39 protein-coding genes, 3 tRNA genes and 3 rRNA genes (1 of these 45 running past the window's edge) are annotated in these 57671 nt (G+C 58.4%); 36 read left to right on the top strand and 9 right to left on the bottom strand.

Annotation, left to right across the window (positions count from 1 at the left end; all coding sequences use genetic code 11):
* Positions 1-1617: the 5' portion of a SpaA isopeptide-forming pilin-related protein gene (locus DWZ52_RS07570; protein ID WP_118385248.1), read on the bottom strand. It extends 1806 nt beyond the left edge of the window; the window shows 1617 of its 3423 coding nt (coding positions 1-1617); its start codon is at positions 1615-1617; its stop codon lies beyond the left edge, outside the window.
* Positions 1618-1914: 297 nt separating this feature from the next.
* On the opposite strand from DWZ52_RS07570, the gene DWZ52_RS07565 reads away from it, so the two are divergent.
* From DWZ52_RS07565 to DWZ52_RS07450, 24 genes are all read left to right on the top strand, one after another.
* A tRNA-Gly gene (locus tag DWZ52_RS07565) sits at positions 1915-1989 on the top strand.
* A 425-nt stretch (positions 1990-2414) separates the two neighbouring features.
* Positions 2415-3761: an adenylosuccinate lyase gene (gene purB, locus DWZ52_RS07560; RefSeq protein WP_118385247.1), complete on the top strand. Its 1347-nt coding sequence runs from the start codon at positions 2415-2417 to the stop codon at positions 3759-3761.
* A 141-nt stretch (positions 3762-3902) separates the two neighbouring features.
* Positions 3903-4739: an ABC transporter substrate-binding protein gene (locus DWZ52_RS07555; RefSeq protein ID WP_158551316.1), complete on the top strand. Its 837-nt coding sequence runs from the start codon at positions 3903-3905 to the stop codon at positions 4737-4739.
* A complete protein-coding gene (locus DWZ52_RS07550; RefSeq protein WP_117637909.1) occupies positions 4736-6535 on the top strand; it encodes a GGDEF domain-containing protein in 1800 nt (599 codons plus the stop codon). The genes DWZ52_RS07555 and DWZ52_RS07550 overlap by 4 nt, the downstream gene beginning before the upstream one ends.
* Before the next feature lie 113 nt (positions 6536-6648).
* Positions 6649-6912, top strand: a complete 264-nt coding sequence (locus DWZ52_RS07545) for a TIGR03905 family TSCPD domain-containing protein (RefSeq protein ID WP_089572560.1) — start codon at positions 6649-6651, stop codon at positions 6910-6912.
* Positions 6912-8123, top strand: coding sequence for a twin-arginine translocation signal domain-containing protein (locus tag DWZ52_RS07540; RefSeq protein WP_118385246.1), 1212 nt, complete (start codon positions 6912-6914; stop codon positions 8121-8123). Before DWZ52_RS07545 ends, DWZ52_RS07540 begins: the two co-directional genes overlap by 1 nt.
* A 153-nt stretch (positions 8124-8276) precedes the next feature.
* The gene (locus DWZ52_RS07535) at positions 8277-8999 is read left to right on the top strand and encodes a response regulator transcription factor (protein WP_006236208.1); all 723 of its coding nucleotides are present in this window, start codon (positions 8277-8279) and stop codon (positions 8997-8999) included.
* Positions 9000-9130: 131 nt separating this feature from the next.
* Positions 9131-10576 (top strand): ATP-binding protein, encoded by a 1446-nt coding sequence (locus DWZ52_RS07530; protein WP_370448278.1) that lies wholly within the window; start codon positions 9131-9133, stop codon positions 10574-10576.
* A 118-nt stretch (positions 10577-10694) separates the two neighbouring features.
* On the top strand, positions 10695-11573 hold the full coding sequence (locus tag DWZ52_RS07525) for a phosphoribosylaminoimidazolesuccinocarboxamide synthase (protein WP_035136481.1): 879 nt from the start codon (positions 10695-10697) through the stop codon (positions 11571-11573).
* Complete coding sequence (locus DWZ52_RS07520; RefSeq protein WP_118385244.1) at positions 11574-12149, top strand: hypothetical protein; 576 nt, start codon at positions 11574-11576, stop codon at positions 12147-12149.
* Positions 12150-12238: 89 nt separating this feature from the next.
* Positions 12239-13519, top strand: a complete 1281-nt coding sequence (locus DWZ52_RS07515) for an aminopeptidase (RefSeq protein ID WP_118385243.1) — start codon at positions 12239-12241, stop codon at positions 13517-13519.
* Positions 13520-13547: 28 nt separating this feature from the next.
* Positions 13548-13620: transfer RNA gene (locus DWZ52_RS07510), tRNA-Lys, on the top strand.
* Between the two features lie 199 nt (positions 13621-13819).
* Positions 13820-14617: a TraX family protein gene (locus tag DWZ52_RS07505; protein ID WP_118385242.1), complete on the top strand. Its 798-nt coding sequence runs from the start codon at positions 13820-13822 to the stop codon at positions 14615-14617.
* A gap of 885 nt (positions 14618-15502) precedes the next feature.
* Positions 15503-17008: ribosomal RNA gene (locus DWZ52_RS07500) — 16S ribosomal RNA — on the top strand.
* Between the two features lie 398 nt (positions 17009-17406).
* A 23S ribosomal RNA gene (locus tag DWZ52_RS07495) occupies positions 17407-20379 on the top strand.
* 146 nt (positions 20380-20525) lie between these two features.
* Positions 20526-20641, top strand: a 5S ribosomal RNA gene (gene rrf / locus DWZ52_RS07490).
* The 16S, 23S and 5S rRNA genes sit together here, the layout of an rRNA operon.
* Positions 20642-20818: 177 nt before the next feature.
* Positions 20819-21358, top strand: coding sequence for a holo-ACP synthase (gene acpS / locus DWZ52_RS07485; RefSeq protein WP_117565045.1), 540 nt, complete (start codon positions 20819-20821; stop codon positions 21356-21358).
* Entirely contained in the window at positions 21359-22975 is a 1617-nt protein-coding gene (locus DWZ52_RS07480; RefSeq protein ID WP_082435564.1) for an NAD(P)H-hydrate dehydratase, read from the top strand.
* Positions 22976-22977: 2 nt separating this feature from the next.
* Positions 22978-24123, top strand: a complete 1146-nt coding sequence (gene alr / locus DWZ52_RS07475) for an alanine racemase (RefSeq protein WP_117565043.1) — start codon at positions 22978-22980, stop codon at positions 24121-24123.
* 8 nt (positions 24124-24131) lie between these two features.
* Positions 24132-24752 (top strand): uracil-DNA glycosylase, encoded by a 621-nt coding sequence (locus DWZ52_RS07470; protein WP_117565042.1) that lies wholly within the window; start codon positions 24132-24134, stop codon positions 24750-24752.
* Between the two features lie 12 nt (positions 24753-24764).
* A complete protein-coding gene (gene tsaE, locus DWZ52_RS07465) occupies positions 24765-25271 on the top strand; it encodes a tRNA (adenosine(37)-N6)-threonylcarbamoyltransferase complex ATPase subunit type 1 TsaE (RefSeq protein ID WP_089573670.1) in 507 nt (168 codons plus the stop codon).
* Positions 25258-27642: a tRNA (adenosine(37)-N6)-threonylcarbamoyltransferase complex transferase subunit TsaD gene (tsaD, locus tag DWZ52_RS07460; RefSeq protein ID WP_118385241.1), complete on the top strand. Its 2385-nt coding sequence runs from the start codon at positions 25258-25260 to the stop codon at positions 27640-27642. The genes tsaE and tsaD overlap by 14 nt, the downstream gene beginning before the upstream one ends.
* Before the next feature lie 677 nt (positions 27643-28319).
* The gene (locus DWZ52_RS07455) at positions 28320-30209 is read left to right on the top strand and encodes a carbon starvation protein A (protein WP_117817704.1); all 1890 of its coding nucleotides are present in this window, start codon (positions 28320-28322) and stop codon (positions 30207-30209) included.
* A 183-nt stretch (positions 30210-30392) separates the two neighbouring features.
* Positions 30393-32585, top strand: coding sequence for a hypothetical protein (locus DWZ52_RS07450; RefSeq protein WP_158548981.1), 2193 nt, complete (start codon positions 30393-30395; stop codon positions 32583-32585).
* A gap of 876 nt (positions 32586-33461) precedes the next feature.
* Here the strand turns inward: DWZ52_RS07450 and DWZ52_RS07445 are convergent.
* From DWZ52_RS07445 to DWZ52_RS07430, 4 genes are all read right to left on the bottom strand, one after another.
* Positions 33462-33536, bottom strand: a tRNA-Gln gene (locus tag DWZ52_RS07445).
* 38 nt (positions 33537-33574) lie between these two features.
* Complete coding sequence (locus DWZ52_RS07440; RefSeq protein WP_187361857.1) at positions 33575-34480, bottom strand: peptidoglycan-binding protein; 906 nt, start codon at positions 34478-34480, stop codon at positions 33575-33577.
* 139 nt (positions 34481-34619) lie between these two features.
* Positions 34620-35633: a polyprenyl synthetase family protein gene (locus tag DWZ52_RS07435; protein ID WP_117564836.1), complete on the bottom strand. Its 1014-nt coding sequence runs from the start codon at positions 35631-35633 to the stop codon at positions 34620-34622.
* Positions 35634-35760: 127 nt separating this feature from the next.
* Positions 35761-38211, bottom strand: coding sequence for a PTS transporter subunit EIIC (locus tag DWZ52_RS07430; protein ID WP_117564837.1), 2451 nt, complete (start codon positions 38209-38211; stop codon positions 35761-35763).
* Between the two features lie 224 nt (positions 38212-38435).
* Between DWZ52_RS07430 and DWZ52_RS07425 the strand changes: the two genes are divergently transcribed.
* The 5 genes from DWZ52_RS07425 (at position 38436) to DWZ52_RS07405 (ending at position 43827) form a co-directional block, all read left to right on the top strand.
* On the top strand, positions 38436-39155 hold the full coding sequence (locus DWZ52_RS07425; RefSeq protein WP_117564838.1) for a GntR family transcriptional regulator: 720 nt from the start codon (positions 38436-38438) through the stop codon (positions 39153-39155).
* 306 nt (positions 39156-39461) lie between these two features.
* Positions 39462-40778, top strand: coding sequence for an ABC transporter substrate-binding protein (locus DWZ52_RS07420; RefSeq protein WP_055252173.1), 1317 nt, complete (start codon positions 39462-39464; stop codon positions 40776-40778).
* A gap of 87 nt (positions 40779-40865) precedes the next feature.
* On the top strand, positions 40866-41720 hold the full coding sequence (locus tag DWZ52_RS07415; RefSeq protein WP_099432301.1) for a carbohydrate ABC transporter permease: 855 nt from the start codon (positions 40866-40868) through the stop codon (positions 41718-41720).
* The gene (locus DWZ52_RS07410) at positions 41720-42559 is read left to right on the top strand and encodes a carbohydrate ABC transporter permease (RefSeq protein WP_089573621.1); all 840 of its coding nucleotides are present in this window, start codon (positions 41720-41722) and stop codon (positions 42557-42559) included. The genes DWZ52_RS07415 and DWZ52_RS07410 overlap by 1 nt, the downstream gene beginning before the upstream one ends.
* Before the next feature lie 68 nt (positions 42560-42627).
* Positions 42628-43827: an ABC transporter ATP-binding protein gene (locus DWZ52_RS07405; RefSeq protein ID WP_055252176.1), complete on the top strand. Its 1200-nt coding sequence runs from the start codon at positions 42628-42630 to the stop codon at positions 43825-43827.
* Between the two features lie 455 nt (positions 43828-44282).
* Here the strand turns inward: DWZ52_RS07405 and glgP are convergent, their stop codons facing one another.
* From glgP to galE, 3 genes are all read right to left on the bottom strand, one after another.
* Complete coding sequence (gene glgP / locus DWZ52_RS07400) at positions 44283-46550, bottom strand: glycogen/starch/alpha-glucan family phosphorylase (protein ID WP_233547288.1); 2268 nt, start codon at positions 46548-46550, stop codon at positions 44283-44285.
* A 128-nt stretch (positions 46551-46678) separates the two neighbouring features.
* Positions 46679-48184 carry a 4-alpha-glucanotransferase gene (malQ, locus tag DWZ52_RS07395; protein WP_118385239.1) on the bottom strand — a complete coding sequence of 502 codons (1506 nt, stop codon included), beginning with the start codon at positions 48182-48184 and terminating at the stop codon, positions 46679-46681.
* A gap of 220 nt (positions 48185-48404) precedes the next feature.
* Positions 48405-49466: a UDP-glucose 4-epimerase GalE gene (gene galE, locus DWZ52_RS07390; RefSeq protein WP_006235870.1), complete on the bottom strand. Its 1062-nt coding sequence runs from the start codon at positions 49464-49466 to the stop codon at positions 48405-48407.
* Between the two features lie 266 nt (positions 49467-49732).
* On the opposite strand from galE, the gene DWZ52_RS07385 reads away from it, so the two are divergent.
* Complete coding sequence (locus DWZ52_RS07385; protein ID WP_118385238.1) at positions 49733-50938, top strand: hypothetical protein; 1206 nt, start codon at positions 49733-49735, stop codon at positions 50936-50938.
* Positions 50939-51412: 474 nt separating this feature from the next.
* Positions 51413-51778, top strand: a complete 366-nt coding sequence (locus DWZ52_RS07380) for a hypothetical protein (RefSeq protein WP_118385237.1) — start codon at positions 51413-51415, stop codon at positions 51776-51778.
* A 68-nt stretch (positions 51779-51846) separates the two neighbouring features.
* On the opposite strand, the gene murB is transcribed toward DWZ52_RS07380, so the two are convergent.
* Positions 51847-52809, bottom strand: a complete 963-nt coding sequence (gene murB, locus DWZ52_RS07375) for a UDP-N-acetylmuramate dehydrogenase (protein WP_118385236.1) — start codon at positions 52807-52809, stop codon at positions 51847-51849.
* Positions 52810-52992: 183 nt separating this feature from the next.
* Here murB and DWZ52_RS07370 point away from each other — a divergent pair, with 183 nt between their 5' ends.
* The 5 genes from DWZ52_RS07370 to DWZ52_RS07350 all read left to right on the top strand — a co-directional run bounded on the left by DWZ52_RS07370 (position 52993) and on the right by DWZ52_RS07350 (position 57570).
* Entirely contained in the window at positions 52993-54021 is a 1029-nt protein-coding gene (locus tag DWZ52_RS07370; protein ID WP_118260376.1) for a LacI family DNA-binding transcriptional regulator, read from the top strand.
* Between the two features lie 248 nt (positions 54022-54269).
* A complete protein-coding gene (locus tag DWZ52_RS07365; RefSeq protein ID WP_118385235.1) occupies positions 54270-54758 on the top strand; it encodes a hypothetical protein in 489 nt (162 codons plus the stop codon).
* A 38-nt stretch (positions 54759-54796) separates the two neighbouring features.
* A complete protein-coding gene (locus DWZ52_RS07360) occupies positions 54797-55564 on the top strand; it encodes a GntR family transcriptional regulator (RefSeq protein WP_118385234.1) in 768 nt (255 codons plus the stop codon).
* On the top strand, positions 55549-56262 hold the full coding sequence (locus DWZ52_RS07355) for a GntR family transcriptional regulator (RefSeq protein ID WP_117584261.1): 714 nt from the start codon (positions 55549-55551) through the stop codon (positions 56260-56262). Before DWZ52_RS07360 ends, DWZ52_RS07355 begins: the two co-directional genes overlap by 16 nt.
* 192 nt (positions 56263-56454) lie before the next feature.
* A complete protein-coding gene (locus DWZ52_RS07350; RefSeq protein ID WP_117638249.1) occupies positions 56455-57570 on the top strand; it encodes an SIS domain-containing protein in 1116 nt (371 codons plus the stop codon).
* Positions 57571-57671 lie beyond the last annotated feature (101 nt).

The raw sequence follows: 57671 nt of genomic DNA, 5'->3' as shown, positions 1-57671 counted from the left end.
TTTTACAATCTGGAGATGCGTCGACAGAGCGTGGTTGTCCACGATATATTGAAGCTCGGCGCCGTCGGAAATCTGATTGGCCCCGACGGTCCATTCCCCTGCACGTTTAAAACCCTCGGGGGCGGTTTCCGGAACCTCGCGAACGGTGTAGCCGGCGCGGTCGCATGGGATGGCTCCGTGGACACCGGCGGGTCGCTTGCCTGCGCCGAACCATGCTTCTGACTGATCTTTGGTGGAGGCAAAGCCATAGATGTTTGTGGCCAGTGTGCCAACAACCTGCTGAGAGCTGTTGCTGACAACCTCAAAGACAACACCTCCTGCCGGCTGCTCCAGGCCGGATTGATCGCTATTGCCGTAGTCCTTGAATTTGGAAATCTCAAGGTCAAACGCAATGGGGATATCGGAAACGCGCGATTCGATCTCGACCACGCCTGAATCACCGAGCTGGTCGGCTCCAACGGTATAGGACCAGCTGTCGTTGGCTGGCAGGTAGCCCTCGGGGGCTTTTGACTCATAGATGGTAAAGGTTCCTAGGGGGACATCGGTGAGGGTAGCTCGACCGCTTTCATCGGTTGTGAGGGTTTGCGCCCATCCGGGGGTGGATTGCGACACGCACGTGAACTCTGCTCCCGCAAGTGAAGCTCCAGCCTGGGGTCCGGCATTCGTCGCGGCATCGAGTTTTACGATACACAGGTTGATGGTGCCGGGCTGTTCTTCAATGGCGACCTGTCCACCGTCATTCCCCGTGGTAAAGGCGATGCGATCACGACGGGGGACATAGCCGGCCGGCGCCTTCGTTTCAACTAGGTAGTATGCCGTATTGGGCAGAAGTGCTGCCTGCGCTCGACCGTTGCTGTCCATCTGGATGGTGCCGACACGCGCGCCGCTGGCGCTCTCAAAAACATCGAATGTTGCCCCGTCAAACTGATAAGTATTGTTTCCGCTGGTAATGGCAGCGTTTGCAGACTGCTTTTGGAAGGAAACAGAGACCGCCGGCAGCACATAGAGCATGTCTTGACGTTTGCTGCCGCCCGATACGGCTCCTAGATAGCGCCGCGCGCGGTGCGGAGCGGCTTTGATGCTTCCTGATTTTGCGCTGTCGTGGAGCCATCGCGCAGCCGCCAAGACTTCATTGTCGGCGGTAAAGTGTCCACTCTTGGTTTTGCCCTGAGCGGTCGTGTAGGAGTAGGTGCCGTCGACATGGGTAGTGCCGTTGAGCATCCATACGGCAAGCTGGGTGGCGGCGCGGGCGCGATCTGGTGAAAGATGGTAACCGCCAAACGACGTGGCGGTAGGATATCCGTGACAAACGATTGCCGCGAACTCGTCGTCGAGCCACACCCAGCCTTGATCAAAGTTGAGCCATGGGCCGCCCGGCTTGGTGGGGCCGGGGCGCTCCTGGTTCATGCAGTAGGCAATCGAGGCGTCTTGAGCTTCATACTTGCCGATGAAGAAGGGCCCACAATCATCGCTAATAGTGCGGAAGCCGAGCTGGTCGTAGCCATCGACGGCAAATGCGGCTCCCGGTGCCAGGCAGCCGAAAAGCAGGAAGAGGAGCAGGAGCAGCGGACCTGTTGTGATTGCGCTGTGGACAGAGTGCGTGGGTGCGTTGGACATGGCTGCTCCTTATCCCTCGTGCGCCGCACGGGGAGGCTGCGACGCGTAGGATGAGGCTACCCCCGAGGTTCATGCGGGTAAGTACCGGAGCCTGACCAAAAGCTTGCCCAATTCCTGACAAATTGAGCTCAAATACAACAATCAAGCAAAAGCGCAGGTAGAAGATAGGGAGAACAGGAGGTCAAAGGTCCTCATCTCCACAATTGACGCGATTTTCAAACGAATCTCCACAGTTAAAACAAGCATTACCACCCTTGTATCGAACAAGACAACCGCGTTATACTAGCCAACACACAAGCGGGCATCGCCAAGTGGTAAGGCATCAGCTTCCCAAGCTGACACTCGCGGGTTCGAGTCCCGTTGCCCGCTCCAGTTAAGAGCACAAGCACGGCACCATCACGGTGCCGTGCTTTTTTCAATAAAGCGCCGGGACTCGAACCCGCCAGGGTGCGAGCGTAAAACAAACGCGAAGCGTTTGTAGCGAGCAGGCGAAGGCGCCGGCAGGCGCCTGAAGCCGGTGCGGATTTGCGAAGCAAATACGCGGACGTCCCGTTGCCCGCTCCATCGAGCGCGGGAGACCTTGGGACGGCCAATTCAACAAAGTCTTCCCCATCGTCTCCGTGAATCCGAGGAGATCGACCGCAGCCGGTGCGGATTTGCGAAGCAAATACGCGGATGTCCCCATGCCCGCTCCAATTCCAAAATGTTAGGTTCATGCCTGCTGCCCATACTTGCACCTGCGCACGGTACAATGGTTGGGTTACGACCAACGTGCCAATAACCAAAAAGGAGCCGCTATGATCGATCGCTATACCCGCCCGGAGATGGGACACATCTTCTCCCTCGAGAACAAGTACGCCATTTGGCAGGAGATCGAGGTTCTGGCCTGCGAGGCCCAGGCGGAGCTCGGTAAGATCGGTATTTCCAAAGACGAGGCCCAGTGGATCCGCGATCATGCCAACTTTGAGAAGGCAAAGGTCGATGAGATCGAGGAGGTCACGCGCCACGATGTCATCGCCTTCCTGACCAACATGAAGGAGTACATCGACGCCGATGTTCCCGAGGGCGACCCCAAGCCCAGCCGCTGGGTTCACTACGGTATGACCAGCTCCGACCTGGGTGATACTGCTCTGTGCTATCAGCTTACTCAGGCGTGTGACCTGATTATCGAGGACGTCAAGAAGCTCGGCGTGATCTGCAAGCGCCGCGCCTTCGAGGAGCGCAATACGCTTTGCGCTGGCCGCACCCATGGCATCCATGCTGAGCCGATGACCTTCGGCATGAAGTTTGGCTCTTGGGCATGGGAACTCAAGCGCGACCTTGATCGTCTTGAGGATGCTCGCAAGAACGTTGCCTTCGGTGCCATCTCCGGTGCCGTCGGCACCTACAGCTCCATCGAGCCGTTCGTCGAGGAGTACGTCTGTGAGCACCTGGGTCTGGTTCACGACCCGCTGTCCACGCAGGTCATCAGCCGCGATCACCACGCCTATCTTGCCGGCGTGCTTGCCACTACAGCGGCCACCTGCGAGCGCATCGCGACCGAGGTCCGCAACCTGCAGAAGACCGATACACTCGAGGCCGAGGAGCCCTTCCGCAAGGGCCAAAAGGGCAGCTCCGCCATGCCACACAAGCGCAACCCCATCACCATGGAGAAGGTCTGCGGTCTGTCGCGCGTCGTGAAGTCCAACGCCCAGGTCGCCTTCGACAACGTCGCCCTGTGGCACGAGCGCGACATTTCGCACTCTTCCGCCGAGCGTGTCGCCCAGGCCGATAGCTTCATCGCGCTTGACCATATGTTCCAGTGCCTCATTCGCGTTATCGACGGCCTGCAGCTGTATCCGGCCCGCATGATGGCCAATCTCAACAAGACCCGCGGCCTCATCTTCTCCTCCAAGGTCCTGCTTGCCCTCGTCGATACGGGTATCACCCGCGAGGATGCGTACTCCATTGTGCAGGAGAACGCCATGGCCACCTGGCACGAGGTGCAGGATTGTGTCTCTGGCCCCACCTTTAAGGAGCGTCTCGAGGCCGATCCGCGCTGCACCGTCAGCCAGGAGAAGCTCGACGAGATTTTTGATCCGTGGGACTTCCTCACCCGCATCGATACGGTCTTCGATCGCCTGGAGCAGCTGAGCTTCGAGTAGGGTTAACCTAATTCGACCGCTTGCGGATGCATTTCAACCTTTGGCGCCTTGCCCGTCTTGGGCGAGGCGCTTTTTTTACTGTCGCATATGCGCCCGGGTAATAAAATGAACTCCGACTGCTGTTTCGATGAAAGGGGGCACGTGCCCAGACGCATCAAGCGGGCCACCATCGTCTCGTTTACGCTCATACTCCTTGTTGCCGTCTGTGCGGGCGCCCTGACGTATACCGTTCGAAGCAGTTCTTCCTCCTCGAATGAAGCCGATAGAGATCTCCCGGTGCTCAAAATCGGCGTTACGGATAACGACCCCTATGTGTATGTCGATACCACGGGCGATTACGCCGGTATCGATATCGACATCGCCCGCGAGGCCTGCAAGCGTGCGGGGCTCAAGCCACAGTTTGTCGATATTGACTGGAACGATCGCGACCGGCTGCTCAAAAACGGTGATATCGATTGCCTGTGGTGTGACTATTCTCCCTGTTATCGCGAGGATAAGTATTACTGGACCGAGCCGTATCTAACCGTGACGGTCTCGGTTGCCGCCAAGAAAACGAGTGGCATCAAGTCCTTGGCACATCTCGATGGAAGTAAGACCATTGCGGTGATTGCGGGTTCGGTGAGTGAACGCCGATTGCTTGCGGGGGATCTGGGGGTCTCGTCGGACGTTCAAATCAAATCATATGGCTCTGCCGAACTCTGCAAAGCCGCTCTAGTCAAAGGGTACGTTGACTGCTGGATGGCGGATGTCCAGTCGCTTGACCGACTCGTTGCTCAGTATCCCGGCGTTTACCGTGTGTTTGCCGACAATGTTATGACGGTTGACCTGGGCGTCGCGTTTGATGACAGCTATGAAGGATCGGTCGTAAAGGATCTCAATACCGCGCTGTTCGACATGGATCGAGATGGCACGATTGACCGTATTGTGGGCAATTACAAGACAGGAGCGACGACGGGCGGGCAAGGAGGAAATTCATGACAACTGATGAGCACCGCTTGAGTCGAAAGACTCTGAACGTCATAGCTGCCAGCGTTATTGTCAGCGCCGTCTTGTTAGGCCTGTTGTATACGGTTGGAACCCATCGCTGCCTCGAAAAAACGCTTGGGTTTGGCCAAGAAACCATGGTGTTTTTGGAGAACGCTTGCGAAAAATATGACCGCTACGAACAGGGGAGAAAAACCGAGGCGACGCACGATTTGCTCGCCGCGGTCGAATCGTTTGTGACGTTCCTGTCCTCTGATCGCGTTGAGGTTAACGACGATCTTATCGAGCAATTTGTCCATGCCGAGAACCTTTCGGGGCTGATGGTCATGGACTCCGATGGCCATATGGCTGCCCACTACGACATCGATGGTCGCGATCCGCTCATGTTGTGGCGAGATGAGTTGGCCTGTTCGCCGGTCGCATCGATGTATCAAGGTTCCAAAGTGACCTACTCAACTGTCGATGAGCGCCGTGGTGTCGTTTTTGCCGTCTGTGCTGTTCCGTATGGCGACGGCGTTGCCCTGGCATACCGCTCACTTGTTTCCGATACGGCGGACGACTATTCATATGCCATAGCCGACGTGCTTTCGAACAGTACCTTCCACCAGGGTCCCACGGTGCTTGTTATGGAGGATGCGGAGATTGTCTCATCCAACAGTGCCGATGCTGACGTGTCGCTCGCCCGACTCCTCACCAGCGTAGGAGTTGAGTGGAAAGACGACGGCCTGACGCGCATCGAATATCGAGGAGACGAATGGTATGCCGTGCGTGCGGCATATAAGGACTACCGCCTGTTTGCGCTATATCCCAAATCTGAGGTCATGTCTGACAGGATTTCATTTGTCGCCGTCGGCGTCTTGGTGTGTCTTGCGTTTTGGGTCGTGGTGCTGTTGGCTCGAAATATCGTTGACCACCGCAATTTGGTCGAAAAGGATAAACAGCTCGGCATTATCAATGCCATAAGCGCCATCTACGATTCGACCTTCCTTTTGCATCTCGACACCCTCGAGATCGAGGGGATCAATATGTCGCCGGCGATAGCGAAAATATTTGCCGAGCACAGCGAGGCATATGACTTTATGGACACGGTCTGCCGGGATATCGTGAGCCCCGAAAGCCGCGAAGCGGTTGTGGGACTCGTAGATATAAGTTCGCTTCGTGAACGTATGGAGGGCGTACCGTACTTGGCTGCCGAGGTGCGAGATTGTCGAGGCGCTTGGTACTCGCTACAGGTTGTCCCCCAGCATCGCGATGAGCAAGGCCGGCTGGAGTCGGTCGTCGTGGCGACGCACAACATATCGATGGTCAAGCATGCCGAGGAGCTGTCATATCAAGACAAACTGACGGGGCTTCGCAACCGCAACTATCTTGAATCGCGCGGAGATAGCCTGGTAAACGAGGACTTGCCCGTGAGCGTGATTATGTTGGACTGCAATTATCTCAAGCGGACCAACGACATCTATGGTCACGAGATGGGGGATGAACTGCTGCGACGGACGGCGTCCGTGCTGCGGCGGGTGGCTGGTGCGGATTATCTGCCGATGCGCCTTGGCGGCGACGAGTTTTTGCTGGTTTGCCCCCATACTGACAACGAGTCTGCGCTCGGGCTGGAACAGGATCTTCGTCTCGGTCTTGCCGCGGTAAGCGATGAGGTCCTGACGGTCAGCGCATCGATTGGCGTGGCGACCGTCGAGACGGCTGGAAATACGCTGGCCGATGTATATCGTGTCGCCGACCACAATATGTATCGGGAGAAGCGCACGGTCCACGCACAGGGTGCGGACTGCTAATCTTGCCCCCGCGAGTCCATGCATCGTAGGATGTTGAATCGGTGCTTGCGATAATAAGTCGGCCCAGGCGGGGATAATAGACGTCTGAAATTTCTTTCTGAGAGGGGATCTCAATGATTAGTTTTGACTACAAGCCGCAGGGTGTATGCTCTCGCAATATTCACCTCAATCTCTCTGACGATGGCAGCAAGGTGCTGGGCGTTGAGTTTACCGGCGGTTGTGACGGCAATCTCAAGGCTATCTCTAAGCTGGTCGAGGGTGCTCCTGCCGATCGTGTAATCGAGGTTCTCGCTGGTAATACCTGCGGTATGAAAAAGACCTCCTGCGCCGACCAGCTTACACGCGCTATCGAGGCCGCTCGCGCCGAGATCGCCTAATGGGTATCGCCGACCACGTCAAGAACGGAATATCGCGCCGCGGCTTTGTGCTCGGAGGGGCTGCCGCGGGCGCTGCCACAGTGCTTGCCGGATGCTCGAAAAAAACGGGCACCAGCGATGATGCCGCCGGCGAGCCGCAGGTTATCAAGGACGATTCCAAAATCATCTCGATTACGGATGAGTACGAGGCAGTCGACATCGATCTTGAGCCGGCGGCGTCGTGGACGCTGCCTCTGGGTACGCTGCTGTACTACTGCGACGGCGATTACGCCGCGGCGATGATGGCGCCTGCTTCTGCCCTGCATGCCAATACGCTTGGTGTGCTCAACCTGGGCGATGGCTCGCTTACCACACTTATCGAGGATCCCGTTGAGGGAACCGGTTATGCGTTTTACGACGTTCGCGCGGGTGATGGCGTGTTCGCGTGGGTCGAGATGAACTTTGCCAATGCGTCTTGGAAACTCTATGCGCAAAACCTTGCAGGCTCCTCCCTTACCGGCAACGCTGTCGAGCTCGATCGCGGTGGCGAAAATTACGATCCGCCGCTCTTCACAGCGTATGGGTCGTCGGTCATCTGGTATAAGATGCCCTCGTCCGGCGGCAGCAAGACGAGTAACGATTCGTACTGCTACCGTCAGTCGCCCAGCGAGTCCAAGCCTGAGACTATTTGGAAGTCGACGGGCCGCTTCGCATCCGCCCCGCGTGTGAGCGACGGCATCCTGACCATCTCGCCCCGCGTGCACAATGATGAGGGCGTCTATTACGGTATGACGGCGATCGACCTGACTGACGGCAACAATACGAAGCGAGCTCAGCTGGTGCTTCCTTCGTCGGTTTCGCCTTTCGAGGCCGTGTATATGGGCGACACCTTCGTGTTCTCCATTGAGGCGACGTATAACGGTGTGGGTAGCCTGGGCAATATGGGCACCTATATCGGTAACGAGGGCGGTCCATACCTCTTCCTTTCGCGTGAGCCGCTCGCGTGCGTTGCGGGAAGGAAAAATAAATACCTGGTTAAAGTCCAGGCGTCGCATTTTTTGATTGACACTTCGGCTAAGACCTACGGCTCGCTTCTGTCGCCCGACCGAGCCCTGGAGTATGGCGATTATCCAGCTACGGCGGGAAAATCGGACTCATTCCTTACGTACGCCACGGTGCGCAACAGCCAGGGTATACCAGAGACGGTCACCGCACGCCTATTCTCTCTTTAAGCTTAGAGGGGTTAAAAAGGCGCCAACAGGGGAATAAGCGCGTTGTAATTGTGAGTACCGCCCGCCGAGCTGCCGCGTCATAGTGGCATCCGGCGGGTTCAGGTGCGTTAAAATGGGCTTGTTCTTAGCTAATTGAGACAGGGGGGCCGTGTTATGGCTTCAGATGCAAAAAAGATTCTGCTGGTCGAGGATGAGAAGGCAATCCGTGACGCCGTCGCTGCCTATCTCGAGCGCGAAGGCTACTGGGTTGTGGGCGTCGGCGACGGCCAGTCCGCGATCGAGGAGTTCGAGAAGCATCAGTTTGACCTGGTCGTGCTCGACCTTATGCTCCCCAAGATCCCCGGCGAGCGCGTTTGCCGCACCATTCGCGATACCTCGGATGTCCCCATCATCATGCTGACGGCTAAGGGCGAGATCGAGGACCGTATTATCGGTCTTGAGCTCGGCGCCGACGACTATCTGATTAAGCCGTTCTCGCCGCGCGAGCTTGTCGCGCGCGTACGCGCCTTGTTCCGCCGTGCCCATCAGGCCGACGAGCCAGCCGTCGAGGTACTCGACTTCGGCGATCTGGTCATCGATATCTCGGGCCACAAGATTTTGGTCGAGGGCAAGGAAGTCGATCTGACGGCTTCCGAGTTTAAGCTGCTCACCACGCTTGCCCGCCATCCCGGCCGTGTGTATAACCGCATGGAGCTGGTCGAGAAAGTGCTCGGGTATGACTTTGAGGGTTACGAGCGCACCATCGACAGCCACGTGAAGAACCTTCGCGCCAAGCTGGGCGATGATCCCAAGAAGCCCAAGTGGCTCTACACCGTCCATGGTGTCGGCTATCGCTTCGAGGCTCCGGCCAAGACCGATAAGTCGGACGAGAAATAGGGAAATCACATATGACACCTGCGCGCTTTGAAATCGGACAAAAGCACAAGCAGGAGAGCGAGGCGGGTTCCAAGGCTAGTTGGAACACGCCTCGTTCCGATTCACGGCCAACGATGAGCTATCCCTCGCGCATGGCACTTGCTTTTGCTCTGACATCGCTCATGACGGTATTGGTGCTGGTGGGTGTTGTCTCCGTTGTGTGGGGCACGGTCTTTTCGGATTACACACGCTCCAATATCGTAGAAATCGCAAATTCCGCTGCCGAGAAGTTGGCAACCTCATATGAGGAAAACGGCTCTTGGACCGCGGGGGAACTGCGCACGGTTGCAACGTCGAGTTTGGTTTCCGACGATCTGGGTATGCAGGTCGTCAATAAAAAGGGCGTGATCGTTTATGACGATTCCTGGCCCTCGGCAAGCGCCACCGCCGATGTACGCGAAAACCAGGCTACGACCGACGAAACGAGCGGCAAGAGGGCATCGCATAGCCCGGTCTCGTCTGCTCCAACCGACTCCGATAGCGTTGCTAACGTCGAAATCATAACGTCTTCCGGCGAGCATGTCGGACAAGTAAAGCTGTGGGCCATCGGCTCCGACGCTCTGCTCACCAAGGCGGACTCTGCGTTTAGGGAGAAGACCTTTAACGCCATGGCCCTCGCCGCAGTTGTTGCAATCTGCATTTCGGTCGTTATCGGATCGCTCGTGTCGCGCATGCTCACCAAGCCGATTCACCGTATTACCAGCACGGCCAAGCAAATTCGCGATGGCGATCTGTCTGCTCGTACGGGCTTGCGCGGCGATGACGAGATTGATCAGCTGGGTGAGACCTTCGATGAGATGGCCACTTCGCTCGAGAAGGACATGAAACACGAGAAGCGCCTGACCTCAGACGTTGCACACGAGCTTCGCACGCCGCTTATGGCCATGCTCGCAACGGTCGAGGCCATGCAAGACGGCGTGTACCCCACCGACGACGAGCACCTGGAGACGGTCGCTTCCGAGACGCGTCGCCTGGCTCGTCTGGTGCAGCAGATGCTCGACCTGTCGCGCATGGAAAACAGCACGGCTCCGCTCAACCTTGAGCCGGTGGACATGGTTCCTTTCGTGCGTTCCATCGTCAATGCCCAGGAGCGCCTGTTTGTCGACCGCGATCTGCGCCTGCGTTTTGCGGACGAGACCCAGGGTCACGACGATGTCGTCGAAGCCGATCCCGACATGATCACGCAATGCGTCATCAACCTCATGAGCAACGCCATGCGCTACACCCCCGAGGGCGGTTGGGTCGTGGTGTCGGTGCTCAGTGACCGCAAGCATGTCAGTATTGCCGTTTCGGATACCGGTATCGGTATTGCCAAGGACGATCTGTCGCGCATCTTCGGGCGGTTTTGGCGCGCCGATGCCAGCCGCGCCCGCGAAGCTGGTGGCCTGGGCGTTGGCCTCGCCGTGACCAAGCAGATCGTCGAGCGTCACCATGGCTACATATCAGTGGAGTCGGAGCTTGGAAAGGGTACGACTTTTACAATTCATCTGCCCCGCGAGCACACGGCAGACGCGGCATCTACTACAATGGAGCACTAGCTTTTCGCTATTCGGTGAAGGAGGGGCTGCGTCCCTGCCGCTCCGAGTTTGCGAAAACATGCGGGAAAGAACCCGCATTTCTGTCGTATTTAGGTAAGGAGTGACTCACGTGACAACGATGGAGCGTCGTCCGGATTCCCGTGGCAAGGTTCGTGATATCTACGATGCCGGTGAAAACCTGCTGATGGTCGCCACCGACCGCATTTCTGCGTTCGACTTCATTCTTCCCGACGAGATTCCGTTTAAGGGAGAGGTGCTCAATCGCATCTCGGCATTCTGGTTCGATAAGTTTGCCGACATCGTCCCCAACCATCTCGTTTCCATCGACCCGGCGGATTTCCCCGAGGAGTTTGCCGAGTATCGTGACTATCTCGCTGGCCGCGCCATGCTGGTTAAGAAGGCCCAGACGATTCCTATCGAGTGCATCGTCCGCGGCTATCTGACCGGTTCGGGCAAGAAGACCTACGACGAGAACGGCACCGTCTGCGGCATCCAGCTGCCTGAGGGCCTGACCGAGGCTTCCAAGCTTCCTGAGCCGCTGTTCACGCCGTCCACGAAGGCCGAGATCGGTGACCACGACGAGAACATCTCGTTCGAGCGTTGCTGCGAGATCGTGGGCGAGGACATCGCCACGCAGATTCGCGACCTTTCCCTCAAGATCTACAAGGCCGCTGCCGAGTACGCCGCGACCCGTGGCATCATCATTGCCGACACCAAGTTCGAGTTTGGTGTTATTGATGGCAAGGTCACGCTGATCGACGAGTGCCTCACGCCCGACTCCAGCCGTTTCTGGCCTGCTGCCAGCTACGAGGAGGGCAAGATCCAGCCTAGCTACGACAAGCAATTCGTCCGCAATTGGCTCAAGGCCAACTGGGATATGACGGGGGAGACCCCGCACCTGCCCGCCGAGGTCATCGATGGCACGTCCGAGCGCTATCGCGAGGCCTTCCAGATCATCACGGGCTCCCAGTTCACAAGCATGAAGGAGAACGCATAAGTGAGTACCCGTAGCGCCACGAACAAGCGCACGCAATCCCACGAAGTTACCGGGGTTGCGCGCAAGTCTGCCGCATCTGCTAAGCCCGCCCGCCAAGCAGCGGGCTCCGTTCGCGTCGTGCCGGCTTCGTCTAAGGCACGCCGCAAAGAGCTCGAGAAGGGCGAGAACCTCGAGGGCCTCTCTAAAGAGGAGAAGCGCGCCCGCAAGGCTAAGCAGCGCGCCAAGGAGGACCGCATCTATACGGTGTCGAATATCCTCCTCAAGCAGGACGAGGACTACACCAAGCGCCGTCGCATCTGGTGGATTGTGCTCGCCATTGGCATGGTGCTCGTCGTGGCAATTTGGGCCTCGCTGTACTTCGCTCCCGCTGGCATGGTGTCCAGCCCTGTCCAGATGGTCGGCATCGTTTTGTCCTATGTCATCATCCTAGGTGACTTTATCTACGACTTCGCTCGTATTCGTCCCTTGCGCAACATGTACCGCGCGCAGGCCGAGGGCATGTCCGAGAACAAGCTCAACGCTCTTATCGAGCGCGCAGCTGCCGAGGAGGACAAGAAGGACTCCAAGAAGAAGTAGCGTTTGCATACATACTTATCGCTAAGATATAAGGCGCGTCGTTTTTGCGGCGCGCCTTTTTACTGTTCTATAGATAGATGGAGTGGCACATGATTCGAGCTGCCCTGACGGTCGAAGAGGCTCTGGAGAGCATGAAGGCCTTGGAGCCCAAGATTAAAAACTACGCGCGCCTAGTCGTCCGCAAGGGCGTAAACGTTAAGCCCGGCCAGGAGGTCGTCGTTCAGTCTCCGGTCGAGTGCGCGCCGTTTGCGCGCGTGGTGGTCGCGGAGGCCTATGCTGCCGGCGCCGGCCACGTGACGGTCATCTGGGCCGATGATACCGTGACGAGGCTCACGTACGAGCATGTCGAGAAAGGCTATTTTGAGCAGACGCCCGAGTGGAAGCGCATGCAGCTGGATTCCTTGGCCCAGGATGGTGCCTGCTTTGTCTTTATCGAGGGTGCGGATCCTGCGGCCCTCAAGGGCATCGATCCAGCCAAGCCAGCCGCGGCATCCAAGGCGAGGAATACGCAGTGCAAAGTTTTCCGCCGTGGACTGGATTACAACATCAATCCGTGGTGCATCGCCGGCGCTCCGGTCGTGGCTTGGGCGCACGAGGTGTTCCCGGGAGACGCCGATGAGGTTGCAATCTATAAGCTGTGGAATGCGATTCTGCACACCGCGCGCGCCGATGGCCAGGACCCAGAGAGCGACTGGGAACTCCATGACGCCGCATTCGAAAAGAACCTGCGTTTTCTGAACGACAATCGTTTCGACTACCTGCATTACACCGCGGCAAATGGAACCGATCTGACGATTGGCATGACGAAAGGTCACGAGTGGGCCGGCGGCAAGGGCAAGACGCCCGAAGGGCACCCCTTCTTCCCCAACATTCCCACCGAGGAAGTCTTCACTTCGCCCGATCGCATGCGCGCCGACGGTATCGTGTACTCGGCCATGCCGCTCATCCACCACGGCAATAAAGTCGACGATTTTTGGATTAAGTTCGAGGGCGGCCGCGTAGTGGACTACGATGCCCGCGTGGGCAAGGCGACGCTTGCGAGCATTATTGACACCGATGAAGGCGCCGCTCATCTGGGTGAGGTCGCGCTCATTTCCAAGAACACGCCGATCCGCGAAAGTGGTGTTCTGTTCTACGATACGCTCTATGACGAGAACGCTAGCTGCCATCTCGCGCTAGGTGTCGGTTTCCCCGAATGCATCGAGGGTGGGTATGACATGTCCAAGGAGGAGCTCCTGGAGCATGGCGTTAACGTCTCGAGCACGCACGTCGATTTTATGATCGGCACGGACGACATCGATATTACGGGCATTACGCCTGATGGACGTGAAGTTGTGATTTTCCAGAACGGTCAATGGAGTTGGGAATAGTCCCAGACCGTGGTACAATGCCACCCGCGGGCCGTTAGCTCAGCTGGCAGAGCAGGGGACTTTTAATCCCAAGGTCCAGGGTTCGAACCCCTGACGGCCCACCCAAAGATTGTTGAGACGGTCAACTTCGGTTGGCCGTCTTTTTTGTCGCCTTTTCATGGGTTCGAACCCGTCGGGGCGCGGAGCTGAGTAAACGCGTGAGCGTTTGCCAGCGCAGCGCGCAAGGCGCGAAAGCGCCGCAGCGGCCGCCTGCGGAGCAGGCTGAACCCCTGACGGCCCACCCAAAGAAAGGAAAACGAAATGAAAACAGATAGATGCGGAATTAGCGGCAGCACATTAAAGATAATAGCAGCCATTTCGATGGTTCTCGATCATGTAAGCAGGATCGTCCTGACCGATGGAATCATGACTCACGCATCGTACAATCAGATATCAGACGAACAGTGGGCGATTCTAAGCGAGGCTTCGGATGTGCTTCATGTTCTTGGCAGAATTGCATTTCCCTTATTTTGCTTTTTGATAGTTGAGGGATTTTTGCATACTCATGACATAAAGAGGTACCTGCGAAATATGCTTGTCTTCGCAATCATTGCGGAACCCATATACGATTTCGTTCAAACCGGGCAACTATTTGACCTTCGGCAACAAAATGTTATGTGTGAGCTCCTGCTTTGCTTGGTCTTTTTGATTATTCTGGAAAAGATACAAAGTCTTTCAAAATGGAAAAGGTACATCGCAGAAACTGCTCTGATTGTTTTGACAGCACTGGCAGCTGAATACACTAAACTAGATGGCGGTGTGTATGGCATTCTGCTTGTGGCTGCATTCTATTTATTCCACGACAGCAAGGTCAAGATGTTCTTTGCTGCAGCGTGCGCAGTGCTCCTTTCGTCATGCCATATAGTTGGCGGCGGATTTGAGTTTGCTACAGCAAATGTATTTAATCCTGATGTTGCTGCTGCGGTCGTTTCGTTGCTGCTGATCAATCTTTATAATGGCAAGCGAGGGCTGAACCTGAAATATTTCTTCTACATTTTCTATCCGGCACATCTTGCTCTGCTTTATGGTGTCTCACTTATTGTTTTGAACTGTCTTTAAAAACTCTCAAACAAGTCTCTGAAAACGGAAACAAACTGACTCTAAGACTGCTTGTGAATTTCCGGAAGACCTGAGAGATGCGAGGATGGGCAACGAGGGCTGCAGAGAGATGCTTCTCAGTTCTCTGGCGGATCGCACGTATCTGTATGAGGATCACTTCCACACACTCATTAATAACAGTGATAAACACGGCAGATCCTCAAAACATGAGGCCGTGGAGGTCGAACGATGCTTCGAAAGCATGAATGGCAGCGAGAAAATGAGTTCGGAAGCGCCCTCTGGATGATCCAGCATAGAATAGAAAGCGATCGGCTCCGGCTGGTCGCTTTTTTGTTGCCGCGCCACGGGTTCGAACCCGAACTTCTCTATATATAAGAACGCTTGGCGAACAAAACCTGCCTTTTACCGACGGGAAAGAAATAGCTGATGCTTTTGGAGTAAAGTGGCGCTCCAGAGATGACCGATGCCTTAACACCTATAAACCAGCTGGTCATCGCCAATATCAGAAGCCAATGCTTCAGTTCTAACCTCAGTGATGCGACTGAGGGACCTATTCATTTGTGAACAAAATATGGAGTGCGCGATTCCCGTCCCCGGCGCCCCTCGGGTCTGGCAATATATCTCCTTGCCGCGCGGCCCGGTCGGACCGGATCAGCCGCCAGGCGTGCACCTTGAGAACCGGATACTGCGAGGATGGACACATTCAGTGTCGCATCCGGGCAGACATCGAACCATTTGAAATGGTCTAACTTGGATTTGTTTTTCGCAAGGCCGCCGAGAGGCGGCCCCGAGAAATTCCTTTTCCTATACTAAAACCATATGAATCGAACGGAACCGATCAGCTAATAGTTGTGAGGACCGGACGGGCTCGAAGCCCATACATTTTGGACGGAGAGTTCGATCCTGGCTCAGGATGAACGCTGGCGGCGCGCCTAACACATGCAAGTCGAACGGCACCCCTCTCCGGAGGGAAGCGAGTGGCGAACGGCTGAGTAACACGTGGAGAACCTGCCCCCTCCCCCGGGATAGCCGCCCGAAAGGACGGGTAATACCGGATACCCCGGGGTGCCGCATGGCACCCCGGCTAAAGCCCCGACGGGAGGGGATGGCTCCGCGGCCCATCAGGTAGACGGCGGGGTGACGGCCCACCGTGCCGACAACGGGTAGCCGGGTTGAGAGACCGACCGGCCAGATTGGGACTGAGACACGGCCCAGACTCCTACGGGAGGCAGCAGTGGGGAATCTTGCGCAATGGGGGGAACCCTGACGCAGCGACGCCGCGTGCGGGACGGAGGCCTTCGGGTCGTAAACCGCTTTCAGCAGGGAAGAGTCAAGACTGTACCTGCAGAAGAAGCCCCGGCTAACTACGTGCCAGCAGCCGCGGTAATACGTAGGGGGCGAGCGTTATCCGGATTCATTGGGCGTAAAGCGCGCGTAGGCGGCCCGGCAGGCCGGGGGTCGAAGCGGGGGGCTCAACCCCCCGAAGCCCCCGGAACCTCCGCGGCTTGGGTCCGGTAGGGGAGGGTGGAACACCCGGTGTAGCGGTGGAATGCGCAGATATCGGGTGGAACACCGGTGGCGAAGGCGGCCCTCTGGGCCGAGACCGACGCTGAGGCGCGAAAGCTGGGGGAGCGAACAGGATTAGATACCCTGGTAGTCCCAGCCGTAAACGATGGACGCTAGGTGTGGGGGGACGATCCCCCCGTGCCGCAGCCAACGCATTAAGCGTCCCGCCTGGGGAGTACGGCCGCAAGGCTAAAACTCAAAGGAATTGACGGGGGCCCGCACAAGCAGCGGAGCATGTGGCTTAATTCGAAGCAACGCGAAGAACCTTACCAGGGCTTGACATATGGGTGAAGCGGGGGAGACCCCGTGGCCGAGAGGAGCCCATACAGGTGGTGCATGGCTGTCGTCAGCTCGTGTCGTGAGATGTTGGGTTAAGTCCCGCAACGAGCGCAACCCCCGCCGCGTGTTGCCATCGGGTGATGCCGGGAACCCACGCGGGACCGCCGCCGTCAAGGCGGAGGAGGGCGGGGACGACGTCAAGTCATCATGCCCCTTATGCCCTGGGCTGCACACGTGCTACAATGGCCGGTACAGAGGGATGCCACCCCGCGAGGGGGAGCGGATCCCGGAAAGCCGGCCCCAGTTCGGATTGGGGGCTGCAACCCGCCCCCATGAAGTCGGAGTTGCTAGTAATCGCGGATCAGCATGCCGCGGTGAATGCGTTCCCGGGCCTTGTACACACCGCCCGTCACACCACCCGAGTCGTCTGCACCCGAAGTCGCCGGCCCAACCGCAAGGGGGGAGGCGCCGAAGGTGTGGAGGGTGAGGGGGGTGAAGTCGTAACAAGGTAGCCGTACCGGAAGGTGCGGCTGGATCACCTCCTTTCTAGGGAGATACATTCTTAGAGAGATCAACTTAACTCGAATAGAGGGCAGGAGCCCGTCCGGTAGATGTCCGCCAGGATAAGTCCCCGCAGCACCCGGTCCCCGGGGTCGCACCCGCGTACCTTGAGAGCCGCATAGCGATAGGAGAGAGATGGAAGATCATTCTTCCAGACTCGATTCTTTTCTGCGATTTAAAGACAGAATGATAGCAATCATTCATCCGATCCAAACAAGAAGAATTCACTTATAAATGAGTGAGGAGCATCTGATCGCGAGCACAGTGAAGACACTGTGCCGCGGTATGAGATACCCGAATTGCGACATACGAGCGCTATTCATGATATCGATTAATTGACTTAATTAGCGACACGTGGATATCCCGCGGGCCCGAGAGCGGTCCCGCAAGATACCACGGGCGCACGGCGGATGCCTTGGCACAGGGAGCCGATGAAGGACGCGGCAAGCTGCGATAATCCCCGGCGAGGAGCACACATCCTTCGACCCGGGGGTCTCCGAATGGGCGAACCCATCCACAGAGGTGTGGATATCCCGACCCCGAACACATAGGGGCCGGGAGGACAACCCGGGGAACTGAAACATCTAAGTACCCGGAGGAGAGGAAATCAATCTCGAGACTCCCCGAGTAGCGGCGAGCGAAAGGGGACCGATGGCCAAACCGTCGAGCGGGCATACCCGGCAGGGGTTCCGCCGACGGGGTTGCAGGGCCGCGCATCCGGGGGCTGCCGCCCCCGGGCGCAGGTCCGGCTGGGGAGCGGAACGGCATGGGAGGGCCGGCCGCAGCGGGTGACAGCCCCGTACGCGAACCCAGACCGGACGGCGCGACGCGGTCCCTGAGTAGGGCCGGGCACGTGAAACCCGGTCCGAACCTGGGTGGACCACCATCCAAGCCTGAGTACTACCCTGTGACCGATAGCGCACCAGTACCGTGAGGGAAAGGTGAAAAGCACCCCGGGAGGGGAGTGAAACAGTACCTGAAACCGTGCGCCCACGAGCAGTCGGAGCACCTATACGGTGTGACGGCGTGCCTTTTGTAGAATGAGCCAGCGAGTCGCTGGCGCGGGGCGAGGTTAACCGAAAGGGAGCCGGAGCGAAAGCGAGCCTTAACAGGGCGACTTGAGTCCCGCGCCGCGGACGCGAAGCCGGGTGAGCTATCCGTGGGCAGGCTGAAGCGGGGGTAAGACCCCGTGGAGGGCCGAACGCACGTCGGTTGAAAACGGCGGCGATGACCTGCGGATAGGGGTGAAAGGCCAATCAAACCCGGAGATATCTCGTTCTCCCCGAAATAGCTTTAGGGCTAGCGTCGCGCGTTCACCGCCGGAGGTAGAGCACCGGATGGACGAGGGGGCTTCGCCGCCTACCGAATCCAACCGAACTCCGAATGCCGGCGGCCCAGAGCGCGGCAGTCAGAGCATGTGGGCTAAGCTGTGTGCTCGAGAGGGAAACAGCCCGGACCGCCCGCTAAGGTCCCCAAGTTCCAGCCGAGTGGCAAAGGATGTGCGTCCGCCCAGACAACCAGGATGTTGGCTTAGAAGCAGCCATCCATTCAAAGAGTGCGTAACAGCTCACTGGTCGAGTGGACATGCGCCGACAATACACGGGGCTAAGCTGGACACCGAAGCGGCGGGATTTTGATTTTCAGAATCGGTAGGGGAGCTTCCCATGGGCGGCGAAGCCGCCGGGCGACCGGCGGTGGAGCGCATGGGAGTGAGAATGCTGGCATGAGTAGCGAGAGACGAGAGAGTAACTCGTCCGCCGTGAACCCGAGGTTTCCTGGGCAAGGCTAATCCTCCCAGGGTCAGTCGGGGGCTAAGGCGAGGCCGGGAGGCGTAGCCGACGCGCAGCAGGCAGACATTCCTGCACCGCGCACGCGGCGCTACGACCGACGGGGCGACGGATGGGGGTGGCTCGGCGGGGTTCTGGACGTCCCCGTGATGGAGCGCGGCCCGCGGACCAGGGAAATCCGGTCCGCACGAGGGCGAGGCTCCGGACGAAGCGATCAAGCGAAGCGAGTGAGCCCGAGGTCCCTAGAAAAACCCCTAGGCAGGCGCGTGCGCGCCCGTACCGCAAACCGACACAGGTGGGTGGGTAGAACATACCGAGGCGATCGGGTCAACCATGGTCAAGGAACTCGGCACAATGGCCCCGTAACTTCGGGAGAAGGGGTGCCCGCGCGTACGTGAACGGACTTGCTCCGGGAGCGGAGGCGGGCCGCAGTGGAGAGGCCCAAGCGACTGTTTACCAAAAACACAGGACTCTGCAGAAGCCGCAAGGCGACGTATAGGGTCTGACGCCTGCCCGGTGCCGGAAGGTCACGCGGAGGAGTTAGCCGCAAGGCGAAGCCCCGAAGCCAAGCCCCGGTAAACGGCGGCCGTAACTATAACGGTCCTAAGGTAGCGAAATTCCTTGTCGGGTAAGTTCCGACCTGCACGAAAGGCGCAACGACTTGGGCGCTGTCTCGACCATGGACCCGGTGAAATTGCACTGGTCGTGAAGATGCGACTTACCCGCGGAAGGACGGAGAGACCCCGTGAACCTTCACTGCAGCTTGGCATTGGCCGCTGGTCCCGCGTGTAGAGGATAGGCAGGAGGCATCGATCCGGAGGCGCCAGCCCCCGGGGAGCCGCCCTTGGAATACTGCCCTCGCGCGACCGGCGTCCTAACCCGAGGCCGTCGACCGGCTCGGGGACCGTGCCAGGCGGGCAGTTTGACTGGGGCGGTCGCCTCCTAAAGGGTAACGGAGGCGCGCGAAGGTCCGCTCGGGACGGTCGGCAACCGTCCTTTTGAATGCAAGAGTACAAGCGGGCTTGACTGCGAGGCCCACAAGCCGAGCAGGTGCGAAAGCAGGCTCTAGTGATCCGGCGGCCCCGAGTGGGTGGGCCGTCGCTCAACGGATAAAAGGTACTCCGGGGATAACAGGCTGATCTTGCCCAAGAGTCCACATCGACGGCAAGGTTTGGCACCTCGATGTCGGCTCATCGCATCCTGGGGCTGGAGCAGGTCCCAAGGGTACGGCTGTTCGCCGTTTAAAGCGGTACGCGAGCTGGGTTCAGAACGTCGTGAGACAGTTCGGTCCCTATCCTCCGTGGGCGCAGGAGAATCGATGGAGGCTGCCCCCAGTACGAGAGGACCGGGGTGGACGCACCTCCGGTGAACCGGTTGTCGACCAACGGCACGGCCGGGTAGCCGCGTGCGGCGCGGATAACCGCTGAAGGCATCTAAGCGGGAAGCCGTTCCAGGGATTAGTTCTCCTTCCGGTAAGGGCCCAGGTAGACTACCTGGTCGATAGACGGCAGGTGCAAGGCTGGCGACAGCCTCAGCCGAGCCGCACTAATCGCCCGAGCTCTTCCGGAACCGCACCTCGCGGCCCGCGGGACCCAGCGCTCATGCGCGCGGTCCGGGCACGAGGATGCCCCCGAGTCACCTCCCCTATGCGCCATGCGGCCCCCAGGGCACGTAGATGAGACCCAGGACACCGTAACGGTGGGCGCCGCCCACCGGTCAGCGGCCAGAGCATGGGGGGCACGCCCGGTCCCGTTCCGAACCCGGAAGCTAAGCCCCATCGCGCCGAGAGTACTGCGGGGCCAGCCCGTGGGAGGCCAGGGCGCCGCTGACCGGTGGACGGCACCGAGCCGTACGCTTGACTTGAAGAAGGGGGAGGCCTCGCGGCCTCCCCCTTTCTTGCGTTTACGGGCAATTTGTCTCACATAGTAGCTGTGTTTTATAACCCTCGTTTGTCGCATCTTCTGTGAACGGGCTACAATAACTTAGTCTGTGCGATATGGAGGTGAACATGGCTGAAGCTGGTATCGGCGTTGATATCGTCGAGATTTCCCGCATGAAATCAATTCTTGAAAAGACGCCGTCGTTTGCTCGGCGTGTGTTTACCGAAGAAGAGCGTGCGTATTGCGATGCATCATCGCGTCCCGCTGCTCACTATGCGAGCCGCTTTGCTTCGCGCGAGGCGGTGCTTAAAGCTCTCGGCACGGGTTTTAGTCAAGGCGTGGGTCGCAAGGATGTTTCGGTGACGCGTGATAAACTCGGCAAACCGAGGGCGCTGCTTTCGGGCCGTGCTCTCGAGATCGCTCAAGAACTGGGTGTTGTTGAGGTCGCTCTTTCCATTACGATTACGGGAGACTTGGCCGTTGCGAATGCCATCGCGATTACCGAAGATGCTCGGCCTAAGCCAAAAGATGAAAAGGTGAGCACCAAGAAACGCGTTGCGCAGACATTTAAAGAGGCTCGCTCTGTATTAGATGAGCTCGAGCAGCTGCAGAATTCAGCATTGACGGAGCACCTGGGCGATGCTTCGCAAGATACGCTAGGAGCATAGATGAAACCGGTTTTGAGTACCGAAGAAGTCGTTCGTCTCGAGGATATCATCGAACGCGAAGGAACTTCGAAGGCCGAGCTTATGGAGCTAGCGGGTGAGTTTGCCGCTAACGAGGTCTTGAAGCTCAATCCCGATCGGGTTCTCGTTTTGGTCGGTTTTGGTAATAATGGCGGCGACGGTTGGGTTGCCGCCGATATCCTGAGCCATAAGGGTGTGGACGTGGATATCGTTTCTCCGGTTGAACCGGATGAGATTCCTGCTGCTCTGGCACGTCACGTTGCTCGTCGTACTGCCGGCCGCGATGTGCACGTTTGCGTCGGCCCCTCGCGTGATGAACTCGAGGTTTTGATCGATAAGGCCGATGTTGTTGTCGATGCCATTTTTGGTACCGGTTTCCACGGGAATCTGCGTGCGCCGTTCTCCATTTGGATTCCTACGGTCAATGAATGCGCCGATTGTGTCGTATCCATTGATGTCCCCTCGGGCCTGAATGCCGAGACGGGCGTTGTTGATGACGACTGCATTCGTGCCGAGCGCACGGTGACGATGATTGCGCCCAAGATTGGTCTGTATAGCGCTGATGGTCCTGAGTATGCCGGCGATTTGATCTGCGGCAATCTTTACGACCGTCTTGACGAGGTCATCGATGATGTCGACCACGCCGCCGAGATTGTCGAGCCCGGTGACTTAGTTGATTACTTTGCTCCGCTACCATCGAATATCGATAAGTATTCCCGTGGCTCCGTGCTTATTGTCGCCGGATCAGCGCAATATCCTGGTGCTGCCATTATGGCGGCCAAGTCTGCAGCTCGCGCGGGTGCTGGTTACGTGGCAGTCGCGGCTCCTGACGCCTGCGCCAATCTCATTCGCATGGCACTTCCTTCGATTCCGGTCTTTGCTATTCCGTCTGATTCCCGCGGCTCCTTTGGCGCCGCTGCGCGCATGACGGTGTGCGAGATCGCAAAGAAGTACAGCTGCGTGCTGTGCGGTCCCGGTATGACGACGTCTGCCGGCGCTATGCAGGTGGTTTCGGGCTTGCTCGAGCTTGATGTACCGCTAATTTTGGACGCCGATGCACTCAACTGCCTTGCTAAGATTGCCATTGACGGTATTGATAGTAACCCCGAGATGTATCGTCGCGAGCAGCCGTTGGTTATGACACCGCACTATCGTGAGCTTTCGCGTCTGGTTGCCGGTGACGAGGTGAACGACCTTGGTACCGCGATTGCGGCCGCGCAGAAGGTTGTCTGGGCTGCAGGCTCCGACAATCTGGTGGTCATTGCCAAGGGGCCGACGACGGCTATCTGTGGCGTTGAGCGTGTGCTGCTGCCGCTCTCGGGTCCGGCTTCTCTGGCAACTGCCGGTTCGGGTGATGTTCTCGCGGGTATTTTGGCCGGCACGCTTGCCACCATGCGCGACGAGATGGATCGTTGGGAGTTGCTGTATTCGTACGCCGTCGCACTTCACAGCTACGCCGGTTTTGCCGCGGCGACGGAGTATGGTGAGAAGAGCGTCATCGCGACCGATCTTATCGACTTGATCGGTCCTGCCATGGAGCTGGCGGCAAAGGATGCGCTCGAAGATCTGGGAATCATGGACGAAGGGTCGGATGACTAATCATGAATAAAGCCGATTTGACGCGCTGGTCCTGGGTCGAGATCGACCGCGGGGCGCTCCGTCGCAACACGAGGGCCTATAAGAACTTGCTGAATCCGCGTCAGCGCCTGTGCTGCGTGGTCAAGGCCGATGCTTATGGTCATGGAGCTGTTGAGTGCGCCAAGATCATGTATTCGGCCGGTGCCGACATGTTTGCCGTGGCGACGGTTAACGAGGGCGTTGAGCTCCGACAGGGCGGGATTACGAAACCCGTCCTCATCCTAAGCGAGCCGCCTATCGAGGCTATTCCGACGTTGCTCGAGTTTGATATCATGCCCTCGGTCTATACGTCTGACTTTGCTCTTGCGTATGGCGAATGTGCCGTCGCGGCGGGCAAGGTGGGCAAGTACCATCTTGCCATCGAGACGGGCATGAATCGTATCGGCGTTCACTACACACAGGTGCTCGACTTTGTCCGCGGCATCAGCTTCCATCGCGGTATTCAGTGCGACGGCGTATTTACGCACTTTGCCACGGCCGATGAACCTTCGGGTTGGGACTACAAGCTGCAGTGCCAGCGTTTTACCGAGGCCGTTCAGGCCATTAAGGACGCAGGTTTTGAATGCGGTATCGTGCATTGTGCCAATACGCCGTCCTCGATGCTCGATTCTTCAATGCACTTTGACATGATTCGTGCCGGCATCGGTTTGTATGGTCTGCAGCCATGTGAGCTGAGTGGTCGTGTGATGCAGCTTGATCCCGTCATGAGCGTCCACGCGCGTGTGACGCGCGTGGCGCATCCTGCGATGGGCGAGGGCGTGGGCTACGGCTTTACCTACCGCGTACCGCGCACGCGCGTTCAGATCTGCACCCTTCCGATCGGTTATGCCGATGGCCTTTCGCGTACGCTTTCCAATCGTATGGATGTGCTGTATCGCGGCGAGCGCGTGCATCAGGTTGGCAATATCTGCATGGATCAGTTTATGGTCGCCATTCAGTCCAACCCGGCGCATGAGATTCCCGAGGCCGAGTATGGTGACGAGATGATCATTGTCGGCTGCGATGGAGATGCCGAGATTACCATGGACGAGATGGCGCGCCTACGCGGCACGATTAACTACGAGGTCGCTTGCGGCTTTGGTATGCGTCTCGACAAGGTCTACGTGTAGGAGTCGCTATGGGCGTCATGCACATTCCCGGCCATAGCCATCAGGCGCCGCGTGAGGTCGCACTCGAGGAGATCGAGGCCGTTCTGGGCGATTGTCACCTTTGCCAGCTTTACCAGTCGCGCCACAACATCGTGTTTGGCGTGGGAAACCCCCGCGCTCGCGTGATGTTTATTGGCGAGGCGCCGGGCCGTAATGAGGATTTGCAGGGCGAGCCCTTTGTGGGGGCGGCAGGCGAGGACCTCAACGGCATTTTGTCGCTGGCGGGGCTCAAACGCGAAGACGTCTACATTGCCAACGTGCTTAAGTGCCGCCCGCCGGGAAACCGCAATCCGCGCCCCGAGGAAGTGCTGGCTTGCTCACCGTTTTTGCGCGAGCAGATTCGAAGCATCTGGCCCGATATCATCGTGACGCTCGGCAACCCCGCAACGCACTTTGTGCTCAAGACCGAGATCGGCATTACCAAGCTGCGCGGCAGGTTCCATCAGATGGGGCACTTTGTGGTGATGCCCACTTTCCATCCGGCAGCAGCGCTACGCAATCCAGCGTGGCAGGAGCTGCTGGAGGAAGACTTTAAGATGCTGGGCGACTATCTGGGGCGACATCCCGCACCAGAGGACGCCTCGGAATAATAAGGAGCATATATGTCCCTGGAGCGCCTGGGGGTAGGTACTTACAAAACGACTTGCGCTGCCGATACGGAGTACTTTGGCGAGCTAATTGCACCGTGCCTTGAGGACGGAGATGTGCTCATCCTGACCGGTGGCCTGGGAGTGGGCAAAACTCACTTTACCAAGGGCGTCTCGCGCGGGCTGGGCGATGGGCATATGGTTACGAGTCCTACGTTTGCGCTCATGGCCGTTCACGATCAAGGTCGTATTCCGCTGTTTCACTTTGATCTATACCGCCTGGAGCATGCCTACGAGCTCGAGGATACGGGCATTTTCGATGTGCTGGGCTATGAGGGTGCTTGCCTGCTGGAATGGGGCGAACAATTCCAGGACGAGCTGACGGATGAGTATCTTTCGGTGACGCTCAGGCGTGATGAGGGCGACAGCGATGTGCGAACGATAACGCTTGAGGCGCACGGTGACCGCGCAATGGAGCTTTCCCATTTGATTGATAAGGCTGTACAAGATGAGCTTGCATAACGACAACGCGCTGGTGGTGGCGCTCGATACCTCGACCGACATGCTTGCCTGCGCGGCAAGCTGGATTGATGGGCAGACGGGTGAGACGAAGCTCGTGAGTGGCGACCACATGTGTCGCCGTCACGCCAACGTTGAGCTCGTGAATACCGTTGATGGCGTGCTGGCTCAAGCCGGTCTGGATCGCAGCGATGTTGGTTGCTATGTGGTCGGCCGCGGCCCGGGGTCCTTTACGGGTGTGCGCATCGGCATCTCCACTGCCAAGGGCCTCGCGCGTGGTGCCAATGTTCCGCTGCTGGGCGTGTCGACGCTCGACGCTTGCGCTTGGACGGCGTGGAAGGCTGGCGTGCGCGGCAAGCTTGGTATCTTGGCCGATGCTATGCGCGGTGAGGTATATCCGGCGCTGTATATGCTGGTCGATGAGGGTCCCGAGCGTCAATTTGAGCGCGAAAACGTGGTCAAGGCCGCCGTGGCGCTCGATGAGTGGCGCCAAGCAGCGGACTGGGGCCAGGTTCAGCTGACCGGTGACGGTCTCGTGCGCTATGGCAAGCTGCTGGGTGAGGACGAGGCCGCCCGCTGCGTGGAGCGCGACCTGTGGTGGCCTTCGGGCGAGGGCTTGCTGCTCGCGCACGCTGCGGGTGACGGCGATCCGGCCCGCGTCCTGCCGATTTACACGCGCCTTTCGGATGCCGAGGAAAACGAGCGCAAGCGTCTTGGTCTTGCCGAGAGTGCGCAGAGCGAAATTACGGGTGTTGCCGATGAGCTCGCCGGTCGTCATCTGCAGTTCCGTCCCATGGGCGCGGCGGATGCCGAGGGCGCGAGCGCGCTGGAGGCTGCCTGCTTTGAAGGTGCCGGACACGAGACATGGACGCCGGGCATGTTCCTGTCCGAACTGGGCGAGGACGTCGCTGCGCCGCGTAGTTGGTGGGTGGCACACGACGACGGCAAGCTGCTGGGCCTTGCCGGCGGTATGGTCGTGGACGGTGATGTGCAGATTCTGGATGTCGCCGTCGACCCGGCACATCGCCGTGAGGGCATTGCCCGCAAGCTGCTGTCGCACGTGAGCTATGATGCCCAGATGCTCGGCTGCACCACGGCTTCGCTCGAGGTCGAGGACGGTAACGAGGGAGCGATCGCGCTTTATAACGCTCTGGGCTTTACCGAGGCTGGCCGTCGCCGCGGCTACTATGGTGCCGGCAAGGACGCCATCGTCATGACGGCTCCGCTGCCCCTGGTGCTTCCGGTCGACAATGCTTCGCCCGAGCCGACGGCGGCAGAGCAGCGCGTATGGCCGCTGCCTGCGCCTGGGCGCTCCGAGGGGGAGCGTGCCGAAATTGAGCGCCGCCGCCTAGTGCTCGCTATCGAGAGTTCCTGCGACGAGACGGCCGTGGCGATTATCGATGCGGATGGCAATATGCTGGCCAACCAGGTGTCGACACAGATTGATTTTCATGCCCGCTTTGGCGGCGTGGTGCCCGAGATCGCCTCGCGCAAACACGTTGAGGTGATTGTGAGTGTCGTGGATGCGGCGCTCGAGGATGCCGCAGCATCGCTTGGTCTTGAGGGTGGAGCCATCGCGCCGAGCGAACTCGCCGCTGTTGGCGTGACACAGGGTCCGGGCCTGGTGGGTGCTCTGGTAGTGGGCGTCGCCTTCGCCAAGGGCTTTGCCTATGCCGCCGGTAAACCGCTCGTGTGCGTCAACCATCTGGAGGGCCATCTGTTCGCCAATCTGCTGGCGCAGCCCGATCTCAGGCCGCCGTTTATCTTCACGCTCGTCTCGGGCGGTCATACCATGCTCGTGCACGTGAAGGCATGGGGCGACTACGAGGTACTTGGTGAGACACTCGACGATGCTGTGGGCGAGGCCTTCGACAAGGTAGCCAAGGCGTTGGGTCTGGGCTATCCCGGTGGCCCCATCATCTCCAAGCTGGCCGAGACGGGCAACCCCAAGGCGATCGATTTTCCTCGCGCGCTTAACAGCAGGGGAGACTATCGTTTCTCGCTTTCGGGTCTTAAAACGGCCGTGACGCTCTACATCGAGCAGGAGACCAAGGCCGGGCGCACGATTCACCTGCCCGATCTGGCGGCTTCGTTTGAGGCAGCCGTCTTTGACGTTCAGTACAAGAAGGCCAAAAACGCCCTGCATGCCACCGGATGCAAGGAATACTGCATCGGCGGCGGCGTCTCGGCTAATCCGCATCTGCGCGAGATGATGATCAAGAAGCTTGGGCGTCAGGGGATCCGCGTGACGGTACCGCCGCTTTCGGCGTGCACCGATAACGCTGCCATGATCGCGGAGGTCGCCCGCCGTAAATTCGACCGAGGTGAAATCTCGCCGTTCGACGTCGACGCCGATCCAAACATGACGCTGTAGCTGGTACGGCGCGGTCCCCGGACGGAGGGGCCGGATATAAGGTTTCCTGCTCTACAGTCCTGCGCAAGACGAAGGCCACATTAAGTGGCCTTCTTTGCGTGCGGAACTCGCGATAAACCTTATATCCGGCCCCTCCGTCCGGGGACCTTTCTGTATCGATATAGCTTCTGAGCTGGTTTGGCGTCGACAACGTCCGGCAAGGTTAGCCAGCTGCGTCGAATTTCCGGCGTGCTTTAGCTGAAAGAAAAAGATGGTGTGCGGAGCTTTGCTCCGCATTTGGGATGGGAGCTCCCGAGGCTCCCGAGGGGCATCTCTCATGCAAAAACTTTTGTTGGGTAAAGTCCGAGGTCAGTGGCGTTTTATACCGAGAATTTCAAAAAAAGTTGAAAATTCATTACAAATTTGCGTTGACTTTAGGTAACTAAAGTTTCATACTGCTTTTCATCCACTGGGGGATGTGAACACGCACGGATCGTTCGCATCATGATTGAAGAGGATTTCTTAGACATGTTCACGCATCAGCTAAACATTATCAGCGTAGTAATTATCTGATGCGGGTTAGCACATACAGCTAGCCCGTACGATAACGGGCGGCTGATGAAGATGAGGGCCGTCGAGCGCAACCGACGGCCCTCATTTTTTATGTCTAGGAAGTTCTTTTTAGAGGAGGAAATGTAATGAACGGAGTTTTGCTCATGGTTGTGGCCGCGGCGGTGCTCGCCTGCGGCTATCTGGGCTACGGCCGCTGGCTGGCCAACAAGTGGGGCGTTGACAAAGAGGCCCTCACGCCGGCCAAGCGCATGAAGGACGGCAAGAGCTTCTCACCCGTCTCCGCCTTTACCGCGTTCTCGCACCAGTTCAGCTCGATCTGCGGTGCTGGCCCTGTCACGGGTACGATCGTCGCCATGGCCTTTGGCTGGCTGCCCGTCGTGCTCTGGGTCCTCGTCGGCGGCATCTTCTTTGGCGCCGTCCACGACTTTGGTGCTCTGTATGCTTCGATGAAGAACAACGGCAAGTCCCTGGCTCAGCTCATCGAGAAGTACATCGGCAAGACCGGCCGTCGCCTGTTCCTGCTGTTCTGCTGGCTGTTCTGCATCATCGTCATCGCCGCCTTCACCGACATGGTCTGCAAGACGTTCATGTTCACCCCGGCCGTTGACGCTTCTGGTGCTGCTACCGGTGCCATCGACTTCACCAAGTCCTATGCCGCCGGCTGCGCTGGTACCATCTCCATCCTGTTCACCTTCGTCGCTATCGCCTTTGGTTGGGCCCAGAAGAAGTTCAACCTCACCGGTGCTACCGAGTTCGTCACCGGCGTGGTCCTCATGGTTCTCATGTTTGCCGTCGGTATGCAGTTCCCGGTCTACCTGGATAAGTTCCAGTGGTTCGCCGTCGTCATGGTCTACCTGGTCTTCGCTGGCGCTATGCCCATCCAGATGCTCAAGACCCCGCGTGACTACCTCACTTCCATCATGATGATCGTCATGATCGTTTGCGCTGTCCTCGGTATCGTCGTCCTGGGTGTTAACGGCCAGGCCACCATCACCGCTCCGGCCTTTACCGGCTTCTCCAGCGCTTCTGGCATGATGTTCCCGGTCCTGTTTGTTTCCGTTGCCTGCGGTGCCCTCTCCGGCTTCCACAGCCTCGTTTCTTCTGGTACCTCCTCCAAGCAGGTCGAGAAGGAGCAGGACGCCGTCAAGGTCGGTTATGGCGCCATGATCGTCGAGTCCTTCGTCGGCATCCTTGCCATCATCGTCGCCGGCATCATGTTCTCCGACATGAACACCGCCGGTACCGGCGCCCTCAACGCCGGCGTCGCTTCCACCCCGTTCCAGATCTTCGCCGCTGGTATCTCCCGCGGTATGCAGGCCTTCGGTGTTGACGGTACGTTCGCTACCGTCTTCATGACCATGAACGTTTCCGCTCTGGCCCTGACCTCGCTCGACGCCGTCGCCCGCATCGCCCGCACCTCGTTCTCCGAGTTCTTTGCCCAGACCAACGACGCCCTGGCCATCGAGTCCAAGGCCGGCTACATGAAGGTTCTCGGCAACCCCTGGTTCGCCACGGTCGTCACCCTGCTTCCCGGTCTCGCCCTCGCCTTTGGCGGCTATGCCAACATCTGGCCGCTCTTTGGTGCTTCCAACCAGCTGCTCGGCGGTATGACCATGATTACCCTCGCCGTGTTCTGCAAGTGCACCGGCCGCAAGGGCTGGATGCTCTACGTGCCCGTCGCCTTCCTGCTCTGCTGCACCTTCACCTCGCTGGTCCAGAGCGCCATGGGCTGCATGACCGCTGTCCAGGCTTACGGCTTCTTCGGCACCATCCCGGCTACCGCCACCACGGCCGCCGTCTCCGTCGCCGCCACCAAGGGCCTGCAGCTCGTTTTCGCCGTCCTGCTGATGGTCCTGGGCCTCATCGTTGCCGTCAACTGTCTCAAGGAGTTCTTCGGCAAGGAGGCCGGCTCCATGCCCGACGAGGAGCCCGAGTGGTCCGAGATGGGCAAGGCCGAGTACGGTCGCGCCGCTGCCGCTGAAGCTCCTGCCGACGCCGAGGCCGCCAAGGCCTAGTCGGTCGGACGGGTTGAATCTCCCATCTATTTGACTCGGAAAGACTGGGTCCGCAATCAAGCGGACCCGGTCTTTTTTCTTGTGAGAACAGGTGGTGCAAGGGCGTTCTCGCAGATGTTTTGCGTGGATAGGCTCGTGCGTTGTACCATATGGACGTATATGTGTGCATATGAAAGGGGCCCCGTGGCCAAGACGGTATATTCCGATAATCAAAACAATGTCGATGCTCTGGCTGAGCGTCTGAGCAGCCAGACATCGCTTTCTGCCGAGCGCGCCAAGCTGGTTGCCTACGACCTGCTCTGCCGCAAGGCGCTCAAGATTAAGTCGAGCGCGCTGGCGCAGATTTTCCGCTCCGTCGATAAGGAATGCGACACCAAGGCGATGCGCGATGAGCTTATCGCGGCAAATATCGTGACCAAGATCGAGGGCAGCGGCATTAACGGGCGCCCGGCGTTCTATACCATCAATGTCGAGATCCGCGATGCCCAGGAGCAGCCTGCCGAGTCCGTCGAAGATTTTGTCGTCGAGGATTCCGCTGACGTGCCTGCTGTGGAAGAAGCTGCTCCGCGTGAGCATGTCGATACCGATGAGTTGCTCGATGAGAACGTCGTGCGTGCCTTTACGGCCAAGGCGGGACGCGGCGGTTTTGGCGGGGGTGGCAAGCGCGATGCGCAGCGCCGCGCCCAGCAGGAGCGCTTCCGTCGTGCCGTTGCTCAAAAGGGTGAGACGGATGCCGAGGCTGTTGAGAACGAGGTTGCTGCCGAGTCGCAGAGGCCCGCGAAGGAGCAAAAGCCCGTGGAGGCCCAGGAGCCCCAGCGTCGCCGTGGTGCCCACTTTAAGGCTGCGCAGCAGGATGTCGCGCATGAGGTTGAAGAGCCTTCCGAGGCTGCAGACGATGTTGAGGAGTCTGCCAAGAAGGCTCCGGGTTCATGCCGTCCCGGGCGTGGTTTTGCGAGGCGCGCGTATCCCGTAAGGCGTCAGGAGAAGGGCGAGCCGGCTTCGACCGCTCAGGCCGAGAAGGCCGAACAAACCGAGAAAACCGTTGAGCCGGCGACTCGCGAGCAGCAACCTTCCGAGTCGCAGCCTGCGGCTGACGCTGAGGTCAAAGCTCAACAGACCGCTGATAAGCAGGCGGGGGAGAGCACCTCAGGCAAGCCCCGTCGTCGTCGTCACCGCGGCGGTCGTGGCTCAAATGCCGAGGCCGCGGCCGAGAAGGCAGCGACACAAAACGGAGATGAGAAGGCCGAGACTCCGGTGGATCAGGTCAAGCGCCAGCCGGCGAAGGAGGCCAAGTCCGATCGTCCGCAAAAGCGCTCGTCTGCGCCCAAGCAGAAACGTAATACCCGGGCAGATTCCAAGCGTAAGCCTCATGCACAGGCTGAGCCTGCCGCGGCTGATAGTGCTACCCAGCAGCCCGAGTCGGCCGTCCACGGCGAGGTATCGGCGTTTGCCCTTGCCCGCGTTTTGGGCAGGCAGCTGCTCAAAGTTGTCCCTACGCCTACGGCGCTCTCTAAGATCAAGGAGCAGCAGACTCAAATTGTTAAGGCCGAGGGCAAGGACGGCAAAAAGGCGCCGCAGCGCACTCAGCACAACGAGATGTCCAACCGCAAGATTGCCGAGGAAATCGCAATCATCCAGGCTTGGATCGAGCAAAACCGAGGTGCCGATACGCCGGTTGCCTCGCGCCGCCAGCGTGCCTACCAGATTTTTAACGACGAGAAGGCTTTTGACGGCAAGCACGGTGAGCGCCTGATAAGGCGCATGACCGAAAAGGGCATCAGCATGCAGGCGATCAAGGTCGCCCCCAACCGCCCCGTGCACTTTACGGGTTTCTTTACGCTGGGCGCCGATAAGCCGTTCATTATGGTCGAGAACCTGGACACCTACGACGAGATCGTCAGGCTGCTGCGTGGCCGCAAGCACGCCAAGCTCTTTGGCATCAAGGTGGGCGGCGTGATTTTTGGCGGCGGATGCAAGGCGAGCGTCTCGCATGCCCTGGACGATTATCTGGCTGAGATCGGCTATCGCTTTAACTACGTCTACTACGTGGGCGATATCGACCGCGAGGGCGCGCGCATCGTCGAGCAGGCTCGCAATGCCAATGTGGTTGAGATTCGCCTGCATGCCGGCATGTACCGCGCCATGCTCGCCGAGCATAAGCGTCGCGTGAAGGCCGGCGGCGAGTGCGAGCCCGCGGCTGCCAACCAGGGCGTGCCGCAGAACTTGGCGGCGACGATCAAGGATCTGCCCATGGTCACGCGCGTGCAGTTCCGCAATGTGCTGCGCGAGGGCGGGCGCATTCCGCAGGAGATTCTGATGACCGCCGACTATCGGGATGGCGACTCGGGAAGCTTCGACCGCATGCTTAACAACTAAATTCCGCCGGCCCCGGGAGAGCGGGGACACCGGCTTAGGTTTCCTGCTCTACAGTCCTGCTCACGACGGAGGCCACATTAAGTGGCCTCCTGTTCGTGCGGAACTCGCGATAAACCTAAGCCGGTGTCCCCGCTCTCCCGGGGCCTGTCGTGGCTTGGCCGTTGCATGCGGCTCGCTTTTCGGAACGGGGCTGACGGACACGTTCCGAAATCTACCACCGTCGCTGTGCAGGGTGTCTATAAAGAGCCGTGGCCAAAAAACATCAAATATGAGTACTGATACTCTTTTAGTAGCAGTAATTTTGACCACATTTAAGGTGATTTGACGTGTCGATCGAGCAGATAAGCTGCCGTATCTCCTCAAGTGTTCATTAAAGGAAGACCTTGATGCGAATAAATCTCATTAAGATCTTCTTTTATTAACGAAAATAATGTAGCTACAACGGTAACAGTACTCATATTTGCCGTTTTTTGGCCACAGTCCTTCGGAGGGTCCTCGAAAATAGTCCCGAGCCGGCACTTGGGGACGTTCCTATAATGCCGGCACTTAGGAGCGTCCCCAAGTGCCGGCACCGCGTCTGCCTGCGGCGGCCGCGCCCCGCTGCGTCGCTCCGCATCCTTGCGGGTTCGGATTCCTCCGCTTGGCGGCGTTGGCTCGATTTGCTTGACGTGAGGGGCTCTTGGCTGGTGTGGGACGGAGGGATTCCGCGTCCGCCTGGTCGGCGGCCGCGCCCCGCTGCGTCGCTTCGCTCCTTGCGTGCTGCGCTGGAAAACGCTTCGCGTTTCCTCAGCTCCGCACCCTTGCGGGTTCGAATTCCTCCGCTTGCCCACAAGAAAGCGCCCTGGGCCGTTATGGGCTTAGGGCGCTCAGTTTTAATGGCTGGGACGGAGGGATTCGAACCCCCAACAGCCGGCACCAAAAACCGGAGTTCTACCGTTGAACTACGTCCCAATGTGTGGTGTTGCCCAAAAGCAACTCGTCTAGTTTACCTAATCTGCGAGGGCATCGCAAACGCCGTCGAGTAGGCGTACGGCGAGCGTCTGCGCGTCGCTGGCCGTGAAGGTGCCGTTGTAGCGCGTCATGCCCGTGAGCTCAATGCGAATGCGAGCCGGCTTCTGCTGCGCGGCGACATTGGCGGTGCGGATGCGCTGGGCCAGGTTGTGGCACTCGGCGAGGGCAATCGTGGCGCGTGGCGCGGCGTCGGCGGGCAGCTCGTCGCTTGCGATCTCGAGCACCAGGTCAACGTCGGTTGGGACCTCGGAGTCGCAGAGCATCATGCCGCTGTTGTCGGTCGTTGCCGTGGCGATGTTCCACATGCGCGAAGCAACGCTGCGTGCGATGGGGTCCTCACCGATAACGGCGATCTGGAAGCGCTCGAGCACGTTGGCGGCGCGAGCAAAACCGATGCGGGACTCGGCTTCGGTGACCGAGGGCTTGCCCTCCCACACATGGTGCAGGCGGTTGATGTAGGCGTAGGTGTCCTGGAAGGCCATGCCGTCGGCAAACAGGCCGACATTTTCCTGGAACTGCTGCAGGGCGGCCTCGGTATGCGGACCAAAGTAGCCGTCGTCTTCGCCACAGGCAAAGCCCAAAACGTTGAGAGCGCGCTGCAGGGCCTGCACATCGGCGCCATGGAAATTGGGCATGCGCAGATACAGAGTGCGGTCGCCCAGCTTATACGAGGCGTCGACCAGGGCGCTCCAACAGGGGATATCGACGGCATGACCGGCAGCAAGGCCGCTGTCGAGCCTGAAGGTGCTGACGGCCTGCTCGGTGGTGGTGCCAAAGCGCTTGTCGACAACCTCGGCGTCATCGATTGTATAGCCGAGCTGCAGAAGGCGGGACTGAACATCCTCGACGGCTGCTCCCTGCATGCCCGTGGTAATAGGTTCCATGAACGAACCCCTTTCGGCGTACCATTCGTACTATTTTGAGCGTGTGTCGGATAGACAACGCGAGACAATTTATAAACATGCACTCAATAGTGTAGCAACTTGTACCCAAACTCGCTGCCCACAGGTTTTATGACCCCCGCTAGTTAAGACGCTCCACAAAGAAATCTGCCATTGAGAGGAAGAGCTCGCGCGCATGCGGGTCGAGCTCGACGCCTTCGATAGCGGCCTTGGCCTTAGCGGTCAGGTCGAGCGCATAGGTGTGGGCGTAATCGATGGAGCCGGTCTCCTGGAAGATCTCCACGGCGCGTGCGAGCTGCGCAGGGTCCTCGGTGCCCGAGGAAAGGATTGCCTCGATCTCGTCGTGATAGCGCTCGTCTGACAGGGCATGCACGGCAACGAGGGTGCGCTTGCCCTCGGTGATATCGGTGCGGAAGTCCTTGTTGGCGGCCTCCTTGGTGCCGATCAAGTTGAGCAGGTCGTCTTGAATCTGGAAGGCAAGGCCCGTGTGCAGCCCAAAGGCGCGCAGTGCCTCAATCTGCTCTTCGCTGCCGCCGCCGATAATGGCTCCGGCGGCAAGCGGCGTCGCTCCGCTGTAGTACGCGGTCTTGTGCGTCGCCATGTCCAGGTAGTCATCAACCGAGATATCAAAGCGCTCGTCACGGACCCAACCCAGGTCAAGCGCTTGACCCTCGATGGTGCGGACGATCATCTCGGTAAGCTCGTGGAGCACACGCAGCTTCACGTCGGACTCGAGCGTGGGATCGTCGAGAACCGTCTTGGTGACCATGGTGAGCGCCAGGTCGCCACAATTGATGGCAAGGCCCGTGCCCTCGGTAAGGTGCATGCAGGGCTTGCCTCGACGAAGCTGTCCGTTGTCGGCGATGTCGTCGTGAATCAGCGCGCCTGACTGGAAATGCTCGATGGCCGCCGCTGCGCTGCGGGCGCTCTCAAAGCTGCCGCCTACCGCAGTGGCGGCGAGCATGCAGATGAGCGGGCGGTGGCGCTTGCCAGCGTTTGCCGTAAATGCCGAGAGCGGGGTATACAGGTAGCGCTCGATATCGGCGGAAGTCGCCTGTCCGTCAAAGAACGTGGCCAGATAGTCGTTAATCTGGTCAAAGTGCTGGGCTAAAAAGCTGGTAAACGGACTGGACACGGGTTCTCGCATTCTTTGATAGGTTGCATCGTTGCATTATGCAGACAACATATTGCCACATTAGGGCGTCGAGCGCGGCGGTTGAAGACGATTGGTCCATGCGGCCGCAAGTGCGGTAGGGGCTTGGCTAGATAAGCCCAAAGTGTTCGAGCGCGGTGACGACGCCGTCGTGGTCGATGCTGTCGGTGACATAGTCGGCCTTTTCCTTGAGGAAGTCCGGTGCATTGCCCATGGCGATGCCGACGTCGACGGCGTTCATCAGCGAGATGTCATTGCTGGCATCACCGATGCCATATACCGTTCCATGGTTGGGGTCGAGAGCGTCGAGTACGGACTGGATACCCTCGCGCTTGGTACATTCGCGAGGCGAAATCTCGGTCACTTCGAGCTCGAGCTCGTTAAAGCAGAGCAGCGGCTCAAACGTTTGATCCTGAGCGATGCGGTTGGCAAGCGACGTGGACATTAAGATCTTGTAGGCGCTGTAATGTTGCAGCTGCGTAATTGCATCGCCCACGGTGCGGGCGTATCCGGGGGCGTCGGGCACATCGGCACCCATGCGAACGACGCCATTGAGTCCCTCAAAACGAATCACTTCGTCCGATTGCTCAAGAATGGGAGCAAGGCGCTGCAGCATACCGGGCGTCATCGCCAAATCGCGGATCACGTGTCCCTCAAGTTCGACATAGCCACCCGCGAGGCAGACGATGCCGGTCCAGGGCAGATCGAGCAGCTTTGGATGGATGCAGCTCAGCGTGCGCCCTGTGCAGATAAACGCCATATTGCCCTTGGCGACAAAATCACGGATGGCTTGCGCAACCGCCTCGTTGGGATAGGGGGAGAGGTCTCGCTCGCTCTCGGGAAGCTCTTGTGCCACTCGAGGGTCTTGCCAGGCGAGTGTTCCGTCGATATCGAAGAAGCAGATATCGCCGCGCTTATGGGCTGCGCTGGCGGCAGGGGAGGCCGAGGTGGTGGGCACAAATCCCGGCTCGAGACCCATGATCTGGTCAAAATGCTCTTTAACGCGGGGAACGGAGATGCCGATAATCACCTGGGCGGTCTTGCCCGTAATGATGAGGCCCTTGGCGCCCACCGCGACAAACGACGCGTTATCTGCAACGATGGAAGGGTCTGCGACCTCGACGCGCAGGCGCGTGGCGCAGTTGGTTGCGCCCACGATATTGCCAACGCCACCTAAAAGCTGAATTACCCGCTCAGCGAGGACGTGATCTTGATCGGATTGAATACTGACCTCGCCATTGGGAGATTGCTCTTTGGCAAAGCCGCTTCCCGTTAAACGATCGATTGCCGCGCGATTGGAGACATGATCCTCGCGGCCCGGCGTCTTAAGGTCATAGACCAAGATGAGTGCTCGAAAACTAACAAAAAAGATGAGGCTAAAGGCAAGACCGATGCCGAGCGCCAAAAGGTAGGAGCCGGCATGCATTCGCATGAGTGGGATGAAGTTGAAGGCCGTCATTTCCATGAGACCGCCTGAGAAGATGCCGACGATACCGAAGAAGTTCATGGTCATGGCAAGGCAGGAGGATAGGACGGCGTAGAGCAAAAAGAGTCCGGGATAGGTGAACATAAAGAGAAACTCGAGCGGCTCGGTGACGCCACAGACCACCGAGGCGACGATGGCGGGCAAAAGGATGACCTTAAGGCCGGCGCGGCGTTCGGGTTTGGCGGTGAAATAGAATGCTGCCGCGATGGCGGGAAGGCCAAAGAGCTTGCCCCAGCCGGTGGCGGTAAAACCTGCCCAGGGCGCAAGTTCATTTAAAGGGCGCGTGCTATGGGAGAGAATGGGGAGCAGGTTGGTCCACGTGGCGTAAATACCGTCGTGAATGACCAGATTGTCGTAATAGATGGGCATATAGAGCAGATGGTGCAGCCCCATGGGCTCGAGTGCTCGCTCCAAAAACACAAAGATGCCCACGCCGAAGGGGCCGACGCCCGCAAGTGCGTGGCGCAGCGTTTCGGTCACAGCGTATGCGAAGGGCACGATGGCGGCCGAGATGGCGGCAAGGGCAAACACGGCAAAAAAGCTGATGAGGTAGACCAGCGAGGAACCCGAGAAGGTGCCGAGCCAATCGGGAACCTTGGCATCGTAGAAGCGGTCATGGATGGCGACGACGGTTGCCGATACCGCCAGCGGGCCGATAATGCCGGTGTCGAGCGTCTTGATGCCGTCGATGACGGTGATACCGCTGGCGGGGGTCAAAGATGATGGGTACTTAAGCCCAAGGTTGTCTCCGCTCAGCTTAATGATCTCGCTCAAAAAGAAGCAATAGGCAAAATAGGCCACGAGTGCCTCGAGGCAGCAGCGTGCCGGTTGCTTTTGGGCAAGACCGATAGGCAGCGCTACGGCAAAAAGGAGCGGGAGACGTTTAAAGACCGTCCACGAGCCGCGCTGGATGATGGTCCAGAAAACGTACCAAGGGGTTCCGTATACGGCGAGGTCGCCGACGATGTCTACGGTCGTGGCGAGGGCGGAGATGCCGACCATGAGGCCTGATATAGAAAACAGCATGGCGGGCGCGAACATGGCTCCGCCAAAACGTTGGATTTTCTGCAGCATAATATGCCTTCCGGATGCAACATGCTGTGCGAGCAAGAACGTTTAAACAATGAACTCATTGTAGAGGACTGGCTGCTTGCCGCATTGACGGTTTTGATTCGGTCCGATTTGGGTTTCGGGGGAACCGTCGACGGTAAATAATCCGTACTTTACCGATAATCGGTTTAAACAACTTTAAGAAATGCTATCGTGCCTAGCCATACATATTCATTAGAGGTGAAATCATGCCAAAAGCGATTTACGAAGGAATCTACCGCGAGATCCGTTCGCGCATCATCGACGGGACCTATGCGTTTCAGGAGATGCTGCCAACCGAAGCCGAGCTGACCGCGGAGTTTGGCTGCACGCGCAATACCGTTCGACGCGCCTTGAGCATGCTGGCCGACCAGATGTTTGTGCAGCCTATACACGGTAAGGGCGTGCGCGTTATTTGGCTTAAGGGCGAAACCGACATGCTGGGCGCACTCGAAGAGGTTGAGTCGTTTGGCGAGTTCGCAAAACGCAACAATGCCGTCGCATCGACCGAGGTCAAGTCTTTTGAACATTTGATTTGCACTGAGCAACTCTCTCGTCGCCTGGGCTTTAAGGTGGGCGAGGAGCTGATTCGCGTCGTGCGTGTCCGAAGCCTCAACGGCAGCGCGCGCCAGGTGGACCACGGCTACTTTTTGGCGTCGATCGCCAAGGGCCTGACCCCCGAGATCGCGGCGGATTCTATCTACGGCTATCTGGAGCACAAGCGCGGCATCAAAGTGATGGCGAGCCGCCGTACGGTGAGTGTCGAGCTCGCCAACGATGAGGACTGCAGCTACTTGGACCTTGGCAAGTACAACTGTGTCGCCGTCATGGAGAGCCAGTCGTACACTTCGGACGGCATCTTGTTCGAGGTCACGCATGCCCGCACGCATCCCGAGATCTTCCACTACCGCGTCAACTCCAAGCGATAGCCGGCTAGCTCGCAGCCTGACGAGACTCATGCCCTCAAAGAGAAAACGCCCGGTCAAACCGACGATGCATCGGCTTGATCGGGCGTTTTCTCTGCATTCGATAATAAATAATTGTTTATACAAAACTTGTCAAGTATCAAGTTGAAATTACCGTTCACCGAAGTTTTTCTACCGCTCTAGTAATACTTGTTCAAACAACTAGCCAAATAGCGTATTGTACAAGTCAGCAAAAGGGGCAAAGTCCCCGAGCCAATCTCCGAAGGCGGCGGCAAAGGGTGCCGCCACGGTGTGAAAGGGTGGATTGTAATGAAGAACGAAATGAGCAGAAGGCAGTTCCTGGGCTTTGCTGGTTCCGCGGCTGCGGTTCTTGGTCTGGGCCTCGTGGGCTGCGGTGGTTCTGCCGGCTCCGGCTCCTCTGCTTCTGGTGACGCTGCCGAGGTCTACTTCCTCCAGTTCAAGCCCGAGGTCGACAAGGAGTGGAAGGAGATCGCCAAGGCGTACAAGAAGGAGAAGGGCGTCGAGGTCAAGATCGTGACCGCCGCCTCCAACACCTACGAGGAGAAGCTCAAGTCCGAGATGTCCAAGAGCTCCGCTCCGACGCTGTTCCAGGTCAACGGCCCCACCGGCCTTAAGAACTGGAAGGACTACTGCGCCGATCTTTCCGACACCAAGCTCCGCGGCGAGCTCATCGACGACTCCCTGGCGCTGCAGTCCGACGGCAAGGATCTGGGTATCGACTGGGTTCAGGAGAGCTACGGCATCATCTACAACAAGGAGCTCCTCGAGAAGGCCGGCTACAAGGCCGAGGACATCAACTCCTTCGACAAGCTGAAGGCTTGCGCCGATGACATCCAGGCCCGCAAGGACGAGCTCGGCGTTGACGGTGCCTTCACTTCCGCCGGCATGGATGACTCCTCCAGCTGGCGCTACACCACCCACCTCGCCAACCTCCCGCTCTACTACGAGTTCGAGAAGGAGCACAACCAGGAGGACGACGAGATCAAGGGCGAGTATCTCGACAACTTTAAGCAGATCTTCGACCTGTACATCACCGACTCCACCTGCGATCCTTCGCAGCTCGCCTCCAAGACCGGTGATGACGCCACCAACGAGTTCGCAACTGGCAAGGCCGTCTTCTACCAGAACGGCTCTTGGGCCTACGCCGACCTCACCAAGGCCGGTATGACCGACGACCAGCTCGGCATGCTGCCGATCTACATCGGCGTCGACGGCGAGGAGAACCAGGGCCTGTGCTCCGGCGGCGAGAACTACTGGTGCGTCAGCTCCCAGGCTTCCGAGGATGCCCAGAAGGCCACCGAGGACTTCATGTATTGGTGCGTCACTTCTGACACCGCCACCAGCATCATCGCTGACAAGATGGGTCTGACCGCCCCGTTCAAGAGCGCTAAGGAGACCACCAACGTCTTCTCGCAGCAGGCCGTTGCTATGGCCAAGGACGGCAAGAAGACCGTTGCTTGGGACTTCGTTTACATCCCCTCTGAGGAGTGGAAGAAGAACCTCAAGCAGGCTCTCATCGCTTATGCTGCCGACAACACCAAGTGGGACGGCGTCAAGAACGCCTTCGTCGATGGCTGGAAGACCGAGAAGGCTGCTTCCGAGTAAGCAGTTGCTGCCCAAGCTATCTGATTAGCGACAGGGGGCGGGCAGACGTAGGTTTGCCCGCCCCCTGCATATTGAAAGGACCCTTCTATGGGCAAAGCACTCAAGCGCTGGTGGCCGCTCTTTATGCTGCCCACGTGCCTGGCGTTTATGATCGGGTTCGTGATTCCCTTTATCCAGGGTTTCTATCTCTCGTTCTGCCAGTTTATTACCATCAATAACGCGCACTTTGTCGGTATCGAGAACTACGTGCGCGCACTGACCGACCCGCAGTTCTCCACGTCGTTCTTCTTTACCGTGGCGTTTGCCTTCCTGTCGACGGTGCTCATCAACGTGATCGCGCTGGCCATTGCGCAGGCGCTCACTCGCAAGGCGCTCAAGGGCACCAACATCTTCCGTACGATTTTCTTTATGCCTAACCTGATTGGCGGCATTGTACTGGGTTACATTTGGCAGATTCTGATCAACTGCCTGCTCTCCAACGTGGGTGCCCAGCTTATCGCCCTCAACTCCGCCGCTGGCTTCTGGGGCCTTATCATCCTGACCCTGTGGCAACAGGTCGGCTACATGATGATCATCTACATCGCCGGTCTGCAGTCCATTCCGTCTGATTACATCGAGGCCGCCAAGGTCGACGGCGCTACGGCATGGCAGACGTTTTGGAAGGTTAAGATCCCCAACCTGATGCCGACCATCACCATCTGCCTGTTCCTGTCCATCACCAACGGCTTTAAGCTGTTCGACCAGAACCTCGCCCTTACCGGTGGTGCCCCGGCGCACTCCACCGAGATGCTCGCCCTGAACATCTACAACACGTTCTATTCGCGTGCTGGCATCGCATGGCAGGGCATCGGTCAGGCCAAGGCAGTTATCTTCTGCATCCTGGTTGTCGCTATTTCTATGATCCAGCTTAAGGCCACGAGGTCCAAGGAGGTGCAGCAGTAATGAAACGCGATAAGGCTATTAACCGCGCGCTCTCGATCTTCTTTACGATTCTGTCGCTCGCGTGGATCTACCCTGTGTTCATGATTGCGCTCAATTCCTTTAAGAAGGGGACCGCAATCAGCACCACCACGGCGTTCGATCTGCTCACGCCCGAGACGTTCAACGGCCTCGCAAACTACGTGCACGCTCTTAACGAGCAGGGCTTTGCCTCGGCGTTTATGTACTCGCTCATCATCACAGTCACGTCGGTCGTGCTGATTCTGGTGTGCTGCTCCATGTGCGCTTGGTACGTGGTTCGTGTCAACAACAAGATCTCGAACTTCTTCTATTACCTGTTCGTGTTCTCGATGGTCGTACCGTTCCAGATGCTGATGTTCACGCTGTCCAATTTGGCGGACCGCATCGGCTTTAATACGCCGTTCAACATCTGCTTTATCTATCTGGGCTTTGGCGCGGGCCTGGCGGTCTTTATGTTCGCCGGCTTTGTAAAGAACATCCCGCTCGAGATCGAGGAGGCGGCCATGATTGACGGCTGCAACCCGGTTCAGGTGTTCTTTAAGATCGTTCTCCCCATCATGAAGCCCACCTATCTTTCGGTCGGCATCCTCGAGACCATGTGGGTCTGGAACGACTACCTGCTGCCCTACCTTACGCTCGACTCCACCAAGTACAAGACCATTCCTATTTTGATCCAGTACTTCCGCGGCGGCTATGGCCACGTCGAGCTCGGCCCCATGATGGCCTGCATCATGATGGTCGTTGTCCCCATCGTCATCATGTACATCTTCTGCCAGAAGTACATCATCGACGGTGTGGTGGCAGGTGCCGTCAAGGGCTGATGCCGTAACTGTTTTGCAAGTTTTGGCGGCGCCCCTCAGCGCGGCGCCGCGTATCGAAAGGTAGAGACATGGCCGAGATCGTTCTCAAACATGTTCAGAAGGTGTATCCCAACAACGAGTCAAAAAAGAAGGGCTTCTTTGGCAAAAAGAAGAAGACCGAGGAGAAGAAGCACAACCTCAAGGTTACCGAGGACGGTGTGCTCGCTGTAGAGGACTTCAACCTCACCGTTCACGACCAGGAGTTCATCGTCCTCGTTGGCCCCTCTGGCTGCGGTAAGTCCACGACGATGCGCATGGTCGCCGGCCTAGAGGACATCACCTCCGGCGACGTGCTCATCGACGGCAAGCGCGTCAACGACGTGGCGCCCAAGGACCGCGACATCGCCATGGTGTTCCAGAGCTACGCTCTGTACCCCAATATGACGGTGTACGAGAACATGGCGTTTACGCTTGAGCTCAAGAAGGTTCCCAAGGACGAGATCGACCGCAAGGTTCGCTCCGCCGCCGAGATCTTGGGTATTACCGAGTACCTCGACCGTAAGCCCAAGGCGCTTTCGGGCGGCCAGCGCCAGCGCGTCGCCATCGGCCGCGCTATCGTTCGTGACCCCAAGGTCTTCCTGATGGACGAGCCGCTGTCCAACCTGGACGCCAAGCTTCGTAACCAGATGCGTGCCGAGCTCATTAAGCTGCGCCACGAGATCAAGGGCACGTTCATCTACGTCACCCACGACCAGACCGAGGCCATGACCCTCGGTGACCGTATCGTGGTCATGAAGGACGGTGTTGTCCAGCAGATCGCCACGCCGCAGGAGGTCTTCAACCACCCCGCGAACATCTTCGTCGCCGGCTTCATCGGCGTGCCGCAGATGAACTTCTTCGATGCCCAGCTGGTGCGCTCGGGCAACGGCTTCACCGTCAAGACCGAGGATATGAACGTGGCGCTCGCCCCCGAGACCTGCGCTCAGCTTGCTCTCAACTGGGACGGCGGCGACGTGAAGGAGATCACGGCAGGTGTGCGCCCCGAGCAGATCCTGCTTGCCGACAAGGACGAGGAGGGTGCGCTCCAGGGTACCGTCGAGGTGACCGAGCTCATGGGCTCGACCGAGCATGTCCACGTGACCGCTCCCGACGGCCAGTTTGTCCTGATTATTCCCGTCGTCGACCTTGAGGCCAAGGGTGCGCTCAAGGCTGGCGACCCCATCTGGTTCAAGTTCGAGAAGAACGCGACCCACCTCTTCGATAAGGTCTCTGGCAAGAACCTTATCTAGGCCCGGTGCATCCAGGCCCTCCCTTTGGGCGACTGCGGTATTGCCATCCTTTTGCCGCGGTCACATATAAGGCTCCCCTCCCGTCCACTGGGCGAGAGGGGAGCCTTTCTTTGTGTTGGGACTGTCTGACCGGTCGTTTGTCTCGATCTGTAACGGATAGGGCCGATTTCGGACGTTAGATGCTACAGATCGAGACGGTTCCGCTGAACTAACCATTTCATCTAAATCTGTAACACCAAAGGCGAATTTCACCTGCTAGATGTTACAGATTGAGATAAACCCAAGGGGAGGGGCCGGTATGTCTCAATCTGTAACAGCTGGGACCGTTTTGGTTGAGTAGTTGTTATGGATCGAGATTGTTTGGCCGAGTCGGATCACAGGGTAACGTGCGGGCACAAAAAACGGAGCCGCGTTGCCGTGGCTCCGTTTTCAAGAGGATGGGCGATGAAACCGAATTAGCTCAGGTGCCAGATCTCGTCGTTGTACTGGGAGATCGTACGGTCGGACGAGAAGGTGCCGGCGTTGGCGATATTGATGAGCGCCTTGCGCATCCAGGCGTCCTGGTCCTCGTAGTCGGCCAGCACGCGCTCCTTGGTCTGGATGTACTCCTCAATGTCGAGCAGGGCCATAAACCAGTCCTTGCCCTTAATGTCGTCGTGCAGGCGCTGCAGGCGCTCGGCGTTGCCGGTTGCCATAAAGGCTGGGTTGGTGATGAAGTCCACCAGCAGTTTAATTCCGGGCTTGCGGTAGAGCGCACCGGCGTTGTAGGTGCCGTCGGCGTAGAGCTGCTCGACCTGTTTGGACGAGGCACCAAAGGTATAGATGTTCTCGTCGCCCACGAGCTCGGCAATCTCCACGTTGGCACCGTCGAGCGTGCACAGGGTTAGGGCGCCGTTGAGCATGAACTTCATGTTGGAGGTGCCGCTTGCCTCCTTGGAGGCCAGGCTGATCTGCTCGGAGATGTCAGCGGCGGGGATCACGCGCTCGGCGGCGGTGACGTTGTAGTTCTCGATCATGACAACCTGCAGGTAAGGAGCCACGTCGGGGTCGTTTGCAATCCACTGCGACAGCGTCAGGATCAGATGGATGATGTCCTGCGCGATAGTGTAGGCAGGCGCCGCCTTGCCGCCAAAGATGATGGTGACGGGGTGCTTAGGCCTGTTGCCGTTCTTGATATCGAGGTACTTCCAGATGATGTAGAGCGCGAGCATCTGCTGGCGCTTGTACTCGTGGATGCGCTTGACCTGGACGTCGATGATGGCGTTGGAGGGAATAGTCACGCCTTGCTCGAGCGCCATGAACTGGCGCATGATGGCCTTGGCCTCGACCTTGGTGGCGGCCAGGCGCTCAAGAACGTCCTTGTCGTCGGCGAACTTGGCGAGTTTGCTCAGATCGCCGGTGCTGCGCCAGTCGGTGCCGATTACATCGTCGAGCAGGCTGGCGAGCGCGGGGTTGGCCCCATGGATCCAGCGGCGGAAGGTGATGCCGTTGGTCTTGTTGGAGAACTTCTCGGGATAGATCTCGTAGAACGGATGAAGCTCGGTGTCCTCCAGGATCTTGGTGTGGAGGGCGGCTACGCCATTGATGGAGAAGCCAAAGTGGATGTCCATGTGGGCCATGTGGACGGTGTCGTATTCGTCGATGACGGCGACGCGCGGGTCATCGTGCTCGGCCTTCGCGATCTCATCGAGCTTGACGATAATGTCGGCGATGGCAGGGGAGACCTTCTGCAGGCTGACGAGCGGCCACTTCTCGAGCGCCTCGGCAAGAATCGTGTGGTTAGTGTAGGCGACCATGGAGCGTACGATGGTCACGGCCTCGTCAAACTCGATGCCATGCTCGGTGGTGAGCAAGCGAATGAGCTCGGGGATGACCATGGTGGGGTGCGTGTCGTTAATTTGGACCACGGCGTAGTCGGCCAGATCGTGCAGGTTGCTGCCGCGCTCGATGGCCTCGTCGATCAGGAGCTGGGCGGCGTTGCTCACCATGAAGTACTCCTGATAGATGCGAAGTAGGCGGCCCTGCTCGTCGGAATCGTCGGGGTAGAGGAACAAGGTGAGGTTCTTGGCGATCTCGGTCTTGTCGAAGTCGATGGAGCTGCCGGGGACCAGGCCGTCGTCGACGCTCGCCAGGTCGAACAGGCGCAGGCGGTTTTTGGTGGGCTGGTCGTAACCGGGCACATCGATGTTGACGAGCTTGGAGGTAACGGCAAAATCGCCGAACTCGACGGTGTAGGAGCGGTCATCGTCGACTAGGATGTCCTGCTCACCGAGCCACTCGTCGGGGACGGCCTTCTGCTGGTTGTCGACAAAGCGCTGACGGAACAGACCGTAGTGATAGTTGAGGCCCACGCCATCGCCGGTCAAGCCCAGCGTGGCGATGGAATCCAGGAAGCACGCGGCCAGGCGGCCCAGGCCGCCGTTGCCGAGCGACGGCTCGACCTCGAATTCCTCGATCTTGTTGAGGTCGTGGCCTGCGGCGGTGAGCTGGTCCTTAACTTCGTCGTAGATGCCGAGGTCGATCATGTTGTTGATGAGCAGCTTGCCGATCAAAAATTCGGCGGAAATGTAATAGAGCTTTTTCTTGCCGTTGTTGAGCGGGCAGGTGGCGGAGCGCTCCTGCACGAGTTTGACCAGCAGCTTGTAAATGCGACGGTCGTCGAGCTGCTCGAGCGAGGTGCCAAAAGACTGCTCGGCGAGTTCCATGAGGTTAATTTGGGGCATGTTTTCTCCTGTGATGGGTTGTTTCATGTCTGCAATTCATAAGAAGCCCGCGCGAGGGGATTGGGGTGGCCTCGCGCGGGAAAAGCAAGCGCGTCCGCACGGTGGGGAGGGGTCGGGCGCGGTAGCTCCTATTGAGGAAGCTCGATTTCGGCTTCCGACGGGATGCGGAAGTAGGTCTCGGTCCAGTCGGTGAGTTTGTGCTCGAGCTCGCGGGTGATGGCGCCGTCGAGCATGCGCCAGGTCCAGTTGCCGCCCAGCGTGGCAGGGGTGTTGATGCGCGCCTCGTTGCCCAAGTTGAGCAGGTCCTGCATGGTGTAGATGCACGTGTCGCTCACGCTGGCGGCGATGGTGCGATTGAGTGCATCTGCCATGGGTTCGCCGGCCTGCTGATGGGTGTACAAGGCTGCCTGCTCGCGCTGACGCGGGGTGGCCGTTCCTTCAAACCAGCCGCGTGCCGTCTCGTTGTCGTGAGTGCCCACGTAGGCGACGGTGTTGGCAATGTAGTTGTGCGGCAGGTAGTACGAGTTGGTGCCCTCAAAGGCAAACTGCAGGATCTTCATGCCGGGGAAGCCCGAGTTGTCGCGCATATCGATGACGCCGGGGGTGAGGAAGCCCAGGTCCTCGGCGATGATGGGCAGCGTGCCGAGCTTTTCCTCGAGTGTCTTGAAGAGCTTGAGGCCGGGACCCTGCGTCCACGAACCGTAGGACGAATCAGGCGAGGAGAACGGCACCTCCCAATAGGCCTCGAAGCCGCGGAAGTGATCCAGGCGGATGACGTCGTACATGTCGAGGGCGGCGCGAATGCGGCCCTCCCACCAGGAGAAGCCGTCGGCCTCCATGGCGTCCCAGTCGTAGATGGGGTTGCCCCAGTACTGGCCGGTGGCCGAGAACTGGTCGGGCGGCGTGCCGGCGACGCTCACGGGATTGCCGGCGGCGTCGATCTTAAAGAGCTCAGGTGTCGCCCACATCTCGACGGAGTCACGCGAGACATAGATGGGCAGGTCGCCGATGATGAGAATGTCGCGCTCGTTGGCATAGGCCTTGAGGCGGCTCCACTGGCGATCGAAGAAGTACTGCGTCATCTGGTGGTAGAGCATACGCGCCGGATGGTCGGCGCAGACCTTGGCGGAAGCCTCGCCGCGGGTGCGGAGCTCCGCGGGCCACTCCCAAAACGCCTTGAGACCGCACTCCTCTTTGACGGTCATGAACTCACAGTAGGGGATGAGCCAGTCCTCGTTGGCCTGGATAAAGTCATCGAAATCGGCCGGCTTGTCGGCAGCAAAGCGCTCGGCGGCGCGGTCGAGAATCTGACGGCGGCCGCCAAAGATAGCACCGTAGTCGACATTGCTGGGGTCGGATCCCAGATACACGCCATCGATATCGCGCTGCTCCAGATACCCTGCCTCGATAAGCTCGGCAAAGTCGATAAAGTTGGGGTTGCCTGCGCGGGCCGAGAACGACTGATAAGGCGAATCGCCATAGCTGGTCGTCGTAAGGGGCAGAATCTGCCAGTAATGTTGTTTGCACGAGGCGAGAAAATCGACGAAGTCGTAGGCATTCCAGCCAAAGCCGCCGATTCCGTATGGTCCGGGCAGAGATGAGACGGGCATGAGGACGCCGCTTGCACGCTCCATGAATGCGCTCACCAACCTTCTTGTTGTGGGGTCGGCCTGCCGATGGGTGTGCAGTCCGCCTCCGATGTTCTGATTCGATACGCCTATTGTAAAACATGTTGTTTAAACATGTACAGGCAAGATAAAAAAGTTGGTCGATTTTCGGCGAATGGCTACATGCCATGAAAAAGCCCCGACCTCACAACGTGAGATCGGGGCAAGAACGGTATGTAGGTTTTTGCTACTCGGCGTCGGCGAAGCCGTTGGGGTTGTGGCTCTGCCAGTTCCAGCTATCGCGGCACATGTCCGCGATGTCGTACTGGGCCTTCCAGCCCATCATGCGCTCGGCCTTGGAGGCATCGCACCAGTTGGCAGCGATGTCGCCGGCGCGGCGCTCGCGGATCACGTAGGGCAGCTCCTTGCCACAAGCCTTGGAGAAGGCGGCGACGACCTCGAGTACCGAGGTGCCGGTGCCGGTGCCCAGGTTAAAGATCTCGACGCCGGTCTTGCCGTTCATCCAGTTAAGGGCGGCAACGTGACCAGAGGCCAGATCGCACACGTGGATGTAGTCGCGCACGCCGGTGCCGTCGGGGGTGGGGTAGTCGTTGCCAAAGACCTGAACGGCCTCGAGCTTGCCCACGGCGACCTGGGCGACATAGGGCACCAGGTTGTTGGGGATGCCCTTGGGGTCCTCGCCGATCAGGCCCGACGGATGAGCGCCGATGGGGTTGAAGTAACGGAGCAGCACGACGTCCCACTCGGGGTCGGCGGTGTGGACGTCCATAAGGATCTGCTCGATCATCCACTTGGTCCAGCCATAGGGGTTGGTTGCGGGCTTCTTGGGGTCTTCCTCGGTGACGGGCGGGTTGTCCGGGTCGCCGTAGACGGTCGAGGAGCTCGAGAAGATGATGGACTTGCAGCCATGGTTGCGCATGACGTCGATGAGCACCAGGGTGTTCTCGATGTTGTTGTGGTAGTACTCGACGGGCTTGCTCACCGACTCGCCGACGGCCTTAAAGCCGGCAAAGTGGATGACACGATCGATCTGATGGGTATCGAAGATCTTGTTCATCGCATCGCGGTCGAGCACGTTGGCCTCGTAGAAGGTGAGGTTCTTGGCGGCCTCGTCGCCCACGATGGTCTTGACGCGGTCGACGGCGACGGCGCTGGAGTTGGAGAGATCATCGACGATGACGACCTGGTAGCCACCCTCGAGCAGCTGAACGACGGTGTGCGAGCCGATAAAGCCGGCGCCACCGGTAACGAGGACGCAGGTGTCTTTGGGGTCGAGTGCTTTGGACATGTAGTCTCCTATCGAATCAGGAACACTTCTAGAGGGGAGTATAGCGCAGGCGGGGACGCCCAAATGGTGCACTGTAGGAAAAGCAGAGGACTATGTTAACGTACTCATATAAGAGCTTGCTCAATTGTTACCTCAAATTTGACAATTGCTTACGAGCCGCCGACCTTGTAGTTTCCTGCCGTTCGTGGAAATCGTTGGGACGCGCCATATGTACGCTAATATGTATGAGTTGAGCGACATATAAATAAGCATGTAACGGAGTACATATGTCACCAAACAGCGATTCCATCCTTTCCCAGGAGCTCTCGCGCCGCACTGCCCTTAAGGCCCTGTTCGGCGCCGCTTCTGCGGCAGTTCTTTTTGGCCTGCCCACTCGCGCCCATGCGGCGGAGGCTTCCAAAGAAACCACCGATAAATTGAATGCCGCCCAGGCCCAACTCGACGAGGTTCAGGCCCAGCTCGACAGCATCGCAAATGAGTATGCGGCGCTGGCCAACAAGAATGCCCAGACCCTCAACGACATCGAGAATGTCCAGGGCAAGATTGACGACACGCAGGCCCAGATCGATGAAAAGAAGGCCGAGCTCAAGAAGAAGCGCAACGACCTTTCCGATCGCGTGGCCGCCAGCTACAAGTCCGGCGGTACGAACATCCTGTCGCTGCTGCTGGCCTCTGGCTCGTTTGAGGAACTCGTCGCCAACGCGCATTACGTTGAGAAGATCAACAAGAGCGACCGCGATGCCATCGAGGATATCCAGACGATTCAGGCCGAGCTCGACGCACAGAAGACCGAGCTCGAAGCACAAAAGGCTGACCTGGAGAAACTCAAGGATCAGCAGACGGCTCAGATGCAGGATATGCAGGCCAAGCAGCAAGAGGTCCAGACCGTGCTGAACGGTCTTTCCGACGACGTCAAGGAGCTCATGGCTCAGCGTGATTCCGAGATTCTCGCTGCCGCCCAGGCCGAGGAGGCCGCTAGGAAGGCCGCCGCTGCCGCGGCTGCCGCGAACAAGAACAATTCCTACTCGGGTGGTTCGAGCTCGGGCGGTGGATCGTATGCGCCCGGAACTCCGCAGCAGAATGCCGGCTCGGGCAAGCAGCAGGCCGTCGTCAACGCGTGCTACTCCACGCCTTCGCCGGGTCAGAACTGGTGCGCGGCGTGGGTTACCAATGTCTTCCGTAACGCCGGCGTTGGCTACTTTGGCGGCAACGCGTGTGACATGTTCAACGCCTGGTGCTATAGCTCCGACCGCTCGGCGCTGCAGGTGGGCATGATCGTGGCCGACTCCTCGCATAGCGGCACGGGTGCTCCGGGCCTTATCTACGGTCATGTGGGTATCTACGTTGGCGGCGGCATCGTTATGAGCAACGAGGGCGCCATTACGTCTAAGTCGCTTGATGCGTTTATTCGGTTCTACGGCACTGGCTCTGGCGTGCGTTGGGGCTGGCTTGGCGGTATTGCGCTGTCGTAAAGCCGACGGGGCCGTGTGCCCGCCCGCAATATATTTGATTGCCTGCTCGGGCAGTCCTGCGCAAGACGAAGGCCACATTAAGTGGCCTTCTTTGCGTGCGGAACTCGCGACCAATCAAATATATTGCGGGCGGGCACACGGCCCTCTCGGGTTCGGGGCGCGACATACCGGACTGGTTGTCTGAATTAAAGAAAGTGAAGGCCCCTTTCGGGGCCTTCTTTTTATAAAAATTCGCCGACTCGGTGGACTTCGGTTTTGGAATTTGGAGCCGACGGCTCACCAAAGTGGAAAATGAAATATAACCTAGTTGCAATAATCGCCTTGTTGCGAACTCGAACTGATCATGTAGATTTAAAATAGCCGCAATTTGCAATTGTCGAGCGGTGCGTTGGGTTGGAGCTGCTGCTGGTCCTATATGGATTGCGGTCTTGCGCCCCGATGTCCAAATAGGTCTCTCTAGACGGGAAGTTGCTCATGGACACCATATATGACGGAGACGACTGGGTCGATCATTATAGTTGGCGATTAGTCGGCTCGGATGACAATGGGGATGTGGTGTTTGATGGACTATGTCCAAAGCATCTCCATCCTTTTGTCTCGTCGTTAATTGAGAGTTCCGCTCGTGTTGCCCCCTACAGCTCGGCGTCGCTTCATGATACGGACGTTTTGAAGACCATAAGGGAATCAATTGACGAGGGCACGATGAGCAGCCCGCTGTTTTCTCAGCTTGTGGGGCTAGATGAGATTGGCTCGAAACGACTGCTTGCGGGCGAAAAAGTGGAACTCACTTATCGGTCGATGATTTCAATCCTGCGGCTAGCCGATGTTCTTCACAAATAAATGATAACGGGACAAGTGAGCTAGATCACTTGTCCCGTTATTAATTAAAGTGGATCGCGGTGGGCAGGCTATAAAAATTCGCCGACTCGGTGGACTTCGGGTTCTAGGTCTACGTTGAATTGGTCTTTGACGGTTGTTTGGATGTGGCGGATGAGTTCGTCGACGTCGGCGGCGGTGGCGTGGTCGGCGTTGACGATGAAGCCGCAGTGCTTCTCGCTCACCTGCGCGCCGCCAACGGCGTGTCCTCGCAGGCCGGCATCCATGATGAGTTTGCCGGCAAAGTAACCCTCGGGGCGCTTGAAAGTGGAGCCAGCACTCGGCATGTCGAGCGGCTGCTTGTCCTCGCGGCGCTGGTGGTAGTCGTCCATGTCGGCCTTAATCATCGCGGCGTTGCCCGGGGCGAGATTGAAAGTGGCCGAAAGTACGATGAAGCCGTCGTCGGCGATGCGGCTCTTGCGATAGCCCAGGTTGAGTTCGTCGACATCGAACTCGATGATGTTGCCGCTGCCGCGGGTGCCATCGTCGAGCTGGCGAGCGGGTTTGTAGACGCGCACGGACTCCAGCACATCGGCCATGCAGGCACCGTAGGCACCGGCGTTCATGTAGCAGGCGCCGCCGACCGATCCGGGGATACCCGAGATGGGCTCCATGCCGGTGAGGCCGGCCTCGGCTGCCGCCGCGGCGACATCGGAAAGCAAGGCACCGGCTGCCGCCGTGACATGCGTGCCGTCGACCGTAATGTCGGAGAGGCCTTCGCCCAGCGCCACGACGACGCCGCGGATGCCCTTGTCGCCGACGAGCAGGTCGGAGCCGTTGCCCACGATGGTGAGGGGCAAATTGCAGCGATAACAGGTATCGAGCGTGGCGACGAGGCCCTGCTCGGTATCGGGCGTGACAAAGACGTCGGCCGGGCCGCCGATCTTAAACGTGGTGTGCTCGCGCATAGGCTCGCTCATCAGCACGTTGTCCTCGCCGGCAACGCCAGCGAGCGCGCACAACAGGTCCTCGTTAAAAAAGTCGTTCTCGTGCATACGAATATCCGCCTTTTGGTGGTCGTTGTCATCAATCGATTGCAATATACCCCACCCGGACGGATTTGGTGCGCTGGCGGCGATAAAACAGCCGTCCACCGGATTGGTAAAGTGTTTATCACCGAGGTAGAGGGGTAGTCGCTATACTTTCAAGAGATTGCGCGTAAACCCGGAAGGAGCGAGATGGCCAACAAAGTCACCCTCAAGCAGATCGCCCAGGAGGTGGGGCTTTCCCCCTCGTCGGTCTCGCTTGTTCTTAATAATCGGCCCTGTCGCATCTCGGAAGAAAACCGCAAGCTCATCAAGGAGGTCGCGGCACGCAACCACTATGTTCCCAACCAGATTGCGCGTAGCCTGGTCATGCGCGAGTCGCGCACGCTGGGCCTTATCGTCCCTAACATCGAGAGCCGCTTTTTTGCCTCGCTTGCCGGCAGCTTGGAAAAGCGCTGCCGCGAGGACGGCTATGCGCTCTTTATTACCAGCTCGGGCGGAAGTGCCGACGACGATCTTGAGCTGCTGCGTCAGCTGGTGACGCGCGGCGTCGACGGTGTCTTTTTGGTGGTGGGCGACGAGTTCTCCGACGACCGCGCCCTGCGCGAAGAGGTCAGCCATCTACCCATCCCTGCCGTGATGGTCGATCGTGCCATTGAAGGACTCGAGTGCGACAAGGTGATGTTCGACCACGAGATGGGTGGCTACATGGCCACGCGGTATCTAATTGAGCAGGGTCATCGCCGCATCGCCTGTCTGGTTAACGCGCGCCGTTCCAATACGGGGCGTAAGCGACTTGCCGGCTATGAGCGCGCGCTGCGCGAGGTTGGCCTGCCTATCGACGCACGCTTGGAGTTTGAGAGCGAGTACTACATTCCGAGTGCATACGAGGCCTCGGAGGCGGTGCTCGCAACTGATGCCACCGCCGTGTTCGCAAGCTCGGATAACATTGCCCTTGGTTTGCTCAAGCGCCTGCACGAGATGGGGAAGAGCATTCCGGGCGATATTTCGGTCGTAAGCTATGACAACTCGGCGGCCGACGTTCTCTTTGAGCCGGCGCTGACCGCCATTGAGCAGGATCCTGGTGTCCTTGCGGAGCATGCTTTTGGCTGCATGTCCAAGCGTCTTGCCGGTAGGGGCGGTAGGCGTGCCGAAGAAGTCGTTCTGGAGCCGGCGCTTATCGTGAAGGGCAGCGTGCTCGATCTTACCGAATGTAGCTAAGCGTACTTGTTTGTTTGCATAGATTGCATGCGGAGTGTCCGCTATTTGCCGGCGGGGCCGGGGTGCCTGCCTTGTTTTGAGAAGTTCGCGGAGCCCACTTCTCAAAACAAGGCAGGCACCCCGGCCCTCGTCCGTGAACTCTTCCGCTGGGCGAGCTATAGACGCCGCGCACCGATAGGGTAAGGCGGCGGCTTGAAATTGGTGCTATATTCAGCTTGAGTTATTTAATGCTAGTACGGGAGGCTGATATGGGGCTGTTCAAGAAGAAAAACCCGCAGGATGCCTTTGATCCCGATGTGTTTACCATCACGGATACGATTTTGGACCCGCCGCGGTTTACGTTTTTGCCGGCTATCTACCAGGATGCCACGCATCGCAAGTGGGCCGTGCATCAGCGTGGTGCAGAGCCGAAGATTTTTGACTATGCGGACGTGTTGCAGTGCGAAGTGGCCGAGGCGGGCGATCCGGAGGCCGAAGAAGCGGTCTCTAAACAGGAATTTGCCCAGCGTATCCTGGCAAATCCTGCCAAGGCGGCGAAAATAAACGCTGCCAAGCGTAATATGTGTCTTGGTATGGGCGTTGTTGTGGCGGTTCAGACGGGAAAAGACGAGGTTTCCAAATTAGAGATTCCCGTTATGACCGACGAGGTCAAACGCGATTCAAGTCTATATAAGTCGTATCGGAATGTCGCCGAGAAGATCAAGGCCGAATTTGATGCCATGGGAGGGCTGGCCTAATTTTGGCGGCATACGTGTCTGAATGAGGAGTCTGTGCAATGGCAGGCGAATCTTATGCAATTCCCCCCAAAGATCGTGCTGTTGAGGGAATTCTTTGGTATATCCAGCACCATCAGCTTGCCGGCGGCGATCGCCTGCCGGCCGAGCGCGTGCTGTGCGAAGAGATTGACGTTTCGCGTACGGCGTTGCGTGCCGGTATCACGCGGCTCATCTCGTGTGGAACGCTCGAGAGCCGTCGCGGATCGGGTACGTATGTGTGTCCTCCCAAGCCGTTGAACATCTTCCAGGAAACGTATAACTTTTCCGATGCTGTACGGACTGCCGGCCTGCACCCCTCTTCTCGTCTGGTTTCCACCGGGACCATCGAGGCGGATGAGGCGCTTGCCGACAAGCTTGGGGTGGCTGTAGGCGCTCCCTTGCTCCGCATGCAGCGCGTTCGACTTATTGAGGGCGAGCCGGCGTCAATCGAGACCGCTCACGTTAACCTGTCCCTGTGCCCATCGCTTCCCGAACACGATTTTGAGTGTGAGAGCCTTTACGATGTCTTGCTCAAAGAAGGTGGCGTGCGTGTTGAGCATGGACGTGAGCATATCTCCATCTCGCGTTTGAACGCCGAAGAGGCCGAGCTGCTCCAGCAAGAAGAGGGAACGCCGGTGTTCTATGAGAGCTCGATCGAATTTGATAAGGACATGCGTTTTGTGGAGCATTGCAAATCGGTGATTTTGCCCACAAAGTTCCGCTTTGCCGATAACGGCGAAGAGAACGGCATGAGGAGCGTGGCAGGTGAACAATGGCTGAAACAGTAGATGCCACCCCGGTTTATATGCGCATTCGACGCCGCATCGAGGAACGTATCGAGCGCAGTATATATCCCACGGGTTCCATGATTCCGTCCGAAAAAGACCTTGCCGAGGAATTTGGTACGACACGCTTGACCATCCGAAGCGCTGTCGATGAGCTGGTTCGGCGCGGGCAGATTCGCCGTGTTCGGGGAAAAGGTGCCTTTGTGGCGCAGAAAGTACCTGCTTTTTTTGAACGCACGGTCGGTTTCCGTGAATCGGTCCGTGCTTCGGGCGGCGAGCCGTCCGTCCGTATTCTCGCGCGTTCCAAGCGTTATGCGGGGCCATATTACGCCGACCTGTTTGGCATCGCCGAGGACGACCTGCTCTATTCCGTTCGACGCCTGAACTGCATAAACGGTAGCCCCGTATCGATTGAGACGGCGCTGATTCCCTGCCTGCTGTTCCCAACCATCGAAGATATTGACGTGTCGGTCTTCAGTTTGTACGAGACCTATGAGATGCTGGGCCGAAAGCCAGTCATGGCACAGGAAAAGCTCGATATCGAAGCGCTGGGCGCACGAGATGCCGGCCTCCTTGGACTGGAACAGGGCGATCTTGTTTTGCTTTTGGAATGCGTGAGCTATGACGCGAGCGGTCAGGCTATCGAGTATGTAAAGTCCTTCAATCGTGGCGATACGGGCGGCTACACCTATACGTACTAGCTGGTATTTTGTGAATAACGGCTGGGAAACTAACCAGTTTGATCGTTGGGTCAGCTGTATATACAACCTTACAGGGCTCAAAATCGACCGTTCGCCGGTGGGGATAAATTAATCGACAAAGAGGTATCAAAAAGCCGTAACCTGTAACTGTGATTGATATCAAATACTAATGATTTGTTACGAGGTGAGACGATGAAGATGCTCGATTACGTTCAGCTTGCCCATGTGCGTATGGGGGAGAACCTCGAGCGTTCGTCTGAGCTGGTAGCGCAGCTCGTTGATATTTTCCAGTCCGGTTCTTTTGATGCACTGCGCATCGTTGCTTCGGGTTCGTCGCGCCATGCCGCCGATTGCGCCCGCGATTACCTGCAAGATGCGCTGCAGATGCAGGTGTCCGTTGTGACGCCCGAGGCCTTCGTCGATTTTGAACACACCTATCCGCAGCATGCGCTCAACATCGCCGTCTCGCAGAGCGGCTATTCGACCAATACGATTGCGGCGCTCGATTACATGCGTGCACACGATATGGCTGCAGTTGCGCTCACGGCAAACGTCGAGGCACCCATCAAGGAACACGCTGACATCGTTCTTGACTACGGTGTGGGTGTCGAGTCGGTGGACTTTGTGACTCTGGGCGTCGAGGTTCTCGTTGAGTACCTGGTGCTCTTTGGTATTTACGGCGGTCAGGCGCGCGGAACGATTGACGCCAAGGGCGTTGCTCAGCGTCTTGATGACCTGCGCGAGGCTATCCAGGCTAATGCCGTGATGTGCAAGACCGCCGAGGCATATGTCCAAGATCACATGCTCGAGCTTTCTGAGCACATGCCCGCCATGGTCGTCGGCAACGGCCCCAACTATGGTGTTGCCGAGGAGGCAGCGCTCAAGCTGAGCGAGACCATCAAGATTCCTGCCATGCATCACGAAGGCGAGGAGTTCGTCCACGGTCCCGAGATGCAGATCGTTCCGGGCTATCTGGTGTTTATCGTCGACGATCCGCAGGGGTCGGAGCGTCTTGCGAATATCGCCGATGCGCTATCGAACGTTACGGCAAAAACGGTGCTGCTCACGGCCCATCCCAAGGGTAGGGCTCACGAGGTTGCGGTGCCTCAGGTGGCTCCGCTGCTCAGCGCAATTCCCAATCTTGTGTTCTTCCAGACGATTGCGGCCATGATTGCCGAGCGTCTGAAGTCATGGAACGTGCACCCGTATCTCGATACCGTCTCCAAGCAAATGGAGGTCAAGGCAGAGGGCTACGAAGAGTCAGTCAATGCGCTTAAGGCCAAAGCGGCTGAGTGTTACGGAATGTAAGCGGGTTTTGATGCCCGTTGGCATGGGGGATGTGGAAACAACCCCAGAAAGGAGAGACAAATGAAGGAAACCGAGAAGATCGAGATCATGCATTTCGACCA

It is taken from the genome of Collinsella sp. AF33-16, assembly GCF_003475325.1.
Classification (GTDB): Bacteria; Actinomycetota; Coriobacteriia; order Coriobacteriales; family Coriobacteriaceae; genus Collinsella.
The sequence above is the reverse complement of the archived record's forward strand: the minus strand, read 5'-3'. Positions and strand labels throughout refer to the sequence as shown.

Coding starts and splice junctions, on each gene's coding strand:
- DWZ52_RS07380 (WP_118385237.1), top strand. CDS start 51,413: ATGGACACCATATATGACGGAGACGACTGGGTCGATCATTATAGTTGG.
- DWZ52_RS07415 (WP_099432301.1), top strand. CDS start 40,866: ATGGGCAAAGCACTCAAGCGCTGGTGGCCGCTCTTTATGCTGCCCACG.
- DWZ52_RS07455 (WP_117817704.1), top strand. CDS start 28,320: ATGAACGGAGTTTTGCTCATGGTTGTGGCCGCGGCGGTGCTCGCCTGC.
- malQ (WP_118385239.1), bottom strand. CDS start 48,184: ATGGAGCGTGCAAGCGGCGTCCTCATGCCCGTCTCATCTCTGCCCGGA.
- DWZ52_RS07480 (WP_082435564.1), top strand. CDS start 21,359: ATGAAACCGGTTTTGAGTACCGAAGAAGTCGTTCGTCTCGAGGATATC.
- tsaD (WP_118385241.1), top strand. CDS start 25,258: ATGAGCTTGCATAACGACAACGCGCTGGTGGTGGCGCTCGATACCTCG.
- DWZ52_RS07525 (WP_035136481.1), top strand. CDS start 10,695: ATGGAGCGTCGTCCGGATTCCCGTGGCAAGGTTCGTGATATCTACGAT.
- purB (WP_118385247.1), top strand. CDS start 2,415: ATGATCGATCGCTATACCCGCCCGGAGATGGGACACATCTTCTCCCTC.
- DWZ52_RS07550 (WP_117637909.1), top strand. CDS start 4,736: ATGACAACTGATGAGCACCGCTTGAGTCGAAAGACTCTGAACGTCATA.
- DWZ52_RS07540 (WP_118385246.1), top strand. CDS start 6,912: ATGGGTATCGCCGACCACGTCAAGAACGGAATATCGCGCCGCGGCTTT.
- DWZ52_RS07430 (WP_117564837.1), bottom strand. CDS start 38,211: ATGCTGCAGAAAATCCAACGTTTTGGCGGAGCCATGTTCGCGCCCGCC.
- DWZ52_RS07355 (WP_117584261.1), top strand. CDS start 55,549: ATGGCTGAAACAGTAGATGCCACCCCGGTTTATATGCGCATTCGACGC.
- DWZ52_RS07420 (WP_055252173.1), top strand. CDS start 39,462: ATGAAGAACGAAATGAGCAGAAGGCAGTTCCTGGGCTTTGCTGGTTCC.
- DWZ52_RS07365 (WP_118385235.1), top strand. CDS start 54,270: ATGGGGCTGTTCAAGAAGAAAAACCCGCAGGATGCCTTTGATCCCGAT.
- DWZ52_RS07470 (WP_117565042.1), top strand. CDS start 24,132: ATGGGCGTCATGCACATTCCCGGCCATAGCCATCAGGCGCCGCGTGAG.
- DWZ52_RS07545 (WP_089572560.1), top strand. CDS start 6,649: ATGATTAGTTTTGACTACAAGCCGCAGGGTGTATGCTCTCGCAATATT.
- DWZ52_RS07440 (WP_187361857.1), bottom strand. CDS start 34,480: ATGGAACCTATTACCACGGGCATGCAGGGAGCAGCCGTCGAGGATGTT.
- DWZ52_RS07360 (WP_118385234.1), top strand. CDS start 54,797: ATGGCAGGCGAATCTTATGCAATTCCCCCCAAAGATCGTGCTGTTGAG.
- DWZ52_RS07425 (WP_117564838.1), top strand. CDS start 38,436: ATGCCAAAAGCGATTTACGAAGGAATCTACCGCGAGATCCGTTCGCGC.
- alr (WP_117565043.1), top strand. CDS start 22,978: ATGAATAAAGCCGATTTGACGCGCTGGTCCTGGGTCGAGATCGACCGC.
- DWZ52_RS07350 (WP_117638249.1), top strand. CDS start 56,455: ATGAAGATGCTCGATTACGTTCAGCTTGCCCATGTGCGTATGGGGGAG.
- DWZ52_RS07505 (WP_118385242.1), top strand. CDS start 13,820: ATGAAAACAGATAGATGCGGAATTAGCGGCAGCACATTAAAGATAATA.
- DWZ52_RS07385 (WP_118385238.1), top strand. CDS start 49,733: ATGTCACCAAACAGCGATTCCATCCTTTCCCAGGAGCTCTCGCGCCGC.
- galE (WP_006235870.1), bottom strand. CDS start 49,466: ATGTCCAAAGCACTCGACCCCAAAGACACCTGCGTCCTCGTTACCGGT.
- glgP (WP_233547288.1), bottom strand. CDS start 46,550: ATGCCCCAAATTAACCTCATGGAACTCGCCGAGCAGTCTTTTGGCACC.
- DWZ52_RS07370 (WP_118260376.1), top strand. CDS start 52,993: ATGGCCAACAAAGTCACCCTCAAGCAGATCGCCCAGGAGGTGGGGCTT.
- DWZ52_RS07515 (WP_118385243.1), top strand. CDS start 12,239: ATGATTCGAGCTGCCCTGACGGTCGAAGAGGCTCTGGAGAGCATGAAG.
- tsaE (WP_089573670.1), top strand. CDS start 24,765: ATGTCCCTGGAGCGCCTGGGGGTAGGTACTTACAAAACGACTTGCGCT.
- DWZ52_RS07410 (WP_089573621.1), top strand. CDS start 41,720: ATGAAACGCGATAAGGCTATTAACCGCGCGCTCTCGATCTTCTTTACG.
- DWZ52_RS07530 (WP_370448278.1), top strand. CDS start 9,131: ATGGCACTTGCTTTTGCTCTGACATCGCTCATGACGGTATTGGTGCTG.
- DWZ52_RS07535 (WP_006236208.1), top strand. CDS start 8,277: ATGGCTTCAGATGCAAAAAAGATTCTGCTGGTCGAGGATGAGAAGGCA.
- murB (WP_118385236.1), bottom strand. CDS start 52,809: ATGCACGAGAACGACTTTTTTAACGAGGACCTGTTGTGCGCGCTCGCT.
- acpS (WP_117565045.1), top strand. CDS start 20,819: ATGGCTGAAGCTGGTATCGGCGTTGATATCGTCGAGATTTCCCGCATG.
- DWZ52_RS07405 (WP_055252176.1), top strand. CDS start 42,628: ATGGCCGAGATCGTTCTCAAACATGTTCAGAAGGTGTATCCCAACAAC.